Genomic DNA, 56,748 nt, shown 5'->3' on the forward strand with positions numbered 1-56,748 from the left:
AAACAGAAAGATCAACTGGTAGTAATCCGTACTGAACATATTATACATTATTTTCAGTATAGTTGAGCTTATTATTGACTAGAGTCATGCTCTGATTTCTTCCTGCTTCCACGACCCATGACTGGTAGCGGAGTTGGCCTCTGTGGTCGTTTCAGGTTAGTCTGAGACGCCCGAGCCACTGAGAAAAGCCCCGCCCTACCGCTATGGGGAAGTAAGCTAACGGCGCGCAGAGGACGTCAACAACCTTGGTCAGCAAATATGGACGGAGAGGGAGGGATTCGAACCCTCGACGGAGCTTTTGGGCCCCGTAACTTCTTAGCAGGAAGCCGCTTTCGACCACTCAGCCACCTCTCCAGGGCCAGGAAGGGCAATGGCAAGCTGGGATCCAGCCACCAGTTCACTCATTGTAGGGGATGGGATCCCACCCGGCAACTGCCCCCTGACCCGCCCTGCAAAGACTCCGTCCCGCTATCGCGATCAGCCGGGATCCCTCCTGGGGTTGGGTGAGTCTAGCTCACCACCTGCAGGTAAATATCGAAGCTGCCGCTATTGTCGCCGTAGCTGCCCTTGGCGTCATTGATGTTGAAGGCAATATCCAGGTTGGGATCCAGATCCACCTCTTGGGGCTGCTCTGGCGAGGACTCGAAAACCTGATGGGCCACCAGTTGGGCGTTGGGTTGAAACAGCACAATCCCGTAGCGGCAGAGGCCCGGGTAGCGCCACTCCTCAGGGGTCGGGATCCCTTTGCCAAGGGGCGAGCGGATGCTGGTGGAAAACGAGAAGCCATAGCGCCAAGCCACATTCCTGGGGAAAAAGCGGATACGGCTGGCCCGCAACGGACGCCCTTGCCAGCGTAAAATGTTGCCCGCCTCTTGGTTCACCCGCAGGTCACGGAAAGCCATCCAAGCCTGTAAAGCTTCTTCTTCAGGTTGGATCCCTTCGATGGCCAGAGCCTGGATCCAATCCAAGTCACTGCCATCGCAGGTGATCTGCCGCGGAATTTGCGCCAAATCCAGTTGTGCCAACCCCAGGGTATCAGACGCAGATTGGGTAAACATCTATCTCTCCTTTTTCCATCTGATTTTTCAAAGTGACTCCAGAAGGGATGAGCCTCTTGCTCAGAAATTGAGGAGTCACAGGGATCCCCAAGAGGAGCCTGGGGAAAGGTTGTAAGAGACCCCCATCCACATCCCTGCTGCTGGATGGAGAATGTCAGATGCACGATGACCAACGGAGTTGAAAACCTCAAGCTCTTGCCCGACCGACGAGAGACTGGGAGTTCAAGCTCCTTTAGCAGATAGATCAACGTTACTTGATGAATAAAAGCTATTCCCGAAAAGATAGCCCTTTGCAATACTTTTTTAGGGAACCTTAGGGAGTTGTTAATTCCCTGTGACTCGGCTGCCAATGAAGGCCGGAACCCAAATCCAGGTTTGCTGCAGATCTTCCAGAAGCTTGTATTTTGGAACACATTAATAGTGTAATCCCCTGTTAAGCACTCTTGCGCTCGACCCCTGGGCTCTGCAGCGGCTTTCCACAGCCCAGAGCGCCCTGACAAGCGTTTTTGGTAAGATCACCCCTACAGGTCTCCCAGGGTGCCCGGCGCCCACGGCATGCACGACAACCCTACTTCCCTCTCTTCTGATTTCGAAGTCATCTCTCTGTCCAATCCTCAACAGGCCATGTCTTTGGCGGGCACTCAGGAGGCCAACCTGAGGTGGATCAGTCGCTCCAGCGGTGCTTCTGTAACGCTGCGCGGACAAGACCTGTACCTGAAAGGCACTCCCCAACAGCGGCAGCAGGTGCGGCAATGGCTAGAATTGCTGAGGCCGCTTTGGCAAACTGGGCACCCCGTCACTGTGATCGATGCAGAGCAAGCTTTTCGCGCCCTCTCCGGACAAGAGGTTGCCGCCTACCAGCAAGCACAAGCAGGGATTTTGGCCCGCACCCGCAAAGGGGAGCTTATCCGACCGAAAACGCCCCGCCAACAGGAGTACGTGCGAGCCATTCGCACCCACGACCTCTGCTTTGGCATTGGACCGGCGGGCACAGGAAAAACCTATCTGGCTGCCGTTGTGGCCATTGCTGCCCTACAAAACCGGGAGTACGAGCGTTTGATCTTGACTCGCCCGGCTGTGGAGGCGGGAGAAAAACTGGGGTTTTTGCCGGGGGATCTGGTGGAAAAGGTGGATCCCTATCTGCGGCCCCTTTACGATGCCCTGTTCGAGTTTATCGACCCGGCCAAGCTACCGCAGTTGATGGAGCAGGGGGTGATCGAGGTGGCGCCGCTGGCCTACATGCGAGGCCGTACTTTGAGCAATGCCTTCATCATTTTGGACGAAGCCCAGAACACCACCCCCGAGCAGATGAAGATGGCCCTCACGCGGCTGGGGTTCCGGTCGCGTATGGTGGTTACCGGGGATCTCACCCAAACGGATCTGGGCAAACATCGCATGTCCGGCCTGGCAGCGGCAGAGCGTATTCTGACAGGGGTAGAGGGGGTTGCCTTTTGCTACTTCGACCAGCGGGATGTGGTGCGCCACCCTCTGGTGCAGCGGATTGTCGATGCCTACGCCCGCTACGAGGGGCAGTCGTGAAGCTGAGGGTGCTCTTTTTCGACGCTGTGGGCACTTTGTTTCGGGTGCGGGGCAGCGTGGGCCAGGTTTACAGCCAGGTGGCAGCGGAGTATGGGGTAAGGGTGGATCCCCAGGCCTTGGATCGCGCTTTTGGCCAAGTTTTTGCCCAGGCTCCAGCCCCGGCCTGCCCAGGATTGACGGGATCCCCTTTGCGGGAGTGGGAGCGGACCTGGTGGCGCCAGGTGGTGCGGGAGACTTTTGCCCGGGTGGGATCCCTGGCTGCCTTCGGAGAGCACCGGTTTGAAGACTTTTTCGCCCAATTGTTTGAGCACTTTGCCGGGGCGGATCCCTGGGAGCTGTATCCCGAGACGCTGCCGGCTTTGCGGGCCCTGCAGCAGGAAGGGATCCGGTTGGGGGTGATCTCCAACTTCGACAGCCGCTTGCCCAGGGTGCTGCAGCAGTTGCAGTTGGATCCCTACTTTTCCACCCTCACCCTCTCCACCCAAGTGGGCTATGCCAAGCCCGATCCCCGCATCTTCCAAGCTGCCCTGGCAGCCCACGGGATCCCCCCCGCAGCCGCCGGCCACATCGGCGACAGCCACCGCGAAGACTACCAGGGGGCAAAAGCAGCAGGCTTGCGAGCCCTTTGGCTGGATCGAGAGGGGAAGGAGAGCTCCTGCCCAGAGCGGATAGAAGATCTGTGGGGATCCCTGTCCATGCTCAATGGGCCGAAGCAGAATTGAGCAGCAGGGGGGTGAAAAGGCCATCCGGCTTGAGCAGGTAACGCCGCAGGTTCATCCGCCGCTCCAGCAGGCAAGCGTGGCCGCTCTGGGGCGAGATTTCTACCTGCGCCTGGGGCAGCCGTTCCGCCAGCCAGCCCACCTCCTGCACCGAGGGCAACAGGCGATCCCGCCCCCCCGCCACCAGCAAAGTTGGCAGGGTCATCGACTCCAGGGGCAGCTTCTCCACAACAAAGGATCCCAGCAAAGCCAAGCGCTGGGCAGCCACTGTGGGCTCAACACTGTGAACCGCCTGGCGCAGCCGCTCCCGATCCGGCGGCTCCATTTGGCTGAGCTCCGCCAAAACCCCCAACCCCCGCTCCGACAACTGGTGATAGAGCCCCGGTGGCAAAAAAGGCAGGAGAACATGCCCTGCCCACCACCAGGGCCTACGTCGCAGCGACGAGGCTGGATTGACCAAAATGAGGCCGCGGCACCGTTCCGGCCATTGGGCGGCCACCAGCAAGGCCAGGCAGGCCCCAAAGGATTCTCCACACAAGTACGCCCCCGCTTCTAGCTGGGATCCCACCCAATCGGCCAGGGTTTCCCAGCTATCCCCCGCTTCCGGGTGGTTCAAACTCAGGGGGCGAATGCGAAACTCCCGCTGCAGAGCCTGCGCCTGCCGGTAAAACAACGTACCTGTGCCATCCATACCGGGCAAATACAGCAGCAGGGGCCGCTCCTGACCGACCGCTCCCGTTGCCGGGCTGACCAAGCTAGAGGCAGATGCTACCGGCTCGCCACTCAACTTTCTCATCTCTCTGCCAATCCCAATCGCACCTGTTCTCGGGCCGCTGCAGTTAGCTCTTGAATGACCTGCATTCGCTCGCGTCGGGATCCCTGGCGCTGCTTCCTGCCCACCCAAAGGGGGGATCCCACCCTGAGCACCACCCGCCGATACAACACCACCGGATGTCCCCCTTCCTGTTGAAATCGGGGTTCAGTGGGGTCAAACCAGCGGAAAAAAGCCATAGGAATATCTACTCCCCGCCATTCTTCCTGCGCCCACACCGCCACCGGCAGAATCGGCAAGGGATCCACCGCTGCCGCCAGCGCCAGGTGGGCAAAACCTGGCTGAAACCGCCCCACCTCCCCAGGCGAGGTCTCACGGGTGATCTGCTCCGCCCCTTCTGGGAAGATCCCCACACCCACCCCCGCTGCCAAACTGGCCTGCGCCTGGCGAAAAAAATGGATTTGCTGTCGGGATCCCTGCTTGAGGGGAATGCAGTCCAAAGCCAAGGCGATCTCCCGCAGCAGCGGCACCTGAGCCAGGTAGTAATGGCAGGCAAAGCGAATCGGTCGGCCCAACCCCGCGATCAGCACCGGTGCATCCAGAAAACTGCGGTGATTGCTCACCACCACCAGCGGGCCAGCAGGAACACGCTCCCCTCCCTCCACCCACACTTCCGTCTGGAAAAGGGTAAGCAACAACTGGGCCAGCATCCTGGGGTCTGGAGGCCAAGAGAGAGCAGAATTGGCTGAGAACGCTGCGAAGGATCCCATCAGTAGTCCACCCCGCGCCGCAGATCGGCCCCCTGCTCGGCATAGTGCTTGTGGCTCACCATTTCCGAGTGGACAGAGGCCAGCTCAAAGTAAGGTAAGGGGGCATGGCAGCGCCCCGTGATGATGATCTCCGTGTCCCGCGGCTTGCGCAGCAAAGCCTGGACAATCGGCTCCACGTCCAGCAGCTCCAGATCCACCGTCGGGTTCAACTCATCCAAGATGATGGTTTTGTACAGGCCAGAAGCAATGGCCGCCCGTGCCAACTCCCAGCCCCGCTCCGCTTCTACATAGTCGATTTCCTGTTGTTTGCCCCGCCAGACAATGGCGTCCCGACCGCAACGCTGGTGATCCACCAAATCGGGGTAGCTTTCCCGCAGGGCCCGAATGGCTGCATCCTCGGTGTAGCCCGTTCCCCCCTTCAGCCATTGCATGATCAGTACACGATGGGAGAGATCCTTACTGATGCCGCGTCCAATCGCCTGCAGAGCCCGCCCCAGAGCGCTGGTGGATTTTCCCTTGCCGTTGCCGGTGTAGATCTCGATGCCGCTGCAAGGGGGTTGGCCGTTTTGGGGATCCGTCGCCCGCCGGACACTGCGCATTTCCGAGTGCAAATCCGCCAGGTCGATAATTTCCTTGGGAGCGCCGCGCCCGGTGATGATCACCTCCATGGCCTCCGGCTTTTGCTTGAGGGTACTGACCACCTCCTCCACAGGCAACAGGCCCAGATCCAGCACCGGGTTGAGCTCATCCAGCACCACCACCGAGTAAAACCCCGACGCCAAAGCCCCTTTGGCCACATCCCAACCGCGGCGGGCCTCCTGACGGTCAAACTTGGTGATCTCATCTGGGCCGAAAAACTCTCCCCGCCCGGTGCGCAATTGATCGATGAGATGGGGGAAGCCTCGCTGCAGAGCCGCAATGGCCGCATCCTCAGCATAGGTTCGGCCTGGCCCCTTGAGAAACCGCACCAGCAACACCCGGCTGGGGGCCGCCTTTTCGATCCCCAAGCCAATGGAACGCAGCACAACCCCTAGGGCCGCCTGGGACTTGCCTTTGCCCTCGCCGTCGTAGACATGGATCTGGCCCCGTCGCCGATCAAACTGCTGGGCAGTCACAATCCCAATTTCTGCCATGCCCCTCCGCGTCATCCTGCTGTGGGAAAATCCCACTTTTCTACCCCCATCTTAGAGCCTACTTGGAGCCTAGCCAGAACTTGGGCAGGAGGGGGAAACTAAAAAGCTCCCAAGAGGCCGGAAAGACCGGGGTAAGATGAGCAATGGTTGTCCAGCCGATGCCTGTCTAGCGAGGGATCCCCCTTGTATCCGACTGCATTTTCTTCTCGCCCGTTACTCCCTGCTGTGGATAGCCCTATTGAGCTGGTGGGGGGGACGCCGCTGATCCGTCTGCGGCGGGTTGCTGCCGATTTGCCGGAATCGGTACGGGTATATGGCAAGGCAGAGTGGTACAACCCTGGGGGTTCAGTCAAGGATCGCCCGGCCCTCAACATGATTCGCGCTGGCGAACGCCAGGGCAAGCTTACCCCCGGCAAGATCATCCTCGATGCCACCAGCGGTAACACCGGCATCGCCTATGCCTGGATCGGGGCCGCCTTGGGCTACAAGGTCAAGCTGGCCCTTCCCGCCAACGCCAGCCCGGAGCGCAAGAAGATCCTGGCTGCCTATGGCGTGGACTTGGTTCTGACGGATCCCGCTCTGGGATCCGATGGGGCCATCGAGAAAGCCCGCGCCCTCTATGCGGAAAACCCCGAGCTTTATTTCTACCCTGACCAGTACAGCAACCCCGCCAACTGGCAAGCCCACTACGAAACCACTGGGGTGGAGATTTGGGAGCAAACCCAGGGGCAGGTCACCCATTTTGTTACCGGGCTAGGCACCAGCGGCACCTGTATGGGGGTGGGGCGGCGCCTGCGAGAGTATCGCCCGGATATCCAAATCATTGCCATGCAGCCCGACTCTCCCTTCCATGGCCTGGAAGGGCTCAAGCACATGGCCACAGCTCTAAAACCCGAGATTTACGATCCCACCCTGCCTGACCAGCACATTGAGATCTCCACAGAAGCAGCCCAGAAAATGGTCAAGCGCTTGGCGTTGGAAGAAGGCCTGCTGGTGGGCATCTCTGCCGGCGCCAATGTGGTGGCAGCCCTAGAGGTGGCCCGTCAGCTCTCCTCTGGAGTGGTGGTGACCATCTTTTGCGACGGGGCTGACAAATATCTTTCCGAGCGTTTCTGGACAGAGGAGTGACATCCTCCCGGCGCTCGTCCTGTGGACAGGGCGCGGGCTACCCTTCCCGTCAGCAGGACGGAGTCCTTACCTCGCAGTTGGGCATTCCTGCCCCACGCCACTTGCCTGGGTCTACAACCCCCGACAAAACAACTGGACAGGCGGTTCTCCTTCCCCAGCCTCCCTGGCTACTGCCAGCTCGCAAAACAACCTCTAATCCACCCAGCACAGTTCCCAAGGCTGAGGCTGAGTCCCGATGCACCCGGTACCGGCATTCAGGGCACTGAGGCCCCCCGACAGCCCAGCTGTTGCTAACCGTCCCTCAGCACTTGCAACCGACTCGACGCACTCCTTGGGCAACATCCCCCTTGCCCAGCCCTTGGCCTTGAGGTCTTCCACAAAGAAAAGATAAAGATAAAGAGGGTCTGCCCTCGGTCCTAACGCCAATGGGCCCTCTGGAAATGGAACTCTTGGCAACCATTGGCAATGCCCTGCTGCATCCTGGCAACCTGCAGTGGTGCTCTCTTCCAGTGGCAAGACCCCTGCTGTTTTCTCGCCCCCCTGGGTTGCAGCCTTCTCAGCTGGCCTTGCAGGGCTTTGAAACCCTTGGGCCGTTCCCGGCAGACGCTGTCTGGCAAGGGGTTCTGCTGACGGTAATCAGAAGGGAAGGGTGCATCGGCAGGCAGGATGGACTCCTGCAGCAAGGAACCCCTGTCCAGTGGCCAAGAGCAAGATTCTACCCACTCCTTAGATTTCCGGCAAAGTGTAGTTGTATACGCGCCGGCCAATCTCCAGCCACGTCAACAGCGAGGACTCTGTCCCGCTAACGCGAGCGGCTTGCTGGGAGGCATCTGGATCAATCCGGTGCTTGTAGGGTACGCCAGCACAGGTACGTTTTACTACAGATTTTGCTCAGGGGTATGGCGGGGATCCATGTATCCCGGTGCTCACCCTGCGGGCAGGGCGCGGGACTGATTGCCCCCGCACCCCGTTAGCTACACCGCCGGGAAGCCCCGCCCTCTATATAGTGGCTAGTCACTATCCACTCACCACTATCCAGGGTGAGGGTCGGGATGAAAGGCGGGGACACTTTGGTTTTCAATGGACTGGCCTAAAACCGAGACGGTAACCCCACCGCATGAAGCAATAAGGTAGGATTCATTCCAGTAGATTACCCTTGCCTCAATGAGAACTGCTTACCAGTACCGTTTGCGACCTACGCCCAGCCAGATTGCTTTGATGAGCGAGTGGCTAGACTTGTTACGCAAGCAGTACAACTACCGCTTGGCAGAGCGCTTTGCGTGGTGGGAACACAATCGCTGTGACATCAATGCTTGTCCCTTAATCTGTCACTTGCCTGAGCTGAAAGACAAGCCCGATTTCTACTCCCAGAAACGGGACTTGGTGAAGACGAAAGCCCTGTTTCCGCAGTACAGAGCCATCCATTCGCAAGTCCTGCAAAACTGCATAGAGCGAGTGCACAAAGCATTCGACCGCTGGCTGAAGGGGGACGGTAACGGCAAGCGGGCAGGGAAACCCAGATTCAAGGGAGTTGGGCGGTATCGCTCCTTCAGTTTCCCCCCGATGCAACAGGACTGCATTTGCGGGCAGTTTATCCATCTGCCCAAAATCGGTGCTGTTCGGATAATTCAGCACCGTCCTTTGCCTGACGGTTTTGTCATCAAGACTGCTACCATCACCCGCAAGGCAGACGGGTGGTATGTGACCTTGAGCCTGCAAGATTCATCTGTCCCCGTATTTACCCCTGACCCGCCAACACTGGAGAACACGATGGGGATCGACGTGGGGCTGGACTCCTTTTTGGTGACCGACGCGGGGGAGTCTGTTCCAGTTCCCCAGTACTATCGCAAGGCAGAGCTCAGGCTCAAGAGGTTGCAGCGAGCCTTGTCTCGCAAGAGGAGAGGGTCAAACCGCCGTAAGAAAGCCTTGAAGCGGTTGGCTAAGGCGCACCTCAGCAGTCAAAACTGCTCTCGGTGCGGTCAAAGAGTACCGAAAGCGATTCAAGACAGGTGGCATTCTTGTTCCCATTGTGGGCTAGAACTAGGACGCGACCACAATGCGGCCATCAACATCAAGTACAGGGCGGTGGGGCATCCCGTTCTTTTCGCGTCAGCGGGACGTAGTCCTCAAGCGCAGGAAACGTCCTTTTCGCGCTAGCGGCGCGGAGCGCTAACCGGAGTCACTGTTCGCGTCAGCGGGACGGAGTCCTTGAAGCCTGCACTCTCTCGCTTTGGCGGCGCGGAGCGCTTTGCGTCAGCATGAGTGTGGGAGTATGTCACGTACCTTTAAGGCTGAGCGCAGAGGGATCCCATGGCGATCATCGTCCTGAAAGCCTGGTATTTGGATTCGGTGTTGTCTGCTTCTCAAGTCCAACAGAGGGCCCCCGACCTGCGCCTAAGCCGTACCGGCCTCTTGAAAACGGCGATGCGGGCCGACTTTCTCGACGATGTGGAGCAGGTGAAGGCTTCCGTATGGTGGCAGCGCTACCTGGAAGGAGAGCTGGTGGAGTTTTACATCGAAGGCAGCGGCGCCTACAGCATCTCCAACCTCGATTTGATCAGCCGTGAGATCTACTTTAATAAGCGGGCCACCCTGAACATGACCGAGCCGGTCATCTACTTCTGCGGCCAATCGGATTACCCCGACTCCAGCGCCACTCTGCACCGGGCATTGCAAGCCGTGGTAGAGACCCTCAATCGCAACCACGGGCCGGTCGTGCCCCTGCAGCTGCAGGGATCCCTTCCCGCTGAGGCTGAGACCCCGCTCATCGATGCGGCCTTGATTCGCAAGCTCAAGCACGCGCTGCTGGTGGTGGCCGATGTAACCCCTGTGCAGGTGAATGGCCGGGGGCGTCCCCTACCCAGCCCTCAGGTCTGTCTGGAGTTGGGCTATGCCCTGCAATCGAAGCGCCCCGAACAATTGCTGCTGGTACAACTCCCCCGCGACGGCATCGAGGGATCCTTCCCCTTTGAGGTGGAAGACAGCAGTTTTTTGAAAATCACCGATCCCCAGCGTCTGGTCGATCACCTGGGAGCCGAGATCGCCCGGCAGTTGCAGCGCAACCGGGTTATCTCCCTCTAGCCAGCAGCACCTATCCAACCTCCCCTCGCAGCCGTTAGACTCTTGGAGATGGTCACTCCTGGCCATGGGGGATCTGGCTCCCCGAAACCCAAACAGCCTCCATCGTCGCTACCTTTTCTCCCCTTGTGAACCATGACCCTGGCTAACGCAAATCCTTTGGTTTCGCCGGATCGCTCTGCGGCAGGTTGGCAGAGAGGTCTGAACAGCATAATGTTCCTGCTGCTGTTGGGGGTTCCCCTATCTTGGTTGGGGCACTTCCGGGGCTGGGATCCCAACCTGGTCTTCCTCTGTGCGGCTTTGGCGGTGGTGGCCTTGGCAAAGTTTATGGGTCAGGCCACGGAAGAGATCGCGGCCTTGACAGGGCCGACAGTCGGGGGGCTGATCAACGCCACCTTTGGCAATGCAGCGGAGTTGATCATCGGCTTGGTGGCACTGCGGGCGGGGTTGGTGGATGTGGTGAAAGCCTCCATCACCGGCGCGATCATCAGCAACCTGCTCTTGGTGGCCGGCTTGGCCATGTTTTTGGGCGGGATCAAGTTTCGAGAGCAGAGCTTTCGACCCGAGGTGGCCCGCATGAATGCCTCGGTGATGAACCTGGCGGTGGTGGCCTTGATCCTGCCCAGCGTGGTCACCTACACCGATGCCAACTTGGGGGAGATCCCCATCCAAGAGCTGTCCACGGCAGTAGCCCTGGTGCTGATTGGGGTTTACGGTCTCACTTTGCTGTTTTCCCTCAAAACCCACAGTTACCTCTACGCCCTTCACGAAGCAGAAGCCGCAGAAGATGAGGCGGCCAATCGCCTGGCCCCCAATCCGGTTTTGCAGGCGGAGGGATCCATTCCCCAAGTGCTGACGGCTCCGCCCGAGGGAGCCGGTTTGGGGTTTTGGGTGCTGGCCCTCTTGGGGTTGACGGTGTTGGTGGCGCTGGAGTCGGAACTGTTGGTGAGCACTCTAGAGGACACGCTGGAACACTTTCACATGACGCCGCTGTTTATGGGGGTGATTTTGTTGCCGATCATCGGCAACGCGGCAGAGCATGCGACGGCGATCACGGTGGCCATGAAAGACAAGATGGATCTCTCCTTCTCGGTGGCGCTGGGCTCGACGATGCAGATTGCCCTGTTTGTGGCACCCCTGCTGGTGCTGGCCGGGGATGTGCTGCATCAGCCCATGAACTTCAACTTCGGCATGGTGGAGTTGGTGGCCATTGCAGTCTCGGTGCTGCTGATCAATTCCGTCAGCAGCGATGGGCGCTCCAACTGGCTGGAAGGGCTACTGCTCTTGGCCACCTATGCCATCCTCGGGATTGCTTTCTTCTTTCTGGAGTGAGGCGTTAAAGTGTTCTGCACCGCTGACGCAAACGGCTCATGCTGCACAAACTGCGATCGGTAGACAAGCCGAAGCCGGGGAAAACGGGATCCCTGTTGTGGCCTCTCCTTTTCGGTGCATCTTTTGCCCTATCCCCCATAGGCGGGCCCGCATGGGGGCAGGAAGCTGCCGAAAACAACGGCACCACCTCTAACCTGCCTTTGCTCAACCGTTTGGATGCCCTAGAAGAGCTGCGGCAAGCGCTTAGCCTCCCCACCTCCTCTGTCCAGGCGGAGGCCGTGACGCTGGATGGGCGGCATTTGTTTGTGGTTACTGCTCCCCAGGGGGATCCCGGCAGCCTGCCGCCGGTGTTGCAGCGGGTACGCTCCATTGAACAAACTCTGCACCAGTTGGCCAGCGCCGGATTCGATCCAGAGGCGCTGCAGGTTGAAGTCACCCTAGACGGCCAGACCAACCAGCCTGTTATCCGGGTGAATGGGCGACATTTGCTGACCATCACCTCCCTCGATGCCCAATTCCAGGGCGCCCAACCCATGGACTGGGCTGAGCAAGTAGCCGGCATTGTCGAGGAAGCGCTGCGCACCTCGCAACGGGAACGGCAGCCGCCATTTTTGCGCCGCCAAGCGGTGATTGCCCTCGGCATCTTGGCCGTGGCGGGCAGCCTGAGCCAGCTTTGTCAGCGAGAACGGCGACGGCTGCAGCAAAAACGCGCTGCCCTGCAGACGGAATACCAGGCCATCCAAGCAGAGATTCAGGAGCGCCTAGCGGGGGAAGAGCAGCCGGGCGTGGATCCCGTCTTGGTCGAACAACAGGCCGGACGCAAACGGCAGGAATCCTATTTAGAGCTGCAAATTCGCCTGCTGCGCCTGGTGCAAATTGGCCTGTGGGTGGGCGGAGTTGGGGTGAGCTTGGGCCTTTTCCCGCAAACGCGACCCCTGCAAACGTTTTTCCTGGTTTCGCTGCGCGGCCCTCTGTTGCGGTTGGTAGGGGTGGGTCTGGCCACCTATGGCAGTGTCTGGCTGAGTGGACTGGTACTGGATAACCTCTTTGCTGCCCTGCGCCAAGAGCAAAATGCCCCCACCTATCGCCTCAGCAAACGCCTCAGCACCTTTGCCAGCGTCTGTGACATACTCCCATCACTGACCCTACAGGTACAGCGTGGGCTTCGCGCTTCAAAGTGCTACGCACCGCTGACACGAACGGGGAGCTACTGCAAGAACCCTCCACGCGCAGACACGGGATGTCCCACCGCGTAGCTGTACCAGATTCCGGCAACGCCGTTTTGTACAGCCATGTTGATTATGGCACAGGATATATACGCCTTTCATCCCGACCCTCCTGCTGTTGCAGAGAGTGCGGGGCTTCCCGGCGGTTTAGCTAACCCAGTTGCGCAACACCGAAGGCAGCTTGATCTCCATTCCCAACAGTGCCATCCGGGTGGTGGAGAACCTCTCCAACGGCTGGTCACGGGTGGATCTGGGGATTGTGATCGCCTATGAAAACGATCTGGAACAGGCAATACGCATCACCGAGCAGGTGGCTCTGCAGATGTACCGGGAGCCAGCTTGGCGGGAAAAAATCCTCGAGCCCCCCGAAATGCACGGTGTCGATGATCTGGGGGAGCGGGGGATCACGCTGCGCATTTGGATCAAGGTGCAGCCTCTGCAGCAGTGGAGGGTGGCGCGGGAATACCGCCGTCGCCTCAAACACGCCTTCGACCAAGCAGGGATCCAGATTCCTTTCCCGCAGCAGACCCTCTGGTTCCACAGCCCCTTGGAGATGCGCATCCAGGGTCTCAGCCCAGAGGAGACCCACCGCCTGCTGCACCTAATGGAATCGCGGCTCGAGGCTCGCCTGCGGGAAAGGGATCCCGTTGCAAACGACTTGACAAAATAGATAGACGCCGAGGGCTTCCACCCTTAGCCGCTCAGCCAGCTTGCAATTTCAACAGGGCGATCCCGCCAGCGGGCCGTGGGCCTAACGGCTACTCATCGCCGATGATTTCCGGCTCAGTCAGTTCATCCGACATTTCGATGACAGCGCGGCGGATTGGCTTCATCCAGCCATCTTCTATATCATCCGGATCCTCGTAGCGGCGGCGCTTGGCGCGGTTGGCCACCTGTACCGTGATGCGATAGCGATTTTTGGAAGCGTTGATCAGAGCCTCTACCCGACGCATCAGCTCGTCATTGTCAATAGCCAGTTGATTCTTGCGGGAAGCCATAATCGCAGTCTTAAATCTTGATATCTTGTTGCCACCAGGATCCCAACGAGACTCCGTCCCGCTACCGCGATCCTAGCAGAGAACCTTCCAGTTCTCGCATTTGCAAAGTGCTCTGCATCAATTCTGCATCAATAAGGTGGGCCAAGACCCAGAGGGTGGGATTTTTGGCAAATAACCCATCTGTAGCTTCTCTCGTACAACTTGGGGCGGCTGCTAATCCAGCAGAAATTGCACCCACTTCGGCGGAGGTGGCAGTGGACAACGAAAATGCTCCATCACCAGGGCGGCCACCAAATGCACCGTGAATACGTAGATGAGGGAATTGAAGGCAATAAATCCCACCACCACCACCTGAACCATCCAGGGTTCTGCCACCCAGTAGACGCCCCATCGGCTGAGGGACACATCCAGGAGCCAGTTGGTTAGGCCGGTGAGTTGAATCGTCACGTAGGTCCAGAGGTTTTCCCCCACCAGTAGGGAGGAAAGCACCAACTGAAAGATCAAGCCCAGGGCGCTGAGCACAGCCCCGCTCACCACCGAGACGTACCAGGAAAGCCGCCGCTGCCACAGGCGGGCACACCAATAGCCCAGCAGACCATAGGGAATGACATAGAGAATGCTGCGCGTGGGCCCTATCAGCACCGTCAGCAACAGGCCGGAGACCACCAGGGCCATTGCCCCTGTGCGGGGATCCCAGCGCATCACCGCCAGCGCCACCGGAATGGGGAAAAACAGGCGCATGAAAGGAGCTAGCGGCGTGTAGCTCAGGATCCAGATCAAGGCTGCCGTACTGGCCAAAAAAGCCGTTTCCACCACCCTCAAAGCCGGAGAACGGGGAGGTGGGGGGGGTAAGGGAGGAAAGTCATCCTGCACAGAAGGCTGAGGCGGCGGGGGCACATCCAGAAAAGCACAACTTTTCCCAGCTTAGCTTGTCGGGGTGTGGGGGTAGCTAAGCCCCGCACTGTACTCGTAGAGTCAGTGTCGAGATACAGATACCCCCACATGGTGTATGATGGGAGTACTTGCACAAAACGGCTTTTGCCGGAATCTGGTGCAACTACGCGGTAGGGCATTCCGTGTCTGCTCGTGGAGGGTTCTTGCGTAGGCTCCCCGATGAAGCGAGAAGCCCACGCTGTACCCGTAGGGTCAGCGATGGGAGTATGTCACGCCACCGGTTGCCGGGTTGGGCGAATTGTTGCCCAGAGGTGTGGATTTGGACTGCAAATCGGCTACAGGATAGGCCCTGTTGTCGATTGGGGCTGCCTCAGCGGATCCCTTTTGGATTTCAGGACATTCGGCAACATTTCCCAAGGCCAACCGTGAACCGACCCCCATCGGCCAGTCTCTCCTGACCCTACCCATCAACTTGTCTTGAAACGACTAGGGCGTTCTGATAAAGTTGAGGCGGGATTTGCCCTGAGAGAGCGGGATCCCTTCTGGACAAGTCTAGGGTCAATGCTATGGCAGTGCGGGTGGGCATCAACGGTTTTGGCCGCATCGGACGGCTGGTGTTGCGGGCTGCTTGGGGCTGGGAAGAGCTGGAATTCGCCCACATCAACGAGATCAAAGGGGGAGCTGCGACGGCGGCCCACCTGTTGAAGTTTGACTCGGTGCAGGGCCGCTGGGCTATCGACATTGAGGGATCCGATAACCGGCTGCGCATTCAGGACAAAACCCTCACCTTTAGCGAACACAAGTCTCCTGGTGAAGTGCCCTGGGCAGAGTTGGGGATCGAGCTAGTGCTGGAATGCTCGGGCAAGTTTGTCAAGGCAGCAGAGCTGGATCCCTATTTTAAGGCGGGGGTGCGCAAGGTGATTGTGGCTGCTCCCGTCCAAGACAAGACAGCCCTCAACATCGTCATGGGTGTCAACGATCACCTGTACGACCCGGCCCGGCACCATTTGCTGACGGCAGCTTCCTGCACCACCAACTGTCTGGCTCCCTTGGTGAAGGTCATCCACGAGGGGATCGGCATTGTTCACGGGGTGATCACCACCATCCATGACGTCACCAATACCCAAACCATGGTGGATGCCCCCCACAAAGACCTGCGGCGGGCCCGCTCCGCTCTGCTGTCTCTGGTGCCCACCACCACCGGCTCGGCCACGGCCATTGGGCTGATTTACCCCGAACTCAACGGCAAGTTGAACGGCATTGCGGTGCGTGTTCCTCTCTTGAACGCTTCCCTAACCGATGCCGTGTTTGAGGTCAGGCGGCCCACCACTGTGGAGGAGGTTAATCACCTTTTAAAAACGGCAGCCGAGGGCCCACTCAAAGGCATCCTTGGCTATGAGGAGCTGCCCTTGGTCTCGGTGGATTTCAAAGGGGATCCCCGTTCCAGCATTGTGGATGCGCCCTCGACGATGGTGGTGGATGGCGCCCAGGTGAAGATCCTGGCCTGGTACGACAACGAATGGGGCTACGCCAACCGCATGGCGGAACTGGCCCGCAAAGTGGCCCGCAGTCTATAGAAACATCTCCCTTGGAGACCTGCCCATGACTTCTGTTTCGACGGCTCAAGCCTCTGCGGTTCGCAACTACGCCCTGGTAACCGCTGCCTACTGGGGTTTTACCATCACCGACGGCGCCATCCGCATGTTGGTGCTGCTCCACTTCCACAAGTTGGGCTTCACCCCGATTCAGATTGCCATGCTGTTCCTCTTCTACGAGATCTTCGGGGTGATCACCAACTTCCTGGGCGGCTGGATTGGATCCCTCTTTGGCCTGCGGCTGACCCTCTACGGCGGCATTGCCATTCAGATCTTTGGCCTGGTGATGCTGGGGGTGATCAACCTGCAGTGGCCGGTCTGGGGCCAGGTGGCCTACGTGATGACGGCCCAAGCTCTGGCCGGGATCGCCAAAGACCTCACCAAGATGAGCTCCAAAAGCGCCATCCGCCTGGTGGTGCCCAAAGAAGCGGAATCCCGCCTGTTTCGTTGGGTGGCTATGCTCACGGGATCCAAAAACGCCCTCAAGGGGGTGGGGTTCTTTGTGGGAGCGGCCCTGCTGCAGATCTTCACCGAAATCTACGGGGATCCCATGGGCTTCCGCATGGCCAACTTTGTCCAGGCGGGGGCGTTGGCTTTGATCTTCTGTTCGGGGGCGCTGCTGCCTGCAGACATGGGCAAAATCAAGGCCAAGATCCCCTTCAAGCGGCTGTTTTCCAAGAGCAGAGAGATCAACATCCTCTCGGCGGCCCGCTTTTTCCTGTTTGGGTCGCGGGATGTGTGGTTTGTGGTGGCCCTGCCGGTGTTTCTCTACGACGAGCTGGGCTGGACTTTTATGCAGGTGGGCAGTTACATGGCCATCTGGGTGATTGGCTATGGGTTCATTCAGTTTGTAGCGCCGCAACTGCTGGGTGGGGGTCGCCCTGGCCGTGCTCCCAAGGCCCGCACCATCCAGATTTGGACCTTCGTGCTGACGGCGGTGCCGGCGATCATTGCCACAGCCTTCATGGCCGGGCTGGCACCGGAGCTGGTGATCACCGGCGGCTTGATCCTGTTCGGGATCGTCTTTGCCTTCAATTCGGCAGTGCATTCCTACCTGGTGCTGGCCTACACGGAAGACGACGACGTAGCCCTCAATGTGGGCTTTTATTACATGGCTAATTCCGGCGGGCGGCTGTTGGGGACGGTAACTTCTGGGATCCTCTTCCAGTTCTACGGATTGGAGGGCTGTCTTTGGTTTTCCACCCTCTTGATCTTGGCGGCGGGGCTGTTCTCGTTGAAATTGCCGGATCCCAGCAAAACCCCGGTGGAGTGGGTGGTTAAGCCAGGGGATTGAGGATGGAGGGCTACCAGCGGAGATCGATGCATCCATTCAACCCATCCACAAATGGGTGGAGGGGAAAGAACTCTGCTCAGCACAAACGAGAGGCCCAACGATGAGATAGTAGAGGAGCAAGCAGCTTTTCCGGCAGCCTATGAGCCTGCGCATTGTTCCCACGACGCCCTTCCCTGGCCAGAGACCCGGCACCTCTGGCCTGCGCAAGCCGGTATCGGTGTTTCAGCAGCCCCACTACCTGGAAAACTTCGTCCAATCCATTTTTGATGTCCTAGAGGGATCCGCCGGCCAAACCCTGGTGGTGGGGGGAGATGGCCGCTACTACAACCGCGAGGCCATTCAGATCCTGCTCAAGATGGCAGCGGCCAACGGCATCGGGCGAGTCCTGGTGGGCCAAGGAGGGATCCTCTCCACGCCGGCGGTCTCCTGTCTCATCCGCAAGTACGGCGCCTACGGGGGGATCATCTTCTCTGCCAGCCACAACCCCGGCGGCCCCCAGGGGGATTTCGGCATCAAGTACAACATCGGCAACGGTGGCCCTGCCCCGGAGAAGGTGACCGAGGCCATTTACGCCCGCACCCAGCAGATCCGGGAGTACCGCATCCTGGAAGCTCCCGATGTCGATCTGGATCGCTTGGGCGAGCAACGGCTGGGGTCCCTCACGGTGTCCGTCATCGACCCGGTGGCCGATTACTTGAGCCTGATGCAGCGTCTGTTCGATTTCGAGGCCATCCGCGACTACCTGGCTTCCGGGATCCGCATTGCCTTCGACGCCATGCACGCCGTCACCGGCCCCTATGCCCACGCCATTTTGCAGGGATCCCTGGGAGCACCAGAGGGCAGTGTGCTCAACGGGCAGCCCCTGCCGGATTTTGGCGGCGGACACCCGGATCCCAACCTGGTGCATGCCCGCTCGTTGGTGGAACTGTTGTTTCGGGAAGATGGGCCGGACTTTGGGGCCGCTTCCGATGGGGATGGGGATCGCAATCTGATCCTGGGCCGCCAATTTTACGTGACCCCCAGCGACAGCTTGGCAGTCTTGGCTGCCAATGCCCACCGGGTACCCGGCTACCGAGAAGGGCTGGCGGGAATTGCCCGCTCCATGCCCACCAGCCAGGCAGCGGATCGGGTGGCGGCCAAGCTGGGGATCCCTTGCTACGAGACCCCCACCGGCTGGAAATTCTTCGGCAACCTGCTGGATGCCGGCAAGGTCACCCTCTGCGGGGAAGAGAGCTTCGGCACCGGATCTCACCACATCCGGGAAAAAGACGGGCTCTGGGCCGTCCTGTTTTGGCTGAACATTTTGGCCGTTCGACGGCAGCCGGTGCGGCAGATCGTGGAAGAGCACTGGCGCACCTATGGGCGCAACGTCTACTCCCGTCACGACTACGAGGGACTGCCGGTGGAGGTGGCCGAGGCGCTGATGGCAGACTTGCGACGCTCCCTGCCTGGGTGGGTGGGCCAGCGCTTGGGATCCCACACAGTGGCTTATGCCGATGACTTCAGCTACACCGATCCCGTGGACGGCAGCACCACCAGCCACCAAGGGATCCGCATCGGCTTTGAAAATGGCTCCCGCATCATCTACCGGCTTTCGGGAACCGGCACCCACGGAGCCACCCTGCGGGTGTACCTGGAGCGATTGGAGCTGGATCCGGCCCGACATGGCCTGGAGCCCCAAGTGGCCTTGGCCGAACAGATTCAACTGGCCGATCACCTTGCCCAGATTCGCGCCCGCACCGGTCGGCAGCAGCCAGACGTCATCACCTAACCCGCCGCAACTGTTGGCAGGGATCCTGCCGGCGGCGGTTCCTGGAGAAGCGGGGATCAGGGCCTGAGGCCATCCAAGCCGGTCGCTTCGGCGTCGCGGAGCAGAAAGGTGCCGATAGGGGAGGTGATGGGAGAGGTCAGTTGAAAATCTCCCCGCTCTTGGGTGAGGCCCACCGGGCGACTGGGGAAAGCCACCAGGATCCCTTCCAAGCGCAGTGACTCTGCCACCGGATCGTAGGCAAAGCGCAGCTCAAAATCCCGCAGGTCACGGCGAACTTCCACCCGGCGGATCCCTGCTTCCGTCAGGCCCAGGCGGAGCCGCCAGTGGTTTTGCCACTGCGTGCCGAGAGTGGCATCCAGCTCCAGGCCATAGGTAGAGATCTGGCCCAACCGGGGATCGTAAACCGCCTGCAGGGCATAGCTGATCCCTGGTTCATACACCTCCAGGCCGGAGCGTTGATCCCGGTTAAACGTGGTGCTGCTGCGCCCCCGATATTCCAGACGGATCGGTTGCAACTGCCCTTCGTTGAGGTCGTAGGCCGTCTGCAACTGAATGTTGAACAGATCAGGGGCGGTGCTCCAGGTGAAGTTGGCGTTGAGGGTATCCCACTTCTGGGTGATGAAGTCGTAGCCAAGGCTGGTGTCCAGGCGCACCAAGTTTCTCACCTCTGCCTGCAGCTCCTGCAAGTTGCGGGAGGCAATCGCTGCCAAATCCTCCGGGGTATCGTCGGGGAAGGTCAGGGCTATCGGCAGCTCGCCGGGCAGGTCATCTTCAAAGGCAATGTAGCCTGGGGGGACATTGGGCAGAAGATCGCGGGGCGTAAAGAAGCTGATGTTGGCATTGATGCGATCCACATCTTTAGGGCTGGTGGAGAGGGTTTGGAAGGGCACAGAATTGTTGCCGTAGAAGGTGCGGCTGTAGCGCAGGTCGATGGTATTCCAGTCGGCAGGTCTGAGGCTGAGGCGAGGGTTGAGGCTGACGGTAGACTCCTGGTCAGGAGTGGAGTAGAGGACTTGGGTGTAATCGATAGAACCCGGCATGAAGGTGATCCAGGGAGCCGGTTGAATATCGTTGAACTGAAGGCTGGAGCGCAGCTCGTAGCGATTGAAAAAGTGGAGGCCCGCCCCCACCTCCTGATCCGGCTGTTGCTCTTGAGTTAGGGTGAGGGCGCTGCTGAGAGCAATATCGGGCGTGATGCGAACGAGGTCGGGGTTAAAGGCCAGCTCGAAGTTGCGACGCGGCTCGTTGTCGCCATTGGAACTGCTGTAGGCGCGGTAGGCCAGGCGATAGGTACCTCCCCAGCCGGGTGGGGTCAGTTGAGTGCCCAGCGTCAACCGCGCATCGGCAAAGTCGGGGCCATCTTTGACGCTCACCCGCTGGTTGTAGTCCAAGCGCAGATCCGATTGCAGCCAATGCACGCCCCCGTACCGCTGGATGTGGCTGAGGGTGAGGGGGAAGCTGTAGATGCCCCGCTCCTGGGATCCGGTGCGGCTGATGTTGAGGGTGGTGGTGGAGAGATCCCCCTGAAAGGTGGCGTTGAGGCGGAGATCGGCGTTGTCGTTGCGTCCGCCGGCAGGACGGTAGGTGTTGTCCAGGTTGAGGTTGAGCTGTCCCCGCAGTTGGCCTTCCTGCCCAAAGAGGTTGGCAGCGTAGAAGTCGAAGTTGTGGTCGATGCGGAAACGGCTGGAGAAGCGCTGTTGGTCAGCTTCGGTCACCAAGTAAAACTGGGCTCGCCCGTAGTTGACACTGTCCGGGATGGGCAGGATGTAGTCATGCAAGAAACCAATGCCCACCCCTTTTTTCTGGATGGCATCCAGCCGCAGGCCGCCGAAGTTGTATTCGTCGAAGCGGTAGGCCCAACTGGATTTGACAAACACCCCCTCTGTCTCGCTGCGCCCCGGCAGCACCCATTGGTGATCTCGCAGGCTGTAGATGAACAGGGGGAAATAGGCAATCTGCAGGCCTGCCCGCAGATCCCCTGCTTCTGTGAGTTCGCCGCCGGCAAACACGCGGGCGTCGTAGACGATCACCCGGTCATCGGGAAACACCTCCACCCGATCCCCTTGCACGTAGTGGGTGATGGGCGGCTCTGGCGAGGTGGTGACGGTGGCTTTCTCGAAAAAGATCTGATCCCCCAAAATGGCGGTGGTCTCTTGGCTGCGCACAAAAACCTTGGTGCCCGGCTCCTCCCCCGGCAGAATGACCAGCGAGCTCTCAAATTGGGCGGTGCGACCGGGGATATCCAGATCCAAATTTCGCCCTTCGATTTGCCGGATCCCGCGCCCTTGGGGGCCAGGGGGCTGCTCCATGCGAAAAGGGCCCTCGCTGCGCAGGCGTCGCTCCCGCCGATAAAACAGCAGCCGGTCGCCGGTGATGCGGGTGCCGTCAGCCAGTTGGATCAAGGCGTTCCCCTCGGCAATGCCCAGGTCTTGTTCGGCGATGTAGCTGAGCACATCCCCACTCACGTTGATTTGATCCGGGTCAAGGGGAATTTGCCGCTGCGCGGTGGCCGAGAGCTGCTGGCGAATCTGGGATCCCTGGCTAACGTTCCCTGTCGCCGAGACGGCATCTGCCCCGGTGCCCAGATCCCGCAAAAGGGGGAACTGCTCCAGCAGCTGAGGAGCCAGGGGTGAGCCAGCGGTGGGGATAAAGGCTTCCGTTCCCCTTGGAGGGGATCCCGTCAGCCCCGACCCAGGGGTGGCCTCTGCCAACAGGACACCGCCCAAATCCAAGCTCCCACCGGCTTGGGAGATCAGGGGAGGAATGGTCTTGGGGGAAGCTGGGATCCGATTTAACCTTGCCTCTGAACCGGCTCCACCTTGCAGTTGGGCCGTAGCCCGGTTTTCGCCATTGGATTCCGATCGCGTTAGCGGGACGGAGTCCTTGGTGGGGCGCAGCCAGGGTTGCTCTTCCACCCGCAGGGCCTCAGCCTGAGAAGTCATGGGCTGGGAAAGCCGAAGGGAGTCCAGGGTGGGAACTGCTGCAGTGGGCGTCGCCGGTGAAGGGGGTTGGGGAGAAGGTGTTGCCTGGGCCTGCTGCGCCTGTCGCCGAGCATGAGCTGCTGCCCCTTCGGCCAACAGCCGTTGTAGCCGCTGTCGGTTCAGTTCTTCTGGCGTGAGGGGCTTTTCAGGAGAGTTGGCAAGGGGAGGGGATCCAAAGTCTGAAACCGGGGCCGTAGGGGGTGGGGTTGCCGCAGTCAAGGCTGTAGCAGGCAGAGAAGATTGCGCCTCGGCCAAGGTGATGGGCTCCTCATCGGCGGCAGCCATCGGTTCTGGGCTGGAAGCCCGGCGGGCCAGTTGCAGGCGCTGAGCAAGTGTTTGCGCTGACCGAAAGCGCTGGTAGCCCTCCAGAGAGAACTCCGTCCCGCCGACGCCAACAGTGGGCGGGGGATCCAACTGGGCGAAGACGGCCTCCCCCGTCCCCAACCACAGGGAGCCGCCCCAGCAAAGAGCCAACCACTTTGCCCAAGGGCTGAAGTCAGGGGGGAAGTTGCAGGATTTCACCGTAAAAACCGCCACAGTAAAGAAAGGCCTACCCCACCGAAAATCATATTCGGCAACCAGGCAGCCAGCCAGGGATCGATGTGCTCAACTCGACCCATCGCTCGTCCCAGGCTCATCAGTACATAGTAAATAAACACCAGAACAATCGCTAGCGCCACGCCGCCGTAGCGCCCCGTTTGCCGCACCGTTTGCAGGCCCAAGGGGGCAGCCACCAAGATGGCGAAAAAGCTGGCCAAAGGAATGGCGAACTTGAGGTGGTATTCCGTCAGGCAGCGGGCCACATCGGCAGAAGGGCGTTGCTCCGCTCGATATCGCTGGCACTGCTCCCACAGCTCCCCCGCCCGTTGCTCTTGGGGCACCTTTTCCGCGTACACCAGGCCCACCAGTTTGTTGACGATGTTGAGCTGCATTTCTTCCACCTGGCCTTCGTAGTAGGTGCGCCCCTGCTCATCGTAACGACGGATCACCACGTCTCGCAGTTGCCACGATTGGCCCACCTGCTGCGCGGTTTGGGCGGAGATCACCTGCGGATAGCGCAGGTGGCCGGTCTCGGCCTTGCGATCCAGGATCAACAAATCCTGCATCAAGCCGGTCTTCGGGTCAATCGATCCGACATGAAACCAGAGATCATCATCCACCCGCACGATCTCTTCTGGATTAAACAAAAGAGCATCTTGAGCCAAGATGAGGTTCTTGTTCAGGATTTTCACCTTTTGGTTGGTTTCCGGCACAATCACTTCATTGGTCAACAGCGCCAAGCCGCTGATCAGCAGGCCAATACAGAGCACGGGGATAAACACTTTGCGATAGGGGATCCCAGCAGCACGCAGGGCGGTGATCTCGCTGTCGGCTCCCATTTTGCCCAGGGTGAGCAAGGTGGCAAAGAGGCCGGCAATGGGAAAGGTGACCACCAAAATGGCGGGCAAATTGAGGAGGAGAATGTGCAAAATGGTTAGCGGAGGAGCGCCCTTTTTCACCAGCAGATCGGTGTAGATAAACAGCTGGTTGCCCAGCATCAGCACCGTCCCCCCGGCCACTCCCAGAAAGAAGGGGCGAATCATCTCTTTGAAGAGATAAAACTCCAAAAAGGCAGCCCCCAATTTCAGGGATCCCCAAAAGCTGCCCGCTTGAGCAGGGGTTCTGCGCAGTTTGCCCTCGGCGAGTGGAGCCGTCATGACATCACCTCGGATCACAACCTCAGCCAAACCTGGACGATCAAAAACCACAGATGGCTCCCCGAGGGGGGATCCCATCAGAGGGCGTCGGTGATGCGAAACTGAAACATGCCCTGCTGTTGCCCGTCCCCTTCGACGGTGTATTCATCTTGTTTTATGTTCAGGGTAACCAGCTTGCCACTGAGGCGATTGGCGCCCCGGCACATCTGATCCAGCGCGTTGCGGCCCGGCAGAGCTTGGGTGCTCTCCCCGGGAAGGCGGCCGACCTCTCCCCGATCGCAGAGCACCACAGGAGCCTGTTCGGCGCTGATTTTGAAAATTTGTTCTCGGTCGAAGTAATCGGCGCGATCCCCTTCGATGGCGCGGTTGGCCTGCACAATAACCACATTGCCAAAGAAGCGGGCATCGCCGCTGGCTTGGTCGATCTCCACCCGGTCGGCGTAGATCACCGTCGGCTGATCCACATCGGCCTGGGTCTCCGGGTTTTGCAAGCGCCGCGCCAGCCAGTCCCCTTCGATCTGCTCGATCACCACCTCTCCCCGCAGCTCCACTTTCTCAGGGGTGATGGTGGCCTGGTTGGCCTTGGCCCTACGTCCCCGCTGGATAAACTCGACGGCATCGCTAAACTCGGAAGTGCCGGTGCGGGAGTTGTAAACCAGGCGGGCAGCCCGCACCTCGGTTTCGGCTTGGCGCAGCTCCTCTGTCAGGGATCCCTCGCCGGGCGTGGGGGTAGAGGCAGCCATCTGCCGGTAAAGGACGTTCTCTTCAAAGAGGAAGATCTTGTCGCGGTGGTTGCCCTCCAGGCGGGCTGAGGTGAGCACCCGTCCGGGCTCTTCCAGGGTGACCCCTCCGGTCAACAAACTTTGGGATTCGCGGCGGCGGTAGGTGCCCTGGGCCGACCGGATGATGGTTTCCCCCTGCTGGATCTCCAGGTTGCCTTCCCCTTGGGCAATTTGTGTGTTGCGGTCGTACGTGAGGCGGTCGGCAATGATGGTGACTTCTTGATCCTGTCGGTTGGGGGTTGCCTCCGGGCCGGGAGAGGCCTGGGCCAAGCGCAGATCGGCCAATAAGGGATCCCGGCTGCTGTCGCCGGCCACCTCCTGTAACACCACGCCGCCGGAGAGAATGCTTTGGGCCTGTTGCCGCAGGTAGGTGCCCTGGGGAGCGCGAATTTCGATGCCACGTTCGCGAATGCGCAGGTTCCCTTTCCCCTGAGCCACTTGTTGGGTGCGGTCGTAGGTGATCTGGTCGGCGGTGATGGTGATGGAAGCGGGATCCGCTGCAGCACTGGCCACCCACTGGGAAGCGCTGGCGGGATCGGTCGGGGGGGCGGCTGCCGGGCTGTCGGTGCGCAGCACCACCAGCTTGCCCTGCTGAGCGCTGAGAAGGGCAAATTGAAAGTTAAACGAGCCAGAGCGGCCCTGCAACACCATTTCCCGGCCTTTGAGGGTGAACTCCGCGGGCACCTCGATGCGTTCTTCGGGGGTGACTCTCAGGGCGCTGGTCAAGAGCAAGCTGCCATCGTCGCTCCTCACCTCCACCTCGCCATCCAAATACAGCTCGTCGGCGGTGGCATTGTAGCGGGCTCGCTTGGCCCGCCAAGTCATCTGCTCGCTGCTATCAAAAAAGGGATCCGGCACCCCTTTTTGCCGGTCGGCACCTTCTCCGTAGAAGTAGCCGTGTGCCCCCTGCTCAAATACCTGTTGCCCGGCTGCCAGATCCACCTGCTCGGCAATCAACCGCCAACGCTGATGGCCTCCCCGACGACCCAAGATGTCTACCCTGCGGCTGACCGAGAGGGGCTGGTCGGGGGGAGGAGACTCCACCTTCACTTCCTCGATGTCGATCGACAAGGCCCAGCCCACCAAAGCAGCCAAGATGCTGCTCCCCAACAGCGCCACCCCCAGGTTGGAATTGAAGAATCGCCGCATCCTGTTTTCGCTGCCGCCTCACCTCGACCCGAACTGACCACTCCCCTTGGAGCCAACGCTCTGAGCTAGCACTCTAGGCTGTAGCTTATCCCATTTTGCCGGCTGCACCGGAGGGATCCCGCGCACACCTAGCCTTAAGCCGACTTTTCAGCCTTCAGCCATAGCGGCTGAGGATGAACCCTAGCCCCAGAAACAGCCCCAGCCAAAAATGGAGACTGACGGCGATGAACTTGGAGTGGCTAATCCGCTGCGGCTGATCGTGATAGGTACCCAGCAGGCGGGAAAGCCGCACTGCAAACGGGATCCCGGCCAAACTCAGCAGTGTCCAAGCCGGAAAGATCCCCAGCCCCACAAACAGCAGCATCAGGCCAAAAAGGCTGCCGCAGAGCCAGGGGATGAGGCGGGCCGAGCGCAAAGTCCCCAGGCGGGCCACCGGCGAGCGCTTGCCGCAGGCTAGGTCATCCTGCACTTGATGGAAATGGGAACAAAACAAGATCAAGCTGGTCGCCATCCCCACCACCAGTGAGGCTGCCAACCCCGGCAGCGACCAGGTCTGGCTTTGGCTGTAGTGGGCGGCCAAAACCGCCAGCGGCCCAAAGCTGAAAAAGCAGAGGATCTCGCCCAGGCCCTGATAGCCCAGGCGCAGGGGCGGCCCTTGGTAGGCATAGCCCAGCCCGCAGGCCAGCAGCACCAACAGCAGCACCGTGGGATCCGATTGCCGCCAGCTCAGCCACAGGATCCCCAGCAGACCCAGGGCCAAAAAGGCATTCCCCACCCAAAACACCTGCCCCGGCTTGCCCGTCAGGTTGACCAGCGAGTGGAGTTTGTTTTTGTCCACCCCTGTCTGGGCATCGAACACGTCGTTGCTGATGTTGACCCAGGCCAAGATGCAGATGGCGGCTCCCAAAAACACCCCCAAAACCCCCAAGTCCAGCACCCCTGACTGGGCATAGGCAATGGCGGATCCCACCCAGATGGGCATGATCGCCACACTGTACATGGGGGGCTTGAGGGCAGCCATCCACAATTGCCGGCGGGAGGGGTCACTCCATGCGACCTCTGCTGCTGGCTGCACTTGGCCGACATCTGGATTCATGGGAGTTCTCCTTGGGAAGTAAGCCTGCTCTGGGGCCTGTCTCTGGATCTGTCTACAACCATCTGCTCTGTAGGGTAGAGCGCCTGAGAAAGCATCCCCCAGGATGCTAAGAAACTTTGCAGTCCGTGAAGAAGCTCCTCAGATCTGGCCCCCAGAAGCTCAGGCTGCCGGCTCTTCTCCTAATCTCTTATCCTAAAGTCATCTTCTGCCGGTCTCCATCGACGGGTGTCCTGTTTTCGGCCAAGGTGGGATCGTCTTCTTTTTCTTGCGCATGACCTCTTCTCTTTCCCCTTGGAATGCCCACGGTACGCTTGAGTGCCTGGAGTGGCCGAGAGCATGGCCGCCGACTCGCACTTCTACCTGGACGGACGAGGCGAGGGATCGGCGCCACTGGGATCCCTTCCTAGCCGCCTGCCAACAGATGGCGCGGGCGCGGGGTGTTCCCCAAATCCTCAGCTTGTCGCAGCCCATCCCAGAGCTGGATCCGCTGGCGGTGCTGGCCCAGAGGCTGGGTTCGCTCCCCACAAACCGATTCCCGAGCTACTGTTATCTCTCCCACAAGGCCCACGGGGAAAGGGTGCGGGTGTTGGGATGGGGATCCCTGCGGCAGGTTGATCTCGCGGGAGAAGGGGGCTTGCGGGCGGCACGGAGCTTTGTAGAAGAGCTGCAGCCCCACGTCCATGCCGCTTGCATTGGCAGAACGGAGCCCTCGGAAGTGGGAAGATTCCCAGACAGCCGGCAGGAACGCCCCCTGTGTTTCTGTCGCCTTGGTTTCAGCCCCAGGAGTGATGGGGGGGCGGCGCTGGTTCTGCCGCGCTGGCAACTGTTGCAGGTACCAGGCTCCTGGAGATCTCTGGCGGTGGCGCGGCTCAATCTGGAAATCGACCCCGAGAGCGACCTAGCGGCTTTGGCCGGGCAGATCACCGCCTTTTTTGCCCAAATGGAGCGCCTTTCTCGATCCCCCTTGCCCTCGTGGGAATTGCAAGCTCCTGTGCCAGTGAACTTGGAGGAAGCCCCCCTCTTGGCGCGCATCCAAAAAGCCCTGCAGGTGATTCAGGCGGGATCCCTGGAGAAAGTGGTGCTGGCCGAAGCCGTGGATCTGCACTTGCCTGTCCCGCCGTCAATCCCGTCCCTGCTGGCCTACCTGGAAAAAGATCATCCCGATTGCAGCATCTTTGCCTTTGCCGCTGGCGTCAGCGGGCCGAAGTCCTTGGAGGCAGATGCTCGGGGGAATTTGCCGGCCAGGCCTCTCCCCCTGGTCCAAGAGGGGGCCTTTCCCCAGGTTTTCTTGGGGGCCACCCCGGAGCGCTTGCTTTCCGTGTGGCAAGGCCGGGTGCAGATCGATGCCTTAGCCGGCTCCGCCGCCCGCGGCGCCACCCCTGTCCAGGATCGCCAGTTGGCCGAGGAGCTGCTCCGCAGCCCCAAAGACCGCCGAGAACATGAGTGGGTGGTGCGCTCGATCCGGGAGGCTCTGAGTCGGTTGGGAATGGATCCCTGCATTTCCCCGCAACCGCGGCTGCTCCGTCTAGCCAACATCCAGCATCTGCAAACCTTGATCGAGGCGGAGCTCCCCGCCGATGTACATCTGTTCGATCTGCTGGCCCAGCTCCACCCGACGGCAGCGGTGGGAGGGTATCCCCAACAGGCGGCGCTGCAGTGGCTAGAGCGGTTGGAACCCTTTGATCGCTCCAGCTATGCCGCTCCCTTGGGCTGGGTAGACTTACAGGGCAATGGCGAGTTTGTGGTGGGGATCCGCTCCGCCCTAATTCGGGGGAATTGGGCCCGCTTGTATGCCGGTGCCGGGATTGTGGCTGACTCCAACCCAGAGCAAGAGCTGGCCGAGATTCGTCTGAAGTTGCGCTCTCTGGTGCAGGCTCTGGCCTTGCGACCTGCAGCTCCTCCGCTCCCCAGCTTCTGAAGAGAGGGGATCAGGAAGATGTTTCTGCCGCCGCTGCGGGAGGTGGATACGAACCCCTCCACGAACAGCTACAGTGAGAAAGCCGGTCTTTGATTAGCCTCGGTGTCCTCTGCGACATGGCGACCCTGAATCCCACCCATCCCCCTCGTATAGCCGGATCCCGCGCGCAAGTGGGGCTTTGGCCCGGCCTGATCCAGCACTATCGGGAATGGCTCCCCGTCAGCGCCAGCACACCTGTGGTCACGCTACATGAGGGCAACACGCCTCTGGTGCCTTCCCCGGCTTTGAGCCAACGGCTGGGGCGAGACTGTCAAGTTTACCTGAAGTTGGAGGGCCTCAACCCCACCGGTAGTTTCAAGGATCGGGGTATGACGATGGCCGTGTCCAAGGCCAAAGAGGCAGGGGCAGAGGCGATCATCTGCGCCAGTACCGGCAACACCTCGGCGGCTGCCGCTGCCTTTGCAGCCAAAGGGGGTCTGCGGGCCTATGTGCTGATCCCCGATGGCTACGTGGCCAAAGGCAAACTGGCCCAAACCCTGATGTACGGGGCGGAGATCATCGCCGTTCAAGGCAACTTCGACCAAGCGCTGGCTATGGTGCGGCAGCTGGCGGAAACCTACCCGGTGGCCCTGGTGAACTCGGTCAACCGCTTCCGCTTGGAAGGGCAGAAAACCGCCGCCTTCGAGGTGGTGGATGCTTTGGGGGATGCCCCCGATTGGCTCTGTATTCCGGTGGGCAACGCGGGCAACATCACGGCTTATTGGATGGGGTTTTGCCAGTACCGCCAGCAGGGCAAGGCTACCCGTCGCCCTCGTCTCTACGGCTTCGAGGCTGCCGGTGCTGCCCCCATGGTGTTGAACCGGGTGGTGGAACACCCAGAGACGGTGGCCACGGCCATTCGCATCGGCAATCCTGCCAGTTGGGTGAAGGCCAAGGCGGCAGTGCAGGTGAGCGGCGGTCAGGTGGATAGCGTCACCGACGAGGAGATTCTGGCAGCCTATCGTCTCCTGGCATCCGAAGAAGGGATCTTTTGCGAGCCGGCCAGCGCGGCCTCGGTGGCAGGATTGCTGAAATGGCGAGAGCAGGTGCCTGCTGGAGCACAGGTGGTGTGCGTGCTGACGGGCAATGGCCTTAAGGATCCGGACACGGCCAGCCACCAGGGATCCGCTCCTATCCACACCGGCGTTGTCCCTGAGCTGTCCGCTGTTGCTCGTCTGATGGGTTTCTAGCAGAAACCGCCTGCTGGTTAGGGTCAGGCGTTCCCCTTGGGCGGCGCTCCGTCGCCTATCGGGCATCGCCATCTGGCAAGCGGCATTCCTCTCTCGGCCATACGCTACAGCCCCAGCTCAAAGCCCGCATTGGGCGGAAAGGGCTGTGTCGAGAAATTCCCGGATCAGGGGCAGCACCTGTTCCCCATGCAAGGCAGGGATGGCGTGGCCGGCCCCGGCCAGGATCTTGAGCTGAGCCCCAGGGATCCCTTCGGCATAGGTTTGGCAGTGCCAGAGGGGAATGGTGTCGTCCTGTTCGGCGGCGATCACCAGGGTGGGGGCCTGAATGTGTTGGAGATAACGTTCAACCGTATCGACGGCAGCTTGCGGGCGCAGACGTTGTCGAAGAAATTGCCGAGCGACCGGCTGCTGACGCAGGGATCCCCGCAACCACAAGAGCTGGGCCAGCTTGTCTTCCCAATGCCACCAGCGGGCCAGCGGAGCGATCGCCCGCAACAGCCAATCCACCCAAGCGCTTTCCCAGAGCAAGGGCCGCAAATGGTTGTAGCGTCTCACAAAGCTGTCGTCGCGGATCCCGGCAGGAGCCAACAAAACCAACCCCCGCAGCGGATACCGCACGGCGTAAGCTGCCGCCACCCATCCCCCAAAGGAATGGCCCACCAAAACCGGAGCAGCTAGGCCCAGCCTTTGGACAAATCCGCGCACAAACTCTACTTCTGCAGCGATGTCGTAGTGCAAGGCCGGTTGGCCGGACTGCCCGAACCCCAGTAAATCCAAGGCAATGCAGCGATATTCGTCTCCCAACCCTTGCATCAGCGGCCACCAGTTGGCATGAGTGGCCATAAAGCCATGCAGAAACAGCAGTGGGATCCCTTTTCCCCAGTCTCGATAGGCAGCCCAGCAGGACTCTGCCCCTGCGATGTTCAACCCTTCCAATTTCACCCTGTGCAGCGGGATCTCTTGAACGCGGGCCTGTAACTCCGCCAAGCGCTGGGCCAGGGGGAGTCGTTCCAACAGCGTTTGCCTGGTCATCGGCTTGGGGTCAGTAGACACAGACAGATTCAGCAGATGCAGTTTCTTCCGGAGCAGCATTGGCTACAGCGAATGCACCTATACGGAAATATCTCTCGTATCTCTTTGAACAGGGATCCTGCTCAATCCATCGGAATCTACCTGGGATCCCATCAACTCGGAAAAGGCCGTAACGCATCGCAACTTAGCCGATCAACTGCAAATGGGGCGGGGGAGTTTTCAGCCAGTCTTGGCGGGTCAGCAGCCCTTGGAGGAAGCGGGTGGCTGCCTGCGATTGATAGCGCTCCGGGTTAAAAGCCAGCCAGAGGGTACGCCGTATCTGTAGCCCTTCCACCGCCAGCTTCCGGAACCGCCCCTGTTCCACATCGGATCCCACTGCCACCGTAGACAAAAAGGCCACCCCCAAACCCGCCTGGACAGCATTTTTGATCGCTTCAATCGAGCTGAGTTCCAGCCGCACGTTCAATTGGGCCGGGTTAATGCCGTGGCGGTTCAGCACCCGATCGATGGTTTGCCGGGTGGACGACTGGGGATCCAAGGTGATGAAGGGCAAAGCCAGCAGATCCACAAGCGCAGGAGAGTCGATGGCACACCCGGGAGCACCGACCAACACATATTCATCTTCCGCCAGAGCCATCACCTTCAAGTGCCGCTGCAGCTCAAAGGGGATCTCCCCGCCAACAATGGCCACGTCCAACTGGCCGTCCACCAATTTCTGGGCAATTCGCCGCGTGGATTGCACCAAGAGCTGTACGGAAATTTGTGGATAGCGGCGGTGATATTGGGCGATCAAAGAAGGCATGACATAGGTGCCCACCGTTTGGCTGGCCCCCAGAACCAGATGCCCCCCCTCCATTTTCTGCAAATCCGCTAGGGCCTCGACGGCCTCACGGCACAGCTTGAGGATGCGCTCGCTGTACTGCAGCACCACTTTCCCGGCATCCGTCAGCTCCACCTTGCGCCCACTGCGGTCGAACAGCACCACCCCCAACTGTCGCTCCAGGTTCTGTACTTGCAAGCTGACGGCAGGCTGGGAGACAAACAGGCTATCGGCAGCACGGCGAAAACTACCCTGCTGAGCAATTGCCCGCACGATGAGGAGCTGATCTAGAGTAAACGGCAACTCATCCGCCATAGGGAACTCCAAACCCCACAGTGGGATCCCTTACGTTTCCCTGAAAAGCTGGGCAGCCCGCGTTTGGAAACCCACACGAGATCATCATAAACAAGGGAGAAATCCCAAGAGAGCAGCTCAACCCTTTCCCGGCAGCTCGGCTCTGGGGGGTGACCAGCCAAGAGTGGAGAGGAGAGCTCAGAATCTTCGGGCTGTTTCTCTGCCATTCGGAGCAGCTATGCCCACAATACCTACCTGATACATTTACGCTGAACACTGCTGAACATCACTGTTCAACTATGCAGCGATAGCATTCTGTTTGTTTCCATTCGCGTTAGCGGGACGGAGTCCAAACAGAATGGCGGTATCCCGCAAAGCTTTGAGTAGAATACCCAAAGCGCAGTTTCCGTGTCGTCTTACTACCAATTTTCTGCTTTGCTTTGGCTACCATGTTGGCAGACTCGAAAGTAAACAGAAAGATCAACTGGTAGTAATCCGTACTGAACATATTATACATTATTTTCAGTATAGTTGAGCTTATTATTGACTAGAGTCATGCTCTCACCGACCGGCGGAAGATGGCTGTTGAGATTATTCTCAACAAACAGGCCGGCAATTCCAGCTCTGGGTTTGGCTTGGTCTCTAGCGAGGGCCGTAGGTTGTCCAATAGCCGCGTCCTTGTCTTTTGGCTGCATCGGCAGCTTCGGTGAGAATGGGGCCGTACTTCAAGCCATCGGTTTGTGGCGACAACAGGCCGTGCCCCAAAAACAGCATTTCCTGGTTGATGAGGGTGTTGGCTTGCCAAACGTAGGCAGGCAAGGTGGGAGCAGGGGCTAGGGCAGGATCCAACTCCAAAAACACCTCACGTCCCAGCAAAGCAGTCTGCAGATATTGGCCAGCATTGTAAACTGCCAGAGGGGTTTGTCCGCGCAACTCTGTCCAGTTGGGGTTGATCGGGTCAGGCAAGGGATCGATCCCGATCAGTTGCACCAGCCGCAAATTCAAGTCTCCTTCAAGCTGGACAACCAGGGTGTTGTAGTTGACCACCCGAACCACGGCTGCACGTTTGAGGTCGCGCAGATCTGGACGCGCCACCAATGTTAAAGCCCAACCGGGCAATGTCGAGAATATCAAAGGCAAGGCCAGAAAGCTGCCCAGCTTGATCAGGCTCCGTCCATTGGATGCCAGCAGGGATCTGGAGCGGGGGGAAGTCGGAGCAGAACGCAGGGATTTTTGCAGCATGGACTTTAGCCGTTGCATGGCAGACTTGACAATAGGGATGGTTCGCATGCTTGACCTTTGGATCTCACACCGCCCTCACACCGCCGCCTACTGGGCTTCAACGCGGGATCCGGCTCACCTGCCGTCACTCTACAAAAAATTGGGGCAGATGGGTCAGGTCTGGAAAATCTCTCTCGATTTTTGTCTTGATTTTTAGATGTGCTACCCATCCGGTCAGCAGTTGTCAGCGCTGACAACCTGTGGTTGGTCATTTCGATTCAAACTGGGACACTGTACCCGCACCTAAAACATGCATGAAACATGCATGGGGCCACAGGGCTTTTCTCAGCTGCCCAGGCGTCTCACCCTAAACTGAAGTGACTAAGTCCTTCCGAGCAGCAGGATTGTCTTTTGGTCTTCTCTCTTTGCGAAGGAAAGGGGGAGTGCTTGGAAACCTTTTCAATTCAGTTTGAAACAATTACAGTTGTCCAACTCTCAAATCTCTCAAAAGCGCAGCCCCTAGAGGGTAGCAGGGTTCTTTTCGACTGCTTCGGACAAGAGGGAGTTGACCAGCACGGTTACCAACCCCAGTCGATTGCCTGCCAAAATATCGGTCAATAGGCGATCGCCCACCATAGCCACCGCTTCTACCGGCAAGCCCATCTGGGCTACGGCCCGCCGCAAAGCCCGCCGTGAGGGTTTCCCGGCCCGGTGAATGTAAGGCAGATCCAGGCTTTCTCCGATTTGTTGAATCCGGTTGCGATTGAGGTTGTTGCTCACCAGCCAAATTTGAAAGTGCGGACGCAACTGCTCCAGCCAAGCAGCCACAGCGGGATCCACCTCAACCTGTCGGCTCGGCACCAGTGTACCGTCTACGTCAAAGATGATGCCTTTTACCTGCCAGGCCCACAGGTCTTCTGCCCGCAACTTTAAGACAGTGCCGGCCACCACCAGATCCGGTTGCAGGAGCTTGAACCAAGGTTTGTGTACCATCCGCTCCTCGGCTAAGGACTGGGTTGAGGACTATGGTGGGATCCCTGGGCAGCTTGTCGGCGCTCTTGAATAATTTGCAATTGGGCTGCCTCGTGCTCTGCTAGGGTTTTGCTGAAAACGTGGGTGCCATCGTAGCGGGCCACAAAGTAGAGATAGTCGGTTTGCTCAGGCTCCAAAACGGCTTTTAAGCTGGCCAAGCCCGGGCTGGCGATGGGGCCGGGGGGCAAACCCGGGTTGAGGTAGGTGTTGTAGGGAGAGGGGGTACGCACCTCCGCAAGGGTGAGGCGGCGATCTGGGGTTTGCCGGATATTCAAGGCATATTCCACCGTCGGATCGGCTCCCAGGGGGATCCCTTTCTTAAGCCGGTTCAGAAAGACACCTGCAATCAAAGCGCGTTCTTCCGGCACCACGGCCTCCCGCTCCACAATGCTGGCCAGGGTAACCCACTCGTGCAGAGACAGGGAAGTGGTGTGCTGGCGAAACAGGGGCAGGGCCACCGCGACAAATCGCTGCAGCATGGCGTCGACCACCATCTGGGCCTTTTCCCGATCCGGCAGGGATCCCTCCACCTGTTCGATGGGGAAAAGATAGGTGTCTGGGAACAGGTAGCCTTCTAGAGAGCTCAAGTGGGGGGGCAGCCAGTCGAGGGGGGGAATCACCCGGGTCACGGCAATGAAGGCATCGGCTGCCAGCCAGTTGCGTTGGGCCAAAGCCTCTGCCATTTGCTCGATCCGCCAGCCCTCCGGGATGGTCAGACGTCTTTGCAGGATCCTTCCCTGCCGCAGTTGTTGGGCCACGGCCAGCATGTCCTGGTTGGGATCCAAAGCGTAGGTGCCCGCCTGAAACACCCAGTCGCGCCCGAAGGTGCGGCTCCACAGCTCCCAAGCCAGAGCTGAGCGAATCACCCCTGCTTGGCGCAGTTTTTGCCCGATCAGACGGCTGCTGCTGCCCGGCTGGATTGTTACTTGGATCGGTTCTGGGCCGCCCACCGGCTGGAGCCAGGTCTGCCACTGCCAGTAGCCCAATCCCCCGACCAGAACCAACAGGAAAATCAAGCTCTGCAAAAGACGCCGACCCCAGCGTTCGCGTAAGCGTTGCGTAGCAACATGGGGTGACCTGGGTATAGCGCCTTGGGCAGCAGAGCATTTGGGCAAGACGGGATCCTTTTGGGCCGAATGCTGAACGTAAACTACCCGACACCAACCGCTAGGCGGTACGGAGCGGGCTTTTAGTAGCCCTGCAGTTAGCAAGCCAACCACGAGCCTCTGGGGTGGTTTACAGCACCCCCAATCGACCGTTACCAGTGCCTTAAACAACCGTTTCTGGTGTCCGCAGTATTGTTATAGCATTCCTCCCGACACCGACCCTACGGGTACAGTGCGGGGCTCCTGCAATTTCTAGCTGATCTGTCATTGCCTTTCCCTCCAAACGGCCTGAGCACACCCTTGAGCCAGGCTATCCTTCGGACTCAATCCTGGCTAGGGCGTCGCCGGACTCTCAAGGCCGATTTCCCCCCTAACTTGGGATCAACTCTCCTGGGCTGGGGATCCCGTTGTTCTCGACCGTCCGCTGTCCGATCCAAGTGCCGATGGGTTCTCCCTGCACCACTCGATAAATATTGCCAGGGGTAGTCAGGTCAAAGACCACGATGGGCAATTGATTTTCCTTGCAGAGGGCGATGGCGGTGCTGTCCATAACCCGCAGATCGCGGTTCAGCACATCCTGATAGCTGAGGACATCGTAGCGGCGGGCCTGAGGGTGAGTCTTGGGATCCGCATCGTAAACTCCGTCCACCTTGGTGGCTTTGAAAATCACCTCGGCATCGATCTCCGCCGCCCGCAAGGCCGCAGTGGTATCGGTGGTGAAGAAGGGGTTGCCAGATCCTGCCCCAAAAATCACCACCCGCCCCTTTTCCAGGTGACGAATGGCGCGGCGACGAATGTAGGGCTCCGCCACCTCTTGCATGGCGATGGCCGTCTGCACCCGGGTGGGGATCCCGGCTCGCTCGATGGCATCCTGCAGGGTTAAGGCGTTGATGACGGTGGCCAGCATCCCTACGTAGTCGGCAGAAGCCTGATCCATCCCTTGGGCAGCCGCCTCTTTGCGCCCGCGCCAGATGTTACCCCCTCCCACCACAATCGCCACTTGCACACCGGCCCGTACCACTGAGGCCACTTCGCCGGCAATGGACTTCAAGACCTCGGGGTCGATCCCGTAGGGGCGCTCCCCCATCAGGGCTTCACCACTCAACTTCAGTAGAATCCGTCGATATTTCATGCTTATCCGCTCCGGCCCACCCCTGCATACGATAGCAGGTTTGTTGAACTAGCTCCGCTCACAGGATTGACCGACAGAGCATCTCGACAAAAACAACCTTACTGCTGTTCTTCGCCAGCGCTGGCCTCGTTGTCGCGGGGGGCAGAACGGAAGCGGCGGCCATTGCGAGCACGACTTTTTTGGAACTGTTTGGCATATTCGCGGTTGCGCTCGGCTTTTTCCCGCTTCAGATTGCGTTTTTTGGCCATGCTGGTTTTCCTGACCGGTTGTCCGGACTCAAGTGAAGGTCCTCAGTTTGAAGTGTCAAAGTGAGGCGCTCTTAATCCTATCACGCTTTGCCGAAGCCATCCTGAAGCCCTCTGCTCAGCCGGCTATGGGCAGGGATCCCCATAACAAGGCCAGGCCCATCAAAACAAACCCCACGCCTGCCAGGGTTTTGATCCAGCGAGGTGGGATCAGGCGGGCCACCCAAGCTCCTGCCCACACCCCGATTAGGCTGGTGCTGATCAAAGCAGCAGCAGCGCCCAAAAAGATTACCCCAGCGTTTTGCGAGCGGGCACTGAGGAGCAGGGTCGCCAATTGGGTTTTATCGCCCATTTCGGCCAGCAGAATCGAGCCAAAGCTCACTAGGGCGGCCCGTCCGGCCATTTGCCGCAGCAAAAAAGACGGGGTTCGGCTGTCGTTGTCTTGGATCAACACGTTCCTCGGTTGTTCTTCACTCTGTCCTGCCGGGTTGGCATCGGCTGCTCAGGGAGGCTAGCCCTCTGGGAGCTTGTTCCCCCGCCACTCCTGCCATAATACATAGCCCCCGATCACCAGGAACCCTGCACCCGCCAACCATTGTAGCCAGCCCGGGGGAATGACTTGGCCCAGACCTTCTCCCAGCACCACGCTGAAAAAACTGGCGGTCACCAAGGCACCGGCGGAACCGAAAAAGATCGCCCAAGGAGATTGGGATTGGGCACTCATGAGCAAGGTTGCCAACTGGGTTTTATCGCCCATTTCCGCCACAAACACGGTTAAAAAAGTAACAAACCAGAGTTGCAGTGGGGATCCCTCAGGAAGATTGCTGTCGGAAGAGGGGGGGGTAGTGAGGGGCAGTGCCGTCGGAGGCCCAGTACTGGGGGCGGGAGACAAAGCCAAACTCTCCCCGGCAGGCTGGAAATCCACAGCGGATCCATCCCCGTAGAGATAGTGCTGCCCAACGGCCAAGAAGCCAAAACAGAGAGCCGAGGACAAGGCAATCAACCCCAAGCCCAGGGCCATTTGCCCCTGCCAAGAACGCGGCGCAGCCATGGCGTCAGATCCTAACCACCGACATGCAGCTTATCCTGTTTTCAGCCGCTTCTGGAGGAGACAAGGGCGCTAGAGTAAACGCTAGAGTAAAAGAATCAGGGGCGTTGGCCGAGCGGTTTAGGCAGCAAACTCATAATTTGCCTTACACAGGTTCGATCCCTGTACGCCCCATGGGGAGGATCCCTGCCGGACGAGGTTTCTGGGTTGAGGGCTGTTGACGCCCAGTTTCAAAGACGGGGGTTCAGCTCCGTGCGGGATCCCGTATCCCCAGAGCGAGGGATCCAACGCTCAGGCAGGGTGGTGGGGGATCCCCATTGGGACTGGAGCTGGCTGAGGAATTGTCCCTGCTGGGTGCGAAAGCCGACCAGATCGGATCCGCCATTCATCAGGGCAAACCAGATGTCCCCCTGCTCGGTTGGCAATACACCCGCCAAGGTGCTGACGCTCCTCAAGGTGCCCGACTTGGCGATCAAGATCCCCGGTAACAGCCGCCGTTCCAACACCCCCACATCCTGGCCGACGACGGCAAAAGCATCGGCAAGAGAGAGCCCCTGCTCCTCCAGAAGAGATTGGATCGCTCGAAGCAAAGCTACATTGGCCCGCGGCGAAATGCGGTTTTCCACCCCCAACCCGGAGCCGTTGATCAGTTGCAGCTCTTCTGCCGGGATCCCGGCGATGGCCCGGGCGATTTGGGCCACTTGGTCAGCACCCCCCACTGCATCGGCCAACATCTCGGCCATGGAGTTGTTGCTGTAGAGGTTCATCAGCTTGACCAGGTGAATGAGGGGGGGGGACTCATGTCTGAGCAAAACCTGAGCGCCGGGCGGGATCTGCTGGGCAACCCGCACCGAACCCAAGATCTCCACCTGCGGTCTGGGTGTGCCGGGGGGTAAGGTTTGAAATTGGGCCTCCGCCTCTGGCGGCCAGCGCCGCGCATCCAGCCCCTGCCGCAACAGGGATCCCGATTGCGCCACATCCCGGGAAAAGTTCATGTAAAAGCGGCCCACCACCACCAGATCCCCGCGCACCTGGCGGATCCCATAGGCATTGAGCAGGTTGCCGACGGAGAAGGCTTCCTCCCAGACGAACAAGGGATCCTCCCCCCCCAGAACCCAGAGATCCCCCTGTAGAACTCCCTCAGCAGTTAAGGGGCCAGTGGCCAGCCAGGTGGTAACAAAGCGGTGCTGCGGGCCAAAGTGCTGCAAAGCGGCCAGGGTCGTTGCCACCTTGGTCAAAGAAGCAGCCGGCAAGGGTGTGGATCCCTGATGCTGTCCCAAAACAAGGATTCTGTCCCGCTGAGGCGAAGGATCCTCCATCTGCAGCCAAACCCCCTGAGCCGCGGGCGAAAACCCCCGACCGGCCAACTGAGCCAGATAAGTTTCCACCTGAGGTTGCAGGGATCCCTGCTCCGTCGCCTGGGAATGGGGAGACAAACCCAGCAACAGAATTGCCGCCGAGAGCAGCCCAACCCAGCTCGAAACCAGCCGCCTACCGGGCCAGCCCCACAGATGTCGTTCGTGCCGTGGCGTCAGCGTTGCGGAGCAACAGTGTTGTGTAGCACCATGGGGTGCCGCAGGCATAGCACTTTTCACGGAAAACACCCTCCAAACATCCCGGCAACCGAGGGGGCATCAGCTCGTCAATTCCCAGCCACCCTCTTCCACAGGCTCTACATCGATGGTGCCGGGGGGCGTTTGCCGATAAAAACGTCCGTCTGCAACAAACAGCGGCTCTCCACAATTGGGGCAAAAGAAATGGCTGCCCTCAATGGCTTGCGATTCTGACCCACACACCGGGCAGCGATCCGTCGTGATCCAGCGGCGCGCCCACCAGCGAAAGGCCAGGAGCACCAACACCGGCAAGGACAGCAAAAGCAGCAACAGGGCAACCAATCCAGTGACCAGCCACCCCAGCCCGATACTGGTCAGCAAAGCTGCCAACGCCAGGGATCCCAGCCAGAACCCCCAGCCACCCAGAGAAATGGAATAGGTTTTGGGCTGCTCAAACCGCATTTTCGTTTTCCTTCCCCGATCACTACGCTTGCCAACGCTGTCAGGATGCCGCGGGCCTTTTCTTGAGTATGTTAGCCTAGGCGCGCCCGAACACCAGAAACAGTCCGCCACATAGCCCTGCTCTGTAGGCTAGCTCATCCCGGATGGATGAAGGATTGGGTTTCCCGCACCCTTCCCGAGGCTCTCCCGGCAGCCCATGCGCCTCAGTTGCGTCCCTGTTCTATTGGGCCTGTTCTATTGAGCCTGTCCATTGAGCCTGAACAATGTCTTCAGCAACCAGTCTTCAGCAACCAAGTCGGGTGGTGTCGTCATAAATGAAGTTATTATCAATTACAGGACTTATTGACTGTTACGGCGACGTTGCCCAACAGCGGAGGGGCGGCATCATGGTCTACACCGAAGAGGCGTTCAAGGCAGAGCTCAATGCCAAAGGCTGGCGAGCCACTCGGCAGCGGGAGATCATCCTGCAAACGTTTCAAAACTTGCCTGAGGGCACGCATCTGAGCGCGGAGGAGTTGCACAAAAAGTTGCGGGAAGAAGGCCACAACATTAGCCTTTCCACCATTTACCGCACCGTCAAGCTGATGTCCCGCATGGGCATTTTGCGAGAACTGGAACTGACCGAAGGGCACAAACATTACGAGATCAACCAGCCGGCCCCCCACCACCACCACCATCTGGTGTGCGTCAAGACCAACAAGGTGATCGAGTTCAAAAACAACGCCATTCTTAACATCACCCAGAAGGTGGCAGAAAAGTACGGTTTCAAAGTGTTGGATTGCCAGCTCACCATTATTGGTATCAGCCCAGAAGGGCAGCGCTCGATTTTGTAGCCAAAAATTCCCAAAGCTCAGGTTCTCATGCTTTCCCAGAAGGGGAACTGTACTGGGCTGGTAGGAGGATGGGGATCCCGTCAACGGGAGGAAATGCCAGAATAGCTCCCGTGAGGCCAATCGGCAGTCGGCAACCGAGGCAACAGTTGAATGGTTGATGAATAGTTGATCTTCTTCGCCCCACTAGATCCGGGAGAGCATGACTCTAGTCAATAATAAGCTCAACTATACTGAAAATAATGTATAATATGTTCAGTACGGATTACTACCAGTTGATCTTTCTGTTTACTTTCGAGTCTGCCAACATGGTAGCCAAAGCAAAGCAGAAAATTGGTAGTAAGACGACACGGAAACTGCGCTTTGGGTATTCTACTCAAAGCTTTGCGGGATACCGCCATTCTGTTTGGACTCCGTCCCGCTAACGCGAATGGAAACAAACAGAATGCTATCGCTGCATAGTTGAACAGTGATGTTCAGCAGTGTTCAGCGTAAATGTATCAGGGCCATGAACGAACAGGAAGTGGTGCAGTGGCTGGAGCAGGCGCTGGCCAATCCCCACCTTAGATTACAGGCCAAAGCCCAACCGCTCCAGGAGAGTCCCAAGGCTTATGCCCTCGTCATTATGATCAACCGCCCTGCCGGCCTTGCTCTCAACTACGAGGAGTTGACGGCCTGGTTCCAGAAGGCGATTCCCACTCGCTACCCCCAAGTCAAACGGTTGGCCCTCTACAGCCGCCCCATGGGCCAGCAGGCTGCCGATTGGAAAACTCAGGTGAGGTTGGATCCGGAGCCGGCGACAGACAAGGTGGATCCCGGTCGTGTTAGCAGTGCAGAGCACTTTACCGCTACGCGACCCTCTCGCGAACCCGTCAGTGGGACGGAGTCCCCGGAGAGTCTGGATCTAAGCCGCTACTGCTTTGTCAGCGATCGCCAGTTGCTTACTGCCGACCTTCCTCAGCCGCCTGGTTTGCTCCGCCAGGCGGTTTTGGGTTTTCACAGCCTCACTTCTGGGCAAAAACAGGAGGTTCTGCCCCTCTTGCCCACCTTGTTTCGCAATCCCAGCGCCGTCTCGACGGTGATGCTGTCGGTGGAGGCAGCCCTGTGGCTGGAGCCTCTGAAAAGCCTGAATCCCCACGAGCTGCGTCTATTGAGCGTTTGGCTGAGCCGCTATTGCTTCAACCCCAGCCGCACCCTAGCGGAATTGGATCCCGCCACCTCAGGTCTCAAAACTGGGCAAACCAAGCGCAGCTACCGCGCGCCTCAGGTGGGGGTCTCGCTGATTTTGGCCAGCTTTGCCGGCAACCTGACGGCGGCCTCAGGTGTGACCCTGAGCCTGCTGTTCGGTATGGTGTTTGTGCTTTTCCTGACCGTCTTGGGCAGCTTAGAGGGGGGATTCTCTCTGGGCTCTTTCATCTTCGCCATTCTGCTCACCCTCGCCTTCAATGCCCTGATCTTCTTTTTGTCCCCTTGGCTGATGGACTGGATCCAGCACAGCCTCTATGGCACCGAGTGGGTAAGCTTGGCGGAAATCGGGCGTCGCAGCCCAGAGAGTGCGGAGGTCATTGAACGGGTCTGCCGACAGTACAAGCTGAAGCAGCCGAAGCTGGGGCTGATCCGCGACCAAAACCCCACCGCCTTCACCTATGGCAGCCTGCCGGACACGGCCCGCATTGTTGTCAGCGAAGGGTTGTTCACCTACTTGGAAGATGAAGAGGTGGCTACGGTCTATGCCCACGAGCTGGGGCATGTGATCCACTGGGATTTCGCCGTCATGACCCTGGCTTCCACGTTGGTGCAGATTCTCTACCTTCTTTACGTCTACATGCGGGATGCGCGCGACAACGGCAAAAGGGGCAGCCTCCGCTTCCTGGCCTTGGTCGCCTACTTTTTCTATGTGGCCGGCTCCTACTTGTTGCTGTATCTGTCGCGGGTGCGGGAGTACTTTGCCGACCACTTTGCCGCCGAAACCACCGGCAACCCCAATGGGCTCTCGCGGGCTTTGGTGAAAATTGCCTACGGCATTGTGCAAGAGGGAGAGCGGGAGCGGGATGAGGAAACCCGACAGCGCAGTGCTCGCCTGCTGGAAGGAACGCGGGCTTTGGGGATCTACGATGCCAAGGCGGCTGTTACGGCGGGGACGGCCTACCGGGTTGCCTCGGATCCCGGCCAGGTGGGCAGGGTATTTTTGTGGGATCTGTTTAACCCTTGGGCCTGGTGGATGGAGCTGAACTCCACCCATCCCCTCACGGGCAAACGGGTACGGGCGCTGGGCACCTATGCGGAGCAACTGGATCTGCCGGTGGAGTTCGATATGGCCAGCGTGGTTGCCCAGGGCAAGCAGCTCAACCGGCAACAGCTCTACGGGAACTTTCTGCTGGATGTGCTGCTGTTGAACGCCGAGTGGCTGGGGGCGATTGTGGGGGCACTGCTCGGGATCCCGGCCTTGCAGGTGGGCTTCTATGAAATGTTTGCCGGGCTGACCCTGATGGGGGTGGGCTTGGGCCTGCTGCTGAAGATGACGGTGATGTACCCCAGTCTGGAAAACCCGCCGGCGTTGACCGTGCTGAAGGCGATGAGCAATCCCTACGCCAGCCCTCTGCGTGGGCTGCCAATGCAGTTGGAAGGGCGGGTGATTGGGCGAGGGGATCCGGGCTATCGCTTTGGCTCCGATCTCAAGTTCCAGGATAAGACCGGCATGATCTTCCTACGCTATGCTTCCCGCTTTGGGCCGCTGGGCAACTTCCTGTTCGGGGCGTACCAGGCAGGGGGGTTGATCGGCCAAGAGGGATCCGCAGTGGGGTGGTTCCGACGGGGGGTGGCCCCTTACCTGGATCTGGCCCGCTTTCAAAGCCGCCATGGCCAGCTCATCACCAGCTACCATCCCTTCTGGCAGGCTATGTGGGCTGTGCTGTTGTTGGTGGTTGCCCTGCTGGTGATGCTGTTCTAGAGGATCGCGATCCTCAGCAGCGAAGAGCTCGCCTAGGCCATTGGGATTGGCTACTCTTGCCCACCGTTAACCCGGGCGTAGTCGTCGCTGAAGCGGACAATGTCGTCTTCGCCCAAGTACTGGCCGTTTTGCACCTCGATAATCACCAGAGGGATGACGCCAGGGTTCTCCAGGCGATGCTTGGTGCAAGGGGGAACGTAGGTGGATTGGTTGGCCGTGATGAGCTTTTCTTCGTCTCCGCAGGTGACCTTGGCGGTGCCGGCAACGACGATCCAGTGTTCGCTGCGATGGTAGTGCAACTGCAGGCTAAGGCGATGCTTGGGCAAAACCACGATCCGCTTGATTTTGTAGCCAGGGCCCTCTTCCAGCACTGTAAAGCTCCCCCAAGGCCGACTTTCAGCATTGCTCTCGATCAGCTTGTTGAGGGTTTCGGCAGAGAGGGAAGACGATGGTTTTTCCAGTGAGGCCAAATTGGCATTGGGGGTTTCTAGCATGGGATGCTCTCCTTGGGAGGCCTACCTGTAGCTTATCCCAATCATCAACTCGGAGTCTGTTTGTTTATCTTTATAACCACCAACAGATCGGCTTCAGCTCCTGGGGATCCCCAGCCGGTTCAGGTTTGGTGGGGTAGTGGTTAAAATCCTGTGGAATCATGAAAAAGATTTCTGCTCTGCAAAAAGGCCACTTCCCCATGCGTTCTTCCTCTTCTGTCCCTTCTTACCCGGTTCACATCCATGACCGCCAACGGGACACCCACTATCTGATCCAGGTGCCGGCGGATCAATACATTTTGGCCAGCGCCGAGGCCCAAGGGATCCAACTGCCCTTTGCCTGTCGCAACGGCGCCTGTACCACCTGTGCGGTGCGGGTACGGCGGGGATCCCTGTACCAGCCGGAAGCCATGGGCATCTCGCGGGAGCTGAAGGAGCAGGGGTATGGGCTGCTGTGCGTGGGCTATGCCCGCTCGGAGCTGTGGGTAGAAACCCAAGATGAAGATGAGGTGTACGAGCTGCAATTTGGGCGCTACTTCGGCCAGGGGCAGGTCAGGCCAGGGATCCCCCTTGAGGATGAGTGATGTCTTCTTCGGCACCGGTTTTGTCTCCCGAGTTGTCGCCGGATCCCTTGCCCTCTCAGCCGCGGGGCTGGCTGCTGGCGGCAGCGGCGCTGATCCCGGTGAATCTGGCCCCCAGCTTGCTGTTGGCTTTGGTGGGAACGATTCAGGGTTATACCCGCTGCGGTGGCCGGATCCTGCGGGATCCTCTATTTGGACTGGCGGCTCTCCTGAGCCTGGCTGCGGTGGGAGTGGCCTTTTGGGGGGAGGATTGGCGACTGAGCCTGCCGGGGATGTTCAACTACTGGCCTTTTTTGTTGATGCTGCCGGCCTTTGCCGATGCGCTGGCCTCTCGCGGTAGCGGGACGGAGTTCCATCCTGTAGGCCGTCGGCGTTTGGCCCAGATGTTGGTGTTGGGCAGCGGGCTGATGCTGCTTTTGGGTTGGGGAGAAGTGCTGTGGGAATGGCAGGGGCACTTCTTCTTGGGGCCGGTTTGGATCACGGGGGTTGCCGGGGGAGAGCGACCGGCGGCAGCTTTTACTTCCCCCAATATCCTGGCCATCTACCTGGTGATCCACCTGTGCTTGGCGGCAGGGCTGTGGCTGGATCGAGCCGATAGAGACTGGCCACAGGCAGTAGGGCTGGGAGCTGTGCTGGGGCTGGGATCCCTCTTGTTGCTGCTGACGGCCTCTCGCAACGGCTGGGGAGCGGGGGGGCTGGCGCTGGTGATAGGGCTGGCCCTACGGCGCTGTTGGTGGGGGATCGGGATCTTGGTCGGCATAGGGTTGGCTGGTTTGGCTGCTGCTTGGGATTGGCCGGGCTGGCGGGCTGTTGTGCCCCGATTGATTTGGAGCCGTCTGGCAGACACCTTCGATCCCCAGGCGCTCTACTTTAGTTCCACCGCCAACCGGCTGGATGCTTGGCAATTCGCCCTGCAGATGGTGCAGGAGCGGCCCTTGACCGGTTGGGGCTGGCAAAGCTTTGCCGCTCTTTACAATGCTCAAGATCCGCCGGAGCTGCTGGGCCATTGCCACAATTTGTACCTGCACCTGGCGGCTGAGGGTGGGATCCCGCTGTTGCTGGGCCATCTGATCCTGTGGGGCTGGATTTTGGCGCGGGGATGGCAAGCTTGGCGGCGCTCGCAAGAAAGCGTCCTGCTGGGGATGCTGCTGGCCTTGACGGCGTTTTTTGCCTCAGGGCTTTTGGATGTGGTGATGTTGGATGGCCGCATTCACCTGCTGGTAACCTTACTCTTGGGGGCAGTTTGGGGAGCCAGCCTTGAGCGGCAAAGGGACTCCATCTCCGGCAAAGAGCAAGCCCAGAGAGGTTACCGTTGAGTGCTGCAATGGGATATCCCTTAGCTGGCAGTGAGCCCGGAGTCCATCAGTTGCTCACCGATTTTTGCGACGCGGAAGCAAGCTACAGCCAAGGGGCAGTTTACCTGTAGAGGGTCTTTGCGGTGAACCTGTACCGAGATGTGTTGTGGCCTCTGCTTTTTTCTGGGCTGAGAGCTGATCCAGAAACGGTCAAGATGGCCCTGCTGCGCGCCTTGCATTGGATCGATGCCACCCAGGCCACCGGGATCCTATCGGCTCTGGAGCGACTGTTTTGCTACCGGGATCCCCGGCTAGCGGTGTCGCTGTGGGGCCTTACCTTTCCCAATCCCCTTGGATTGGCTGCGGGCTTCGACAAAGATGGCCTGGCTCTGGGCGTCTGGCCCAGCCTGGGGTTTGGTTTTGTAGAGGTGGGCACCGTCACTCCTCAGCCCCAACCGGGCAACCCCAAACCTCGCCTGTTTCAACTGCCCCAAGATCGCGCTGCCCTCAATCGCATGGGCTTTAACAATCAAGGGGCGGCGGCTCTGGCGGAACGGTTGCGTCGGCTACACCAACGTCCCATCCCCATTGGAATTAACCTGGGCAAAGCCAAAATCACCCCTCTGGAAGAAGCGGCTGCCGATTACCTGGCCAGCTTCCGGCTGCTCCAGGATCTGGGGGACTACTTTGTGGTCAACGTCAGCTCCCCCAACACGCCGGGGCTGCGATCCCTGCAAGCTGCTGAGCAACTGGAGCCCATCCTATCTGCCTTACAGCGGGAAAATCAGAAGCGAAAACCCCTCCTGGTGAAGATCGCCCCCGATCTGGACTGGCCCGACATTGACAGCATCCTGGAGCTGGCCCAAGACCATCAACTGGCCGGGATTGTGGCCACCAACACCACCCTCCGCCGCGATAACCTGAAGACCCGTTTCCTACCTGGCCACGGGATCCCCTTCGCACCAGCGGAGTCTAGGCCAATCCTTGCAGAAGCCGGCGGGATCAGCGGTGCCCCCTTGCGGGAGCGTTCCACCCAAGTCATCCGCTACATCCACCGCTCCACCCAAGGAAAATTGCCCATCATCGGAGTGGGGGGCATCTTCACCTTGGCCGACGCCTTGGAGAAACTGGAAGCGGGAGCCAGCCTGCTGCAGGTCTACACCGGCTGGGTTTACGAAGGGCCGGGTATGGTGCCGCAATTGCTCCGAGGCCTAGCCCGCTCTTCTCCCCCCAGCCCTGATGTTACACTTCCCCCAGAGAATACCCCTGTGGGTCAGATCCAGGCGTAAGATCGTTAGGGATCCCTGAGGAAGCTTGCCGGTGAACCTGCTGCAACACCTCTTCAAAACCCCCCATCCGGTCATTGGGGTGGTTCATTTGTTGCCGCTGCCTACCTCGCCCCGTTGGGGGGGGGACTTGGAATGGGTGATCGCTCAGGCAGAACAGGCAGCTACTGCCCTGGCTGCAGGAGGGGTAGACGGGATCCTCGTCGAGAACTTTTACGATGCCCCCTTTGCCAAGGATCGGGTGGACGCAGCGGTGGTCAGCGCCATGACCGTCATCGTCCAGCGGCTGAAAACCTTGGTCTCGCTGCCGGTTGGGATCAATGTCTTGCGCAACGATGGCTGCAGTGCTCTGGCAATTGCCGCCTGCGTGGGGGCGCAGTTCATCCGGGTGAATGTGCTCTGCGGGGCGATGGTGACCGACCAAGGCATTATCGAGGGGAATGCCTACCGCCTGCTGCGCTATCGCCGGGAGCTGGGGGCTAACATCAAGATTTTCGCCGATGTGCTGGTGAAACACGCCCAACCCCTAGGTCCCATCAGTCTGGATGTGGCCATCACCGACACGGTGGAACGTGGCCTGGCCGATGCCATCATCCTTTCCGGCTGGGCCACCGGCAAGCCACCCCTTCTGGAGGAGCTGGAGCTGGCCCGCAAAGTTGCTCCTCAGGTACCGCTCTTCATCGGCTCGGGGGCTACTGCTGAAAACATCGGCAGCCTGATCCGGCGGGCAGATGGAGTAATTGTGGCCAGTTCTCTGAAGCGGTCTTCCCGTTCCGCAGGCATGCCGGCAGGCTATTCGGATCCCTTTCCCATGATCGACCCGATTCGGGTGCGGCAGTTTGTGGAAGCACTGCACCTTGCGCTCCGTGAGCGGGCCTCCAACCATGCTTGTCTGGCCGCTCCCGGCTCTGGTTCCAACTAGCTGTTGGCGCTAAGATTGGGATCCGACTACAATGGGCGATTCCTCTTTAGCTATGCCATCCCTTGATCTGGAGGGCTTGGATTCTGCGTACCACCCTTCTGGTTCAGCAGAAGAAGCCTTTTGGAGCTCTGTTCCGGCTCGCACCCCCCGCATTTGGGTTGTCGATGATGACCCAGTGGTTCGTTGCTACATTATCAATGTTCTCACAGGCTCCCAGTACCACGTGGAAAGCTGGGAAAGCGGCCGAGCAGCTTGGGATCCCTTGCAAAGCTTGGAAGAGAGCGAGTGGCCCGACATGGTGATCTGCGACTGGGTCATGCCTGAGATGTCGGGGGTAGAGTTCTGTCGCCGTCTCAAGGGATCCGCCGCAGGGCAGTTTGTCTATTTCATTTTGCTCACGTCCCGTTCTGAAGTTGAGGCTCGGGTAGAGGGGCTGGATGCGGGGGCGGATGAATTCATCACCAAGCCGGTCGATCCCGAGGAGCTGCGAGCGCGGGTGCGGGCAGGGCTGCGCCTCCAGCGGCTCACCCAAGCTTTGGCCCAGGCCAACCGGCAATTGCGAGCCCGCAATGAGTTGTTGGAGTCTTTGTCTTTGACGGATCCCTTGACCGGGGCGTTGAACCGGCGAGCTCTGGATCAGGCGCTGCCCCATTTGCTCAAGCAGGTGGGGCCCCGCGGGGAGGCTCGCTACCGCTATCTCTGCCTGCTGATGATGGATGTGGATCATTTCAAGCAGGTCAACGACAGCTACGGCCACTATATCGGCGACTGTGTGCTGCAGGCCATCGTCGGGCGGCTGCAAAATCAACTGCGGCCCTCCAGCCTGCTCTACCGCTATGGTGGGGAAGAATTTGTTTGCCTTACGCCCGGACTTAGCCCCTCTCGCTGTGGTCGCTACGCAGAGTCTCTGCGGCAGGCTATCGCCAAACGGCCCATTGACATCTCCCCCAAGCGCAGCCTGCCGGTTACCCTCAGCATTGGTGGGATCGTGCTCAGCGAAGACTACTGCCCAGAACCGGAAACCGCCTTGCAGCAGGCGGATAGCGCGCTCTACCAGGCCAAGCAGGCAGGGCGCAACCGAGTTCACATCCTCACCCCAACCCCAGAGGTTTATCTGCCCTGATACATTTACGCTGAACACTGCTGAACATCACTGTTCAACTATGCAGCGATAGCATTCTGTTTGTCTCCATTCGCGTTAGCGGGACGGAGTCCAAACAGAATGGCGGTATCCCGCAAAGCTTTGAGTAGAATACCCAAAGCGCAGTTTCCGTGTCGTCTTACTACCAATTTTCTGCTTTGCTTTGGCTACCATGTTGGCAGACTCGAAAGTAAACAGAAAGATCAACTGGTAGTAATCCGTACTGAACATATTATACATTATTTTCAGTATAGTTGAGCTTATTATTGACTAGAGTCATGCTCTTCCAGCGGATAGCCAGAGGCCACCGCCAAGGCTTCCAGAGAGCGAACGCCTGTGTAGGTGCGGCCATTGATGATCCAGGTGGGATAGCTGGTGATCCCCGCTTCTGTGCATTCTTGAGCTTGGGGAGTGCCGGGGCCGTTGGGGGAGCACTCCACGTAGGGCACTTGCTCAAAAGCCGATCCGAACAGCTCTTTCTGATCTTGACAATGGGGGCACCAATAGGCACCGTACATAGTGCCGCCGATCTGCCGCAGGTGGGCTGCTAACCCTACCGCCAGGGGGCTAGGCGGGGGAACTTGGTTGGCGTACACCCCAATCGTGGTCACCAATGTGAGAAAGGCCACCAGAATGTAGCTGAAGGCCAGCTTGCCCCAATCCAACCAGCGGTGGCCCAGCATGGTCACCAGCCATAGCCCTGCCACCAAGATGATCGCGGTGGTGCAGTACATGCAGAATTGCCGCAGCACCGCCACCATCAGGTAAAGCATGTACATCTCAAAGGCGGTCATGGCGGAAACCAAGCCAAACAGGGCCGGCCAGCGCCACCGCTTCACCAGTGGGATCCCATCCGGCAGCACCGCCAGCGCCAAGACTCCCAGAAACCCCAGCAGGCCAACAGCCGCTGTCGGGATCCCCAAAAACTCTGCCCAACGGCTGGAGAGTACCAGGTCACACCCTCCATCCCCAGTGCAGAAGGCGGCGGGCTGCTCCGTCAGCTTGGTGTAGGTGAGATAGGCCGTCAGCAGGGATCCCAGGCTGGCCAAGATCGCCAAGATCAGACGGGAATGGCGCTGCAGCCAGGTCTCTTCTTGGGCTTTGAGTTTGAGATAAGAAGCCATGGAGTTTCAGGGGTTTCAGCAGTTGGACACCCCCGATTATAGTGGGGTGGAGCTGGGCTCGTCCGTGGGATCCGACGCAGAAGAGCGCACCTGGGCGGCAAACCTGTCTCCCAGCGGATCCAGCTCCCATAGGGATCCCAGTTTGGAGTCGGAGATAGGCCGGTCACAGAGACCCCAACGGCGGCGGAAGTAGCGGGCTAGATCTCTTTCTGCCAGGGTCAGGTACACCGGTCGGCCATGGGGACAAGTGTGGGGATTGGCGGTGCGCTGCCAGGCTTCCAACAGCTTTTGCATCTGCTCTAGGGTCAGCGGGATCCCATTGCGCAAGGCCCCTCGACAGGCCACCGCCACCTGAGCTGCCTGCAAATCTTGACAGCGGCTGAGCTCTAGCAGGGATCCCTGTACCTCTTCCGGATCTTCCGACTCCAAAGCCAGAGGGATGCGTCGAATGAGATGGGTATTGGGGCCAAAGGGTTCTGGCTCCAGCCCCAACTGCTCCAACCGCTCCAGGGCTTGGGGCGATAGTCCTTGCAGCGTTATGGGCGTCTCCGGTGCTACCAGTTGCCAATGCTGCCGGATGTACTCGTAGCGAACTCGCTCGTGGGCCAGGTGCTGCTCCACCAGCCATAACCCCTGGGGGTGCTCTGCCAAGATGTAGGTCCGATGCAGTTGGGCCAGCGCCTTGAGGGGGGGCAAGGGAGAAGTTGGCCGGTCAGAGGGAGGAAAACGGCTCTGGAGATTGGGCGAGACTCGATAGACCACCTTGGCCTCGCTGGCCCGGATCAGATGCACAGAGCGGCGGCTGGCTTGCCCGGATCCCAATTGCAGAAGGGAGTGCAGGTGTTGGCGCAACTGCTCCTGGCGGGCCGTCAGATTCTCCAGGTAGAGCTCGCTTTTGGCAGGATGACGGTTCCAATCCACCTGCTCTGGGGGCAGGCGCAGGTGAACAACCACCAGTGGATGACGGTGGCGAGGCAACGCGTGGTGAAAAACCGACTGGATCAGCCGTTGCCAGTCGGGCATCTGCACAAACCGTCCGTTTACGGCCACACGGATCCAATCGGGGTGGGGGCGATGCAAGCGATCCGGTAGGCCCAGCACCACTTCCCAATCGCTATCCCCATCCTGGATCCGCCGATAGCGCAGATCCGTGGGATCCAACTGCGGCAACACCTGCAGCAGCAGATCTTGCAGAGATTTTCCCGGCCAGAGGCTGAGCAGCAATTGCCCTTCCTGATGCACCTGCCAACTGACCCAGGGATGGGCTAGGGCTGCATTCTGCACCAGGGTCAGGAGCGGGCGAGTTTGGGGCAAGGCCCGACGGCGCAGAGGCCAGTCGGCAAACAAATCCGCAACCGTGACCACCGTTCCCAAGGCAGTGGCTGCCGGCTGCTTGTGGATCAGCTCCCCCTGTCGGTCGTAGGCGGCCAGCCAGCCGTGAGCATCGTCAGCGTGGCGGGTTTGGATAGCCAGGGATCCCAAGCGGGCCAGGCTGTGCAAGGCTTCGCCCCGAAACCCCAGGCTGCAACCGTCCAACTTGCTGGTGGTGTGGCGACGGGCCACCTGCTCCAGCTCCGAAGCGGGGATCCCTTGGCCGTTATCGGCCACCCGCACCTGCCAGCGGCTGGGCCAGATCTCCACCTGAATGCGGGTGGCCTGAGCATCGAGGGCATTTTCCAGCAATTCTCGCAGAGCAGCCCCCAGCGAGTCGATCACCTCTCCCGCGGCCATCTGGGCGATCCGCTCTGGGTTCAGGGGTTGGATTTTGGACATGGAGTGAGTTGAGAAAGCAGACTCTCTTCCTGCCAGCTTGTCGCCAAAAGGCCAACAGCGCCGAGCTTTAGCTTAGCTCTCTCCCTCTGTTGCCAGTGGACAGCGCCTTGCCAATGGTTTTCATTAACTTCAAGGCTCCCCTCAGGCCAAGTGAAGGATTGAGGTTCCGCCTTCCTGCCCATCGGTAACCGCCAAGAACTTCGAGAAACTTCGAGAACAAGAGAGCTGAGCGGGTGGCCAGTCATAAGGAAACCTTAAAATCCCAAGGCCAGCCATCAGCCTCTACTAGGATTTAAATAGTAAAATTTCTCATTAAGGAGGAGATTATGGCAGCACAGCAAGCTCCGGCCCGAGAGCTATTCAAGGAGGCTTTTGAGAATCGCTACACCTGGGACAAAGACTTTCCTGGCTACCGAGCTGAGATAACCTACTTTCCCAAAGAAGGTGACAGCAGCCTCTCCTTCTCAGGAATTGTGAGTATTGACCGCAACATGAAGATCGATGTTGCCGGCGTCGAGGACGAGGAGATCCGCCAGAAAATACGGGAACAGATGTGGGAAGTCATGGTGCATCGCGTTCGTCATTCCTTCGACGAGGAACACGGTGGCCACACCTTTGCCTATGGAGAGCCACAAAATTCAGACATCACTGAAGTTCTTGTTTCGGGCTTATCTTCTACCGATAGGTACTGGGTTCAGGGCAAGCACATTCAAATGGTACATCGCCATCTTGCCAATCGGACAATTACAGTCTCAGTTCAAGAGTTTTACGATACAGGTGAGGGCTACCTACCCACTCACTACACTGCTGAGTATTGTAGCCCAGGAACTGGAGAAAAAACTCAAGCAAAGATGATCTACGAAGATCGTTATCAAAAAATAGGTCGGTATTGGATTCTGGTTGAGAGAAGAATTTGGGAAGAGCAGGATGGCCAAAAAAGTTCATCCCCTCAACTTTTCCTCTTCTCTAATATTCGATTTTTCGAATAGCTGAGAAAAATAAGTTTTTCTTTGCGGCTGTGGGCATCTCTCATTATAGAAGGTGATGAGGTGCTCACAGCCAAGCTCAAAACAGATGGCCACAGGGTACAGCCTGTTAAGGGCTCAAGGGGTACAATAGCAGCACTTAGCAAACCAACTTCGGAAGGAGGATGGATTGATCAGTAGTAAAGAAGTCTTCACTATCTGCTCCATGCTATATTTCCCAATTCTGCAAAGCTGCCGAATAAAATGCTTCAACACCGACCACATCATCTCAATGGGATTCAACTCCGGCGCATACACAGGCAGGTATAGGATTCGTGCTCCTGTCCCCCTAATCAATTCCTCAACTTCCCGACTCTTGTGGATATTTAAATTGTCCATAATCACAACCTTCCTCGCATCTAGCTTCGGACATAGCTCGCTTCTCAAAAACTCCAAAAAATCTCCTTTCTTCATCCCACCCTTGATGACACGACAGCCAACTACACCTCTCAAGGAAATAGCTCCAATAACCGTATACTTTTCACCCTTGTATCTCTGACGATAATGATAAGCCCTTTGACCACGTAAACTCCGAGATACTCTCCGCTCCATTCCCTCCCAGACTCCCGTCTGGTCGATGGCAATCAAATCCTCCGCTGGAATATTCCTGACTTCTTGACTATAAGCTAGTCGTTCCCTTTGCACCTCCTCTTCTTTGACTTTTGCACTGCGGTAGGTCTTTTTTTTAGAGTCATTCCTTGCTTTTTCAAGAAATTATGTATCGTGACGATGCTTACATTGATTCCTAAGCGCTCGCGCAACAGTTCTTGATACTGCCACAGGTAGAAGTCTGGGTGTTCTGTAATAATTGCCATCACTTCCTGCCGATGTTGTTCCAAAATGCCCACTCGCTTGGTGCCTGCTTTCTTAGGGGCTAAATCTTGAGTTTGTTGGTACTGACGCACTCAGCGGTGTACTGTTCTTTTGGTCACCATGAAGCGTTTAGCTACCTGGCGGATGGAGGTGTTACCTGCCTGATAGGCTGCTACAACTCTTTGCCGCAAATCCAAAGAATGAGTCGGCATTCCTTTCTCTCCTTCCTCTTGAATACCTGTACCCTATTTTAAATTAAAAGGCTGTATCTTTTTTGGAGTTACCTATGTCTAAGCTGGACTCAAAAAATGCACCTGGACACCAGGTACTGGCTGCGGCAGGTAAAAAGGCACTTCGACCGGGGGGCTTTGGCGCTACCGAACGGCTCTTCAAGTTTGCCGAGTTCCGTCGAGGAGAAACTGTGCTGGAACTTGCCTCAGGCCTTGGCTACACGGCTATTCGATTGGCAAAGCGCTATGGCATACATGTTACCGGCATTGAGAAAAATCCAGATAACATTGCTCGCACTCGCGCTAATGTTTCTGCAGCAGGGCTAGCCGGCCAAGTTGAGATCCTCGAGGGCGATATCTTTCACCTAGATCAAATCGATCAGAAATTTGACTATGTCTTGGCGGAAGCTATTTTAACAATGCAGTCCGATGCAGGAAAATCTAAGATTTTGTCAGGGATTTACAATTGTCTCAAGCCAGGGGGTAAGTTCCTCAGCCATGAGCTGCGAGTTGAGGGATCCAACAGCGACGCTATCCGCAAGGAGTTATCCTCCGTAATCCATGTCAATGCCAATCCTTTATCTACTGACAGCTGGCTTGCAACTGTTCAGCAAGCAAATCTTACGGTTGTCCAGTATGCCACCGGCCCCTTAACTTTGCTCAATCCCGTTGCTATTGCTACAGAGGAAGGATTGCCGACGCTCTTAACTATGGTGTGGAATGTGCTTACACGTCCTGTAATCCGGCAGCGGATCTTATCTATGAAGCAAATCTTTAGCCGATATCGAAATAACCTAGGCTACATCATACTGATTGCCAAGAAGGAGGCTTAATGATGTCTCTTGTCTCCCCTGAGTCACCTTTTTTGCAGCTCAAAGATCACATTGCTTATTCTGTGGAAGGAGTTCTCAGCAAGATCATTTGGAAAAGTGAAGTCTGCCAACATACTCTTTTCTGTATGGCGGGAGGCACAAGTATTTCCGAGCATACCTCCACAAGGGACGCTACTCTCCACGTCATTGAAGGAACTGGAGTCTTAACCCTTGCAGGTGAGAAGATCTCTCTATCTCCGGGCATATTTGTCTTAATTTCGGCAAATGTTCCCCATGAGTTAGAAGCCACTGCTGACCTTGCTTTTGTTCTGACTTTATCAAAGGCAAGTTAAGAACGCCGCCTTTTACTCAGCCAGCCGCTTAACATCGCCAAAGCAAACATTCCCAGCAAAGCAAAGCCCAGCAGCCACCTTCCCTGCTCTAGGATCCCTGCCCCCAGAGCCACTACTGGGGGTGTAGAGACGGCAATGCCCAAAGCTAGGGCGAGAAGAAAGTTCTGCCATTTTATTTGGGTTAGGCCGGCGGCGTAGGCGACAAAGTCGAATAGGCCCGTCATTAAAAAACCAGCTGTAAGAAAAATATTGTTTTCCAGATAGTTAGCTGAAAGGGCATCGACTTTGTACATCCATTGTCGCCCAACTACTCGCTGTACTAGGTCTCTACCAAACTTTCTGGCTAGGTAGAAGTTAAGTGTACAAGAGATAAAATCAGCAATTGCAATGTAAAGGATTCCCGATCCAAATCCAAAGAGGGCTCCTGCCAAGATGGAGTAAAGGGTGCTGGGTATGGCAGGAATAATAATACTCAGGGAGCGTAATCCAATCAGGGCAAGGGGTGCCCAGGGGCCTAGTTTTGCTATAAATTCTCGAGTTGCCTCTGGATCTAAGCGACGGGCCAGCAAGATGGCAGCTAACAGGACAACAAGCAACAACAGCAGTGAGAGGATGTCTTTCCTTTTTCTGGAATTGATTTTGCTGCTAGAGGACAAATCCTCTGAGGGGGTAGGGGACGATCCTACTGACTCGCCATCTGCTGACTTGTCAAAGGTAGTGCCGGGCGGATAATAGAGTTCATCCTTCAGGATCCAACCTGTTTTCTGTTGCAGATAGGCATGTGTGCTCAAGCCCAGACGCTTTGCCTCGGTGGCAACAGCCTTGTAGTCTAAGCCCAATAGCTCGCAGAGCTCTTTTTGTCGAATACCAGAAGGTGGCTGCATAGGGCAAAAGATCTCTACTTTCTCTGCTAGATGCTTAAGGTTTCCGAGGGATGCTCGAAGTAGGCATGATTTTCATAAGGCTTGTTTTGCTAGTGTAGAAGGTGTCATGTATTTTGCTTTTTAGAGGTTGATAA

At 58.7% G+C, this 56,748-nt stretch carries 50 protein-coding genes, 2 tRNA genes and 2 pseudogenes (1 of these 54 only partly in view); 25 read left to right on the forward strand and 29 right to left on the reverse strand.

Going from position 1 to position 56,748, the window contains the following annotated elements; all coding sequences use genetic code 11:
* Positions 1-263: 263 nt before the first annotated feature.
* Together ACVWZU_RS06235 and ACVWZU_RS06240 are read right to left on the reverse strand one after the other, a co-directional pair.
* Positions 264-354 (reverse strand) — tRNA-Ser (locus ACVWZU_RS06235).
* A gap of 155 nt (positions 355-509) precedes the next feature.
* Positions 510-1,058 carry a hypothetical protein gene (locus ACVWZU_RS06240; RefSeq protein WP_414352099.1) on the reverse strand — a complete coding sequence of 183 codons (549 nt, stop codon included), beginning with the start codon at positions 1,056-1,058 and terminating at the stop codon, positions 510-512.
* 555 nt (positions 1,059-1,613) lie between these two features.
* Here ACVWZU_RS06240 and ACVWZU_RS06245 point away from each other — a divergent pair.
* The gene (locus ACVWZU_RS06245; RefSeq protein ID WP_011433889.1) at positions 1,614-2,597 is read left to right on the forward strand and encodes a PhoH family protein; all 984 of its coding nucleotides are present in this window, start codon (positions 1,614-1,616) and stop codon (positions 2,595-2,597) included.
* Complete coding sequence (locus ACVWZU_RS06250; RefSeq protein WP_457443925.1) at positions 2,594-3,319, forward strand: HAD-IA family hydrolase; 726 nt, start codon at positions 2,594-2,596, stop codon at positions 3,317-3,319. The genes ACVWZU_RS06245 and ACVWZU_RS06250 overlap by 4 nt, the downstream gene beginning before the upstream one ends.
* Here ACVWZU_RS06250 and ACVWZU_RS06255 read toward each other — a convergent pair.
* The 3 genes from ACVWZU_RS06255 to ACVWZU_RS06265 form a co-directional block, all read right to left on the reverse strand.
* Positions 3,297-4,112, reverse strand: a complete 816-nt coding sequence (locus ACVWZU_RS06255; protein ID WP_457443927.1) for an alpha/beta fold hydrolase — start codon at positions 4,110-4,112, stop codon at positions 3,297-3,299. The two genes, ACVWZU_RS06250 and ACVWZU_RS06255, sit on opposite strands and share 23 nt — an antisense overlap.
* Complete coding sequence (locus tag ACVWZU_RS06260) at positions 4,109-4,786, reverse strand: lysophospholipid acyltransferase family protein (protein ID WP_414374555.1); 678 nt, start codon at positions 4,784-4,786, stop codon at positions 4,109-4,111. The genes ACVWZU_RS06255 and ACVWZU_RS06260 overlap by 4 nt, the downstream gene beginning before the upstream one ends.
* A gap of 71 nt (positions 4,787-4,857) precedes the next feature.
* Entirely contained in the window at positions 4,858-6,006 is a 1,149-nt protein-coding gene (locus ACVWZU_RS06265; protein WP_041436711.1) for a cob(I)yrinic acid a,c-diamide adenosyltransferase, read from the reverse strand.
* Between the two features lie 210 nt (positions 6,007-6,216).
* On the opposite strand from ACVWZU_RS06265, the gene ACVWZU_RS06270 reads away from it, so the two are divergent.
* Positions 6,217-7,119: a PLP-dependent cysteine synthase family protein gene (locus ACVWZU_RS06270; RefSeq protein WP_011433884.1), complete on the forward strand. Its 903-nt coding sequence runs from the start codon at positions 6,217-6,219 to the stop codon at positions 7,117-7,119.
* Positions 7,120-8,150: 1,031 nt separating this feature from the next.
* Here the strand turns inward: ACVWZU_RS06270 and ACVWZU_RS06275 are convergent.
* A pseudogene (locus ACVWZU_RS06275) lies at positions 8,151-8,270 on the reverse strand (IS200/IS605 family transposase); the annotation flags it as partial.
* A 13-nt stretch (positions 8,271-8,283) separates the two neighbouring features.
* On the opposite strand from ACVWZU_RS06275, the gene ACVWZU_RS06280 reads away from it, so the two are divergent.
* The 5 genes from ACVWZU_RS06280 to ACVWZU_RS06300 all read left to right on the forward strand — a co-directional run bounded on the left by ACVWZU_RS06280 (position 8,284) and on the right by ACVWZU_RS06300 (position 13,425).
* Positions 8,284-9,276 carry an RNA-guided endonuclease InsQ/TnpB family protein gene (locus ACVWZU_RS06280; protein WP_457443930.1) on the forward strand — a complete coding sequence of 331 codons (993 nt, stop codon included), beginning with the start codon at positions 8,284-8,286 and terminating at the stop codon, positions 9,274-9,276.
* A gap of 153 nt (positions 9,277-9,429) precedes the next feature.
* Complete coding sequence (locus ACVWZU_RS06285) at positions 9,430-10,200, forward strand: hypothetical protein (protein WP_457443931.1); 771 nt, start codon at positions 9,430-9,432, stop codon at positions 10,198-10,200.
* 210 nt (positions 10,201-10,410) lie between these two features.
* Entirely contained in the window at positions 10,411-11,529 is a 1,119-nt protein-coding gene (gene cax, locus ACVWZU_RS06290) for a calcium/proton exchanger (protein ID WP_457443984.1), read from the forward strand.
* Positions 11,530-11,567: 38 nt separating this feature from the next.
* On the forward strand, positions 11,568-12,785 hold the full coding sequence (locus tag ACVWZU_RS06295) for a hypothetical protein (protein ID WP_457443933.1): 1,218 nt from the start codon (positions 11,568-11,570) through the stop codon (positions 12,783-12,785).
* Positions 12,786-12,915: 130 nt separating this feature from the next.
* The gene (locus tag ACVWZU_RS06300) at positions 12,916-13,425 is read left to right on the forward strand and encodes a mechanosensitive ion channel family protein (protein ID WP_457443935.1); all 510 of its coding nucleotides are present in this window, start codon (positions 12,916-12,918) and stop codon (positions 13,423-13,425) included.
* Between the two features lie 88 nt (positions 13,426-13,513).
* Here the strand turns inward: ACVWZU_RS06300 and ACVWZU_RS06305 are convergent, their stop codons facing one another.
* The 3 genes from ACVWZU_RS06305 to ACVWZU_RS06315 all read right to left on the reverse strand — a co-directional run bounded on the left by ACVWZU_RS06305 (position 13,514) and on the right by ACVWZU_RS06315 (position 15,088).
* Positions 13,514-13,753, reverse strand: coding sequence for a DNA-directed RNA polymerase subunit omega (locus tag ACVWZU_RS06305; protein ID WP_011433877.1), 240 nt, complete (start codon positions 13,751-13,753; stop codon positions 13,514-13,516).
* 213 nt (positions 13,754-13,966) lie between these two features.
* On the reverse strand, positions 13,967-14,650 hold the full coding sequence (locus ACVWZU_RS06310) for a DUF2232 domain-containing protein (protein ID WP_457443937.1): 684 nt from the start codon (positions 14,648-14,650) through the stop codon (positions 13,967-13,969).
* A 249-nt stretch (positions 14,651-14,899) separates the two neighbouring features.
* Positions 14,900-15,088, reverse strand: a complete 189-nt coding sequence (locus ACVWZU_RS06315) for a hypothetical protein (RefSeq protein ID WP_457443939.1) — start codon at positions 15,086-15,088, stop codon at positions 14,900-14,902.
* Between the two features lie 125 nt (positions 15,089-15,213).
* Between ACVWZU_RS06315 and ACVWZU_RS06320 the strand changes: the two genes are divergently transcribed.
* The 3 genes from ACVWZU_RS06320 to ACVWZU_RS06330 all read left to right on the forward strand — a co-directional run bounded on the left by ACVWZU_RS06320 (position 15,214) and on the right by ACVWZU_RS06330 (position 19,307).
* On the forward strand, positions 15,214-16,224 hold the full coding sequence (locus tag ACVWZU_RS06320; protein ID WP_457443941.1) for an ArsJ-associated glyceraldehyde-3-phosphate dehydrogenase: 1,011 nt from the start codon (positions 15,214-15,216) through the stop codon (positions 16,222-16,224).
* Between the two features lie 25 nt (positions 16,225-16,249).
* A complete protein-coding gene (gene arsJ, locus ACVWZU_RS06325; protein WP_414343360.1) occupies positions 16,250-17,536 on the forward strand; it encodes an organoarsenical effux MFS transporter ArsJ in 1,287 nt (428 codons plus the stop codon).
* 139 nt (positions 17,537-17,675) lie between these two features.
* Positions 17,676-19,307 carry an alpha-D-glucose phosphate-specific phosphoglucomutase gene (locus ACVWZU_RS06330; RefSeq protein WP_457443943.1) on the forward strand — a complete coding sequence of 544 codons (1,632 nt, stop codon included), beginning with the start codon at positions 17,676-17,678 and terminating at the stop codon, positions 19,305-19,307.
* 56 nt (positions 19,308-19,363) lie between these two features.
* Here ACVWZU_RS06330 and ACVWZU_RS06335 read toward each other — a convergent pair whose 3' ends face one another.
* From ACVWZU_RS06335 to menA, 4 genes are all read right to left on the reverse strand, one after another.
* Positions 19,364-22,825 carry a hypothetical protein gene (locus ACVWZU_RS06335; RefSeq protein ID WP_457443945.1) on the reverse strand — a complete coding sequence of 1,154 codons (3,462 nt, stop codon included), beginning with the start codon at positions 22,823-22,825 and terminating at the stop codon, positions 19,364-19,366.
* Positions 22,807-23,985 carry an LptF/LptG family permease gene (locus ACVWZU_RS06340; RefSeq protein ID WP_457443947.1) on the reverse strand — a complete coding sequence of 393 codons (1,179 nt, stop codon included), beginning with the start codon at positions 23,983-23,985 and terminating at the stop codon, positions 22,807-22,809. Before ACVWZU_RS06340 ends, ACVWZU_RS06335 begins: the two co-directional genes overlap by 19 nt.
* 77 nt (positions 23,986-24,062) lie before the next feature.
* On the reverse strand, positions 24,063-25,916 hold the full coding sequence (locus tag ACVWZU_RS06345) for an LptA/OstA family protein (RefSeq protein ID WP_457443949.1): 1,854 nt from the start codon (positions 25,914-25,916) through the stop codon (positions 24,063-24,065).
* A 154-nt stretch (positions 25,917-26,070) separates the two neighbouring features.
* Entirely contained in the window at positions 26,071-27,012 is a 942-nt protein-coding gene (menA, locus tag ACVWZU_RS06350) for a 2-carboxy-1,4-naphthoquinone phytyltransferase (protein WP_457443951.1), read from the reverse strand.
* A gap of 271 nt (positions 27,013-27,283) precedes the next feature.
* Here menA and ACVWZU_RS06355 point away from each other — a divergent pair, with 271 nt between their 5' ends.
* Positions 27,284-28,930 (forward strand): isochorismate synthase, encoded by a 1,647-nt coding sequence (locus ACVWZU_RS06355; RefSeq protein ID WP_457443953.1) that lies wholly within the window; start codon positions 27,284-27,286, stop codon positions 28,928-28,930.
* A 116-nt stretch (positions 28,931-29,046) separates the two neighbouring features.
* Positions 29,047-30,159, forward strand: a complete 1,113-nt coding sequence (gene thrC / locus ACVWZU_RS06360; protein WP_457384265.1) for a threonine synthase — start codon at positions 29,047-29,049, stop codon at positions 30,157-30,159.
* A 117-nt stretch (positions 30,160-30,276) separates the two neighbouring features.
* Here the strand turns inward: thrC and ACVWZU_RS06365 are convergent, their stop codons facing one another.
* The 9 genes from ACVWZU_RS06365 to ACVWZU_RS06405 all read right to left on the reverse strand — a co-directional run bounded on the left by ACVWZU_RS06365 (position 30,277) and on the right by ACVWZU_RS06405 (position 38,092).
* A complete protein-coding gene (locus ACVWZU_RS06365) occupies positions 30,277-31,191 on the reverse strand; it encodes an alpha/beta fold hydrolase (RefSeq protein ID WP_457443956.1) in 915 nt (304 codons plus the stop codon).
* Between the two features lie 184 nt (positions 31,192-31,375).
* Positions 31,376-32,326 carry a LysR substrate-binding domain-containing protein gene (locus ACVWZU_RS06370; RefSeq protein WP_011433865.1) on the reverse strand — a complete coding sequence of 317 codons (951 nt, stop codon included), beginning with the start codon at positions 32,324-32,326 and terminating at the stop codon, positions 31,376-31,378.
* 621 nt (positions 32,327-32,947) lie between these two features.
* Positions 32,948-33,595, reverse strand: coding sequence for a thermonuclease family protein (locus ACVWZU_RS06375; protein ID WP_414343347.1), 648 nt, complete (start codon positions 33,593-33,595; stop codon positions 32,948-32,950).
* 450 nt (positions 33,596-34,045) lie between these two features.
* Positions 34,046-34,519 (reverse strand): YqeG family HAD IIIA-type phosphatase, encoded by a 474-nt coding sequence (locus ACVWZU_RS06380; protein WP_011433863.1) that lies wholly within the window; start codon positions 34,517-34,519, stop codon positions 34,046-34,048.
* An 11-nt stretch (positions 34,520-34,530) separates the two neighbouring features.
* The gene (mltG, locus tag ACVWZU_RS06385; protein WP_457443958.1) at positions 34,531-35,574 is read right to left on the reverse strand and encodes an endolytic transglycosylase MltG; all 1,044 of its coding nucleotides are present in this window, start codon (positions 35,572-35,574) and stop codon (positions 34,531-34,533) included.
* Positions 35,575-36,034: 460 nt separating this feature from the next.
* Positions 36,035-36,796: a UMP kinase gene (gene pyrH / locus ACVWZU_RS06390; protein WP_011433861.1), complete on the reverse strand. Its 762-nt coding sequence runs from the start codon at positions 36,794-36,796 to the stop codon at positions 36,035-36,037.
* Positions 36,797-36,894: 98 nt separating this feature from the next.
* Positions 36,895-37,044 (reverse strand): hypothetical protein, encoded by a 150-nt coding sequence (locus tag ACVWZU_RS06395; protein ID WP_011433860.1) that lies wholly within the window; start codon positions 37,042-37,044, stop codon positions 36,895-36,897.
* A gap of 115 nt (positions 37,045-37,159) precedes the next feature.
* The gene (locus ACVWZU_RS06400) at positions 37,160-37,495 is read right to left on the reverse strand and encodes a TMEM165/GDT1 family protein (protein WP_457443961.1); all 336 of its coding nucleotides are present in this window, start codon (positions 37,493-37,495) and stop codon (positions 37,160-37,162) included.
* Positions 37,496-37,552: 57 nt separating this feature from the next.
* Positions 37,553-38,092, reverse strand: coding sequence for a TMEM165/GDT1 family protein (locus ACVWZU_RS06405; RefSeq protein ID WP_414407328.1), 540 nt, complete (start codon positions 38,090-38,092; stop codon positions 37,553-37,555).
* 98 nt (positions 38,093-38,190) lie between these two features.
* On the opposite strand from ACVWZU_RS06405, the gene ACVWZU_RS06410 reads away from it, so the two are divergent.
* Positions 38,191-38,263: transfer RNA gene (locus tag ACVWZU_RS06410), tRNA-Ile, on the forward strand.
* A 56-nt stretch (positions 38,264-38,319) separates the two neighbouring features.
* Here the strand turns inward: ACVWZU_RS06410 and ACVWZU_RS06415 are convergent.
* Positions 38,320-39,672: a D-alanyl-D-alanine carboxypeptidase gene (locus tag ACVWZU_RS06415; protein WP_457443964.1), complete on the reverse strand. Its 1,353-nt coding sequence runs from the start codon at positions 39,670-39,672 to the stop codon at positions 38,320-38,322.
* A gap of 51 nt (positions 39,673-39,723) precedes the next feature.
* Entirely contained in the window at positions 39,724-40,104 is a 381-nt protein-coding gene (locus ACVWZU_RS06420) for a hypothetical protein (RefSeq protein WP_414331816.1), read from the reverse strand.
* Between the two features lie 386 nt (positions 40,105-40,490).
* On the opposite strand from ACVWZU_RS06420, the gene ACVWZU_RS06425 reads away from it, so the two are divergent.
* Together ACVWZU_RS06425 and ACVWZU_RS06430 are read left to right on the forward strand one after the other, a co-directional pair.
* Positions 40,491-40,937, forward strand: a complete 447-nt coding sequence (locus ACVWZU_RS06425) for a Fur family transcriptional regulator (RefSeq protein WP_011433855.1) — start codon at positions 40,491-40,493, stop codon at positions 40,935-40,937.
* A gap of 505 nt (positions 40,938-41,442) precedes the next feature.
* On the forward strand, positions 41,443-43,884 hold the full coding sequence (locus ACVWZU_RS06430; protein ID WP_457443966.1) for a M48 family metalloprotease: 2,442 nt from the start codon (positions 41,443-41,445) through the stop codon (positions 43,882-43,884).
* A gap of 50 nt (positions 43,885-43,934) precedes the next feature.
* On the opposite strand, the gene ACVWZU_RS06435 is transcribed toward ACVWZU_RS06430, so the two are convergent.
* Positions 43,935-44,378, reverse strand: a complete 444-nt coding sequence (locus tag ACVWZU_RS06435; protein ID WP_457443968.1) for a phosphomannose isomerase type II C-terminal cupin domain — start codon at positions 44,376-44,378, stop codon at positions 43,935-43,937.
* Between the two features lie 197 nt (positions 44,379-44,575).
* Here ACVWZU_RS06435 and ACVWZU_RS06440 point away from each other — a divergent pair, with 197 nt between their 5' ends.
* The 5 genes from ACVWZU_RS06440 (at position 44,576) to ACVWZU_RS06460 (ending at position 49,582) form a co-directional block, all read left to right on the forward strand.
* Positions 44,576-44,959 (forward strand): 2Fe-2S iron-sulfur cluster-binding protein, encoded by a 384-nt coding sequence (locus ACVWZU_RS06440; RefSeq protein ID WP_457404070.1) that lies wholly within the window; start codon positions 44,576-44,578, stop codon positions 44,957-44,959.
* Positions 44,959-46,272 (forward strand): O-antigen ligase family protein, encoded by a 1,314-nt coding sequence (locus ACVWZU_RS06445; protein WP_457443970.1) that lies wholly within the window; start codon positions 44,959-44,961, stop codon positions 46,270-46,272. The genes ACVWZU_RS06440 and ACVWZU_RS06445 overlap by 1 nt, the downstream gene beginning before the upstream one ends.
* 122 nt (positions 46,273-46,394) lie before the next feature.
* Entirely contained in the window at positions 46,395-47,540 is a 1,146-nt protein-coding gene (locus ACVWZU_RS06450; protein WP_457404059.1) for a quinone-dependent dihydroorotate dehydrogenase, read from the forward strand.
* 31 nt (positions 47,541-47,571) lie between these two features.
* Positions 47,572-48,459 (forward strand): photosystem I biogenesis protein BtpA, encoded by an 888-nt coding sequence (btpA, locus tag ACVWZU_RS06455; protein ID WP_457443972.1) that lies wholly within the window; start codon positions 47,572-47,574, stop codon positions 48,457-48,459.
* 76 nt (positions 48,460-48,535) lie between these two features.
* Positions 48,536-49,582 carry a diguanylate cyclase gene (locus ACVWZU_RS06460; RefSeq protein ID WP_457443974.1) on the forward strand — a complete coding sequence of 349 codons (1,047 nt, stop codon included), beginning with the start codon at positions 48,536-48,538 and terminating at the stop codon, positions 49,580-49,582.
* 281 nt (positions 49,583-49,863) lie between these two features.
* On the opposite strand, the gene ACVWZU_RS06465 is transcribed toward ACVWZU_RS06460, so the two are convergent.
* Together ACVWZU_RS06465 and mutL are read right to left on the reverse strand one after the other, a co-directional pair.
* Positions 49,864-50,724, reverse strand: coding sequence for a vitamin K epoxide reductase family protein (locus ACVWZU_RS06465; protein WP_457443977.1), 861 nt, complete (start codon positions 50,722-50,724; stop codon positions 49,864-49,866).
* Between the two features lie 36 nt (positions 50,725-50,760).
* A complete protein-coding gene (mutL, locus tag ACVWZU_RS06470; RefSeq protein ID WP_457443979.1) occupies positions 50,761-52,497 on the reverse strand; it encodes a DNA mismatch repair endonuclease MutL in 1,737 nt (578 codons plus the stop codon).
* 326 nt (positions 52,498-52,823) lie between these two features.
* Here mutL and ACVWZU_RS06475 point away from each other — a divergent pair, with 326 nt between their 5' ends.
* Positions 52,824-53,486: a DUF3386 domain-containing protein gene (locus ACVWZU_RS06475; protein ID WP_457443981.1), complete on the forward strand. Its 663-nt coding sequence runs from the start codon at positions 52,824-52,826 to the stop codon at positions 53,484-53,486.
* Positions 53,487-53,600: 114 nt separating this feature from the next.
* On the opposite strand, the pseudogene ACVWZU_RS06480 reads toward ACVWZU_RS06475, so the two are convergent.
* Positions 53,601-54,547 (reverse strand): annotated as a pseudogene (locus ACVWZU_RS06480) (IS630-like element ISSoc15 family transposase).
* 74 nt (positions 54,548-54,621) lie between these two features.
* Between ACVWZU_RS06480 and ACVWZU_RS06485 the strand changes: the two are divergent.
* Together ACVWZU_RS06485 and ACVWZU_RS06490 are read left to right on the forward strand one after the other, a co-directional pair.
* On the forward strand, positions 54,622-55,398 hold the full coding sequence (locus ACVWZU_RS06485) for an SAM-dependent methyltransferase (protein WP_414358094.1): 777 nt from the start codon (positions 54,622-54,624) through the stop codon (positions 55,396-55,398).
* A complete protein-coding gene (locus ACVWZU_RS06490) occupies positions 55,398-55,730 on the forward strand; it encodes a cupin domain-containing protein (RefSeq protein ID WP_011433845.1) in 333 nt (110 codons plus the stop codon). Before ACVWZU_RS06485 ends, ACVWZU_RS06490 begins: the two co-directional genes overlap by 1 nt.
* Here the strand turns inward: ACVWZU_RS06490 and ACVWZU_RS06495 are convergent.
* Positions 55,727-56,614 (reverse strand): TVP38/TMEM64 family protein, encoded by an 888-nt coding sequence (locus ACVWZU_RS06495; protein ID WP_228375352.1) that lies wholly within the window; start codon positions 56,612-56,614, stop codon positions 55,727-55,729. The genes ACVWZU_RS06490 and ACVWZU_RS06495 overlap by 4 nt on opposite strands.
* Before the next feature lie 133 nt (positions 56,615-56,747).
* Here ACVWZU_RS06495 and ACVWZU_RS06500 point away from each other — a divergent pair, with 133 nt between their 5' ends.
* Position 56,748 carries a 1-nt sliver of a Fe2+-dependent dioxygenase gene (locus ACVWZU_RS06500; RefSeq protein ID WP_011431398.1) on the forward strand. Its footprint extends 674 nt past the window's final position, so just 1 of its 675 coding nucleotides falls inside the window; only part of the start codon is in view: it crosses the right edge, with 1 base visible at position 56,748; its stop codon lies beyond the right edge, outside the window.

It is taken from the genome of Thermostichus sp. MS-CIW-26 (genome assembly GCF_054059115.1).

Coding starts and splice junctions, on each gene's coding strand:
- ACVWZU_RS06240 (WP_414352099.1), bottom strand. CDS start 1,058: ATGTTTACCCAATCTGCGTCTGATACCCTGGGGTTGGCACAACTGGAT.
- ACVWZU_RS06245 (WP_011433889.1), top strand. CDS start 1,614: ATGCACGACAACCCTACTTCCCTCTCTTCTGATTTCGAAGTCATCTCT.
- ACVWZU_RS06255 (WP_457443927.1), bottom strand. CDS start 4,112: ATGAGAAAGTTGAGTGGCGAGCCGGTAGCATCTGCCTCTAGCTTGGTC.
- ACVWZU_RS06265 (WP_041436711.1), bottom strand. CDS start 6,006: ATGACGCGGAGGGGCATGGCAGAAATTGGGATTGTGACTGCCCAGCAG.
- ACVWZU_RS06280 (WP_457443930.1), top strand. CDS start 8,284: ATGAGAACTGCTTACCAGTACCGTTTGCGACCTACGCCCAGCCAGATT.
- ACVWZU_RS06285 (WP_457443931.1), top strand. CDS start 9,430: ATGGCGATCATCGTCCTGAAAGCCTGGTATTTGGATTCGGTGTTGTCT.
- cax (WP_457443984.1), top strand. CDS start 10,411: ATGTTCCTGCTGCTGTTGGGGGTTCCCCTATCTTGGTTGGGGCACTTC.
- ACVWZU_RS06295 (WP_457443933.1), top strand. CDS start 11,568: ATGCTGCACAAACTGCGATCGGTAGACAAGCCGAAGCCGGGGAAAACG.
- ACVWZU_RS06305 (WP_011433877.1), bottom strand. CDS start 13,753: ATGGCTTCCCGCAAGAATCAACTGGCTATTGACAATGACGAGCTGATG.
- ACVWZU_RS06315 (WP_457443939.1), bottom strand. CDS start 15,088: ATGGGGGTCGGTTCACGGTTGGCCTTGGGAAATGTTGCCGAATGTCCT.
- ACVWZU_RS06320 (WP_457443941.1), top strand. CDS start 15,214: ATGGCAGTGCGGGTGGGCATCAACGGTTTTGGCCGCATCGGACGGCTG.
- arsJ (WP_414343360.1), top strand. CDS start 16,250: ATGACTTCTGTTTCGACGGCTCAAGCCTCTGCGGTTCGCAACTACGCC.
- ACVWZU_RS06330 (WP_457443943.1), top strand. CDS start 17,676: ATGAGCCTGCGCATTGTTCCCACGACGCCCTTCCCTGGCCAGAGACCC.
- ACVWZU_RS06340 (WP_457443947.1), bottom strand. CDS start 23,985: ATGACGGCTCCACTCGCCGAGGGCAAACTGCGCAGAACCCCTGCTCAA.
- ACVWZU_RS06345 (WP_457443949.1), bottom strand. CDS start 25,916: ATGCGGCGATTCTTCAATTCCAACCTGGGGGTGGCGCTGTTGGGGAGC.
- menA (WP_457443951.1), bottom strand. CDS start 27,012: ATGAATCCAGATGTCGGCCAAGTGCAGCCAGCAGCAGAGGTCGCATGG.
- ACVWZU_RS06355 (WP_457443953.1), top strand. CDS start 27,284: ATGACCTCTTCTCTTTCCCCTTGGAATGCCCACGGTACGCTTGAGTGC.
- thrC (WP_457384265.1), top strand. CDS start 29,047: ATGGCGACCCTGAATCCCACCCATCCCCCTCGTATAGCCGGATCCCGC.
- ACVWZU_RS06365 (WP_457443956.1), bottom strand. CDS start 31,191: ATGACCAGGCAAACGCTGTTGGAACGACTCCCCCTGGCCCAGCGCTTG.
- ACVWZU_RS06370 (WP_011433865.1), bottom strand. CDS start 32,326: ATGGCGGATGAGTTGCCGTTTACTCTAGATCAGCTCCTCATCGTGCGG.
- ACVWZU_RS06375 (WP_414343347.1), bottom strand. CDS start 33,595: ATGCGAACCATCCCTATTGTCAAGTCTGCCATGCAACGGCTAAAGTCC.
- ACVWZU_RS06380 (WP_011433863.1), bottom strand. CDS start 34,519: ATGGTACACAAACCTTGGTTCAAGCTCCTGCAACCGGATCTGGTGGTG.
- pyrH (WP_011433861.1), bottom strand. CDS start 36,796: ATGAAATATCGACGGATTCTACTGAAGTTGAGTGGTGAAGCCCTGATG.
- ACVWZU_RS06395 (WP_011433860.1), bottom strand. CDS start 37,044: ATGGCCAAAAAACGCAATCTGAAGCGGGAAAAAGCCGAGCGCAACCGC.
- ACVWZU_RS06405 (WP_414407328.1), bottom strand. CDS start 38,092: ATGGCTGCGCCGCGTTCTTGGCAGGGGCAAATGGCCCTGGGCTTGGGG.
- ACVWZU_RS06415 (WP_457443964.1), bottom strand. CDS start 39,672: ATGCCTGCGGCACCCCATGGTGCTACACAACACTGTTGCTCCGCAACG.
- ACVWZU_RS06420 (WP_414331816.1), bottom strand. CDS start 40,104: ATGCGGTTTGAGCAGCCCAAAACCTATTCCATTTCTCTGGGTGGCTGG.
- ACVWZU_RS06425 (WP_011433855.1), top strand. CDS start 40,491: ATGGTCTACACCGAAGAGGCGTTCAAGGCAGAGCTCAATGCCAAAGGC.
- ACVWZU_RS06430 (WP_457443966.1), top strand. CDS start 41,443: ATGAACGAACAGGAAGTGGTGCAGTGGCTGGAGCAGGCGCTGGCCAAT.
- ACVWZU_RS06435 (WP_457443968.1), bottom strand. CDS start 44,378: ATGCTAGAAACCCCCAATGCCAATTTGGCCTCACTGGAAAAACCATCG.
- ACVWZU_RS06440 (WP_457404070.1), top strand. CDS start 44,576: ATGCGTTCTTCCTCTTCTGTCCCTTCTTACCCGGTTCACATCCATGAC.
- ACVWZU_RS06445 (WP_457443970.1), top strand. CDS start 44,959: ATGTCTTCTTCGGCACCGGTTTTGTCTCCCGAGTTGTCGCCGGATCCC.
- ACVWZU_RS06465 (WP_457443977.1), bottom strand. CDS start 50,724: ATGGCTTCTTATCTCAAACTCAAAGCCCAAGAAGAGACCTGGCTGCAG.
- mutL (WP_457443979.1), bottom strand. CDS start 52,497: ATGTCCAAAATCCAACCCCTGAACCCAGAGCGGATCGCCCAGATGGCC.
- ACVWZU_RS06475 (WP_457443981.1), top strand. CDS start 52,824: ATGGCAGCACAGCAAGCTCCGGCCCGAGAGCTATTCAAGGAGGCTTTT.
- ACVWZU_RS06485 (WP_414358094.1), top strand. CDS start 54,622: ATGTCTAAGCTGGACTCAAAAAATGCACCTGGACACCAGGTACTGGCT.
- ACVWZU_RS06490 (WP_011433845.1), top strand. CDS start 55,398: ATGATGTCTCTTGTCTCCCCTGAGTCACCTTTTTTGCAGCTCAAAGAT.
- ACVWZU_RS06495 (WP_228375352.1), bottom strand. CDS start 56,614: ATGCAGCCACCTTCTGGTATTCGACAAAAAGAGCTCTGCGAGCTATTG.